General features: G+C 60.3%; 35 protein-coding genes and 1 tRNA gene (1 of these 36 running past the window's edge). 19 read left to right on the forward strand and 17 right to left on the reverse strand.

Annotated features, from left to right (window positions below; all coding sequences use genetic code 11):
• From ABIC76_RS17385 to ABIC76_RS17410, 6 genes are all read left to right on the forward strand, one after another.
• Window positions 1-743, forward strand: partial view of a two-partner secretion domain-containing protein gene (locus tag ABIC76_RS17385; RefSeq protein WP_354534681.1) — the 3' portion only. It extends 1402 nt beyond the left edge of the window; only the last 743 of its 2145 coding nucleotides appear in the window; its start codon lies beyond the left edge, outside the window; it ends in the stop codon at window positions 741-743.
• Between the two features lies 1 nt (window position 744).
• On the forward strand, window positions 745-2517 hold the full coding sequence (locus ABIC76_RS17390) for a ShlB/FhaC/HecB family hemolysin secretion/activation protein (protein WP_502947860.1): 1773 nt from the start codon (window positions 745-747) through the stop codon (window positions 2515-2517).
• Window positions 2518-2531: 14 nt separating this feature from the next.
• Window positions 2532-3413 (forward strand): peptidylprolyl isomerase, encoded by an 882-nt coding sequence (locus tag ABIC76_RS17395; protein ID WP_354534682.1) that lies wholly within the window; start codon window positions 2532-2534, stop codon window positions 3411-3413.
• A 91-nt stretch (window positions 3414-3504) separates the two neighbouring features.
• Window positions 3505-15282, forward strand: coding sequence for a two-partner secretion domain-containing protein (locus ABIC76_RS17400; protein WP_354534683.1), 11778 nt, complete (start codon window positions 3505-3507; stop codon window positions 15280-15282).
• A gap of 12 nt (window positions 15283-15294) precedes the next feature.
• Window positions 15295-15549: a DUF7660 family protein gene (locus tag ABIC76_RS17405; protein WP_354534684.1), complete on the forward strand. Its 255-nt coding sequence runs from the start codon at window positions 15295-15297 to the stop codon at window positions 15547-15549.
• 255 nt (window positions 15550-15804) lie between these two features.
• Window positions 15805-16161 carry a DUF2247 family protein gene (locus tag ABIC76_RS17410; RefSeq protein ID WP_354534685.1) on the forward strand — a complete coding sequence of 119 codons (357 nt, stop codon included), beginning with the start codon at window positions 15805-15807 and terminating at the stop codon, window positions 16159-16161.
• Window positions 16162-16702: 541 nt separating this feature from the next.
• On the opposite strand, the gene ABIC76_RS17415 is transcribed toward ABIC76_RS17410, so the two are convergent.
• Window positions 16703-16781, reverse strand: a tRNA-Arg gene (locus tag ABIC76_RS17415).
• Window positions 16782-16907: 126 nt separating this feature from the next.
• Here ABIC76_RS17415 and ABIC76_RS17420 point away from each other — a divergent pair.
• Together ABIC76_RS17420 and ABIC76_RS17425 are read left to right on the forward strand one after the other, a co-directional pair.
• The gene (locus ABIC76_RS17420) at window positions 16908-18251 is read left to right on the forward strand and encodes a tyrosine-type recombinase/integrase (RefSeq protein WP_354534686.1); all 1344 of its coding nucleotides are present in this window, start codon (window positions 16908-16910) and stop codon (window positions 18249-18251) included.
• A 209-nt stretch (window positions 18252-18460) separates the two neighbouring features.
• Entirely contained in the window at window positions 18461-19378 is a 918-nt protein-coding gene (locus tag ABIC76_RS17425) for a hypothetical protein (protein WP_354534687.1), read from the forward strand.
• 68 nt (window positions 19379-19446) lie between these two features.
• Here ABIC76_RS17425 and ABIC76_RS17430 read toward each other — a convergent pair whose 3' ends face one another.
• Window positions 19447-21243 (reverse strand): hypothetical protein, encoded by a 1797-nt coding sequence (locus tag ABIC76_RS17430; protein WP_354534688.1) that lies wholly within the window; start codon window positions 21241-21243, stop codon window positions 19447-19449.
• Window positions 21244-22066: 823 nt separating this feature from the next.
• Here ABIC76_RS17430 and ABIC76_RS17435 point away from each other — a divergent pair.
• From ABIC76_RS17435 to ABIC76_RS17460, 6 genes are all read left to right on the forward strand, one after another.
• Window positions 22067-23269, forward strand: a complete 1203-nt coding sequence (locus tag ABIC76_RS17435) for a hypothetical protein (protein ID WP_354534689.1) — start codon at window positions 22067-22069, stop codon at window positions 23267-23269.
• Window positions 23270-23636: 367 nt separating this feature from the next.
• Entirely contained in the window at window positions 23637-23921 is a 285-nt protein-coding gene (locus tag ABIC76_RS17440) for a type II toxin-antitoxin system HigB family toxin (protein WP_354534690.1), read from the forward strand.
• Window positions 23922-23923: 2 nt separating this feature from the next.
• Window positions 23924-25177 (forward strand): helix-turn-helix domain-containing protein, encoded by a 1254-nt coding sequence (locus tag ABIC76_RS17445; protein ID WP_354534691.1) that lies wholly within the window; start codon window positions 23924-23926, stop codon window positions 25175-25177.
• Window positions 25174-26298: a beta family protein gene (locus tag ABIC76_RS17450; protein WP_354534692.1), complete on the forward strand. Its 1125-nt coding sequence runs from the start codon at window positions 25174-25176 to the stop codon at window positions 26296-26298. The genes ABIC76_RS17445 and ABIC76_RS17450 overlap by 4 nt, the downstream gene beginning before the upstream one ends.
• A gap of 460 nt (window positions 26299-26758) precedes the next feature.
• On the forward strand, window positions 26759-29320 hold the full coding sequence (locus tag ABIC76_RS17455) for a UvrD-helicase domain-containing protein (protein ID WP_354534693.1): 2562 nt from the start codon (window positions 26759-26761) through the stop codon (window positions 29318-29320).
• Window positions 29321-29348: 28 nt separating this feature from the next.
• Window positions 29349-29897, forward strand: coding sequence for a metal-dependent hydrolase (locus ABIC76_RS17460; protein WP_354534694.1), 549 nt, complete (start codon window positions 29349-29351; stop codon window positions 29895-29897).
• Between the two features lie 75 nt (window positions 29898-29972).
• On the opposite strand, the gene ABIC76_RS17465 is transcribed toward ABIC76_RS17460, so the two are convergent.
• The gene (locus ABIC76_RS17465) at window positions 29973-30572 is read right to left on the reverse strand and encodes a hypothetical protein (RefSeq protein ID WP_354534695.1); all 600 of its coding nucleotides are present in this window, start codon (window positions 30570-30572) and stop codon (window positions 29973-29975) included.
• Window positions 30573-30662: 90 nt separating this feature from the next.
• Here ABIC76_RS17465 and ABIC76_RS17470 point away from each other — a divergent pair, with 90 nt between their 5' ends.
• The 4 genes from ABIC76_RS17470 (at window position 30663) to ABIC76_RS17485 (ending at window position 35059) form a co-directional block, all read left to right on the forward strand.
• Window positions 30663-32441: an ATP-dependent nuclease gene (locus tag ABIC76_RS17470; RefSeq protein ID WP_354534696.1), complete on the forward strand. Its 1779-nt coding sequence runs from the start codon at window positions 30663-30665 to the stop codon at window positions 32439-32441.
• A gap of 347 nt (window positions 32442-32788) precedes the next feature.
• Window positions 32789-33163, forward strand: coding sequence for a PHA-granule associated protein 4 (locus ABIC76_RS17475; RefSeq protein ID WP_354534697.1), 375 nt, complete (start codon window positions 32789-32791; stop codon window positions 33161-33163).
• Between the two features lie 378 nt (window positions 33164-33541).
• Window positions 33542-34249 (forward strand): hypothetical protein, encoded by a 708-nt coding sequence (locus ABIC76_RS17480; protein WP_354534698.1) that lies wholly within the window; start codon window positions 33542-33544, stop codon window positions 34247-34249.
• Between the two features lie 129 nt (window positions 34250-34378).
• Complete coding sequence (locus ABIC76_RS17485; protein ID WP_354534699.1) at window positions 34379-35059, forward strand: hypothetical protein; 681 nt, start codon at window positions 34379-34381, stop codon at window positions 35057-35059.
• 403 nt (window positions 35060-35462) lie between these two features.
• Here the strand turns inward: ABIC76_RS17485 and ABIC76_RS17490 are convergent, their stop codons facing one another.
• Complete coding sequence (locus ABIC76_RS17490) at window positions 35463-36119, reverse strand: hypothetical protein (RefSeq protein WP_354534700.1); 657 nt, start codon at window positions 36117-36119, stop codon at window positions 35463-35465.
• Between the two features lie 214 nt (window positions 36120-36333).
• On the reverse strand, window positions 36334-38151 hold the full coding sequence (locus tag ABIC76_RS17495) for a hypothetical protein (protein WP_354534701.1): 1818 nt from the start codon (window positions 38149-38151) through the stop codon (window positions 36334-36336).
• Window positions 38152-38353: 202 nt separating this feature from the next.
• On the opposite strand from ABIC76_RS17495, the gene ABIC76_RS17500 reads away from it, so the two are divergent.
• Entirely contained in the window at window positions 38354-38692 is a 339-nt protein-coding gene (locus ABIC76_RS17500) for a helix-turn-helix domain-containing protein (protein WP_502947866.1), read from the forward strand.
• Here ABIC76_RS17500 and ABIC76_RS17505 read toward each other — a convergent pair whose 3' ends face one another.
• The 12 genes from ABIC76_RS17505 to ABIC76_RS17560 form a co-directional block, all read right to left on the reverse strand.
• Window positions 38693-39226 carry a hypothetical protein gene (locus tag ABIC76_RS17505; RefSeq protein WP_354534703.1) on the reverse strand — a complete coding sequence of 178 codons (534 nt, stop codon included), beginning with the start codon at window positions 39224-39226 and terminating at the stop codon, window positions 38693-38695.
• 80 nt (window positions 39227-39306) lie between these two features.
• Complete coding sequence (locus tag ABIC76_RS17510) at window positions 39307-39609, reverse strand: hypothetical protein (protein WP_354534704.1); 303 nt, start codon at window positions 39607-39609, stop codon at window positions 39307-39309.
• A gap of 130 nt (window positions 39610-39739) precedes the next feature.
• The gene (locus ABIC76_RS17515) at window positions 39740-39925 is read right to left on the reverse strand and encodes a hypothetical protein (RefSeq protein ID WP_354534705.1); all 186 of its coding nucleotides are present in this window, start codon (window positions 39923-39925) and stop codon (window positions 39740-39742) included.
• A 98-nt stretch (window positions 39926-40023) separates the two neighbouring features.
• Complete coding sequence (locus ABIC76_RS17520; protein ID WP_354534706.1) at window positions 40024-40833, reverse strand: DUF4942 domain-containing protein; 810 nt, start codon at window positions 40831-40833, stop codon at window positions 40024-40026.
• A 79-nt stretch (window positions 40834-40912) separates the two neighbouring features.
• On the reverse strand, window positions 40913-41164 hold the full coding sequence (locus ABIC76_RS17525) for a hypothetical protein (RefSeq protein ID WP_354534707.1): 252 nt from the start codon (window positions 41162-41164) through the stop codon (window positions 40913-40915).
• A complete protein-coding gene (locus tag ABIC76_RS17530) occupies window positions 41165-41914 on the reverse strand; it encodes an IolE/MocC family protein (RefSeq protein ID WP_354534708.1) in 750 nt (249 codons plus the stop codon).
• Window positions 41911-42342 carry a DUF6878 family protein gene (locus ABIC76_RS17535; RefSeq protein WP_354534709.1) on the reverse strand — a complete coding sequence of 144 codons (432 nt, stop codon included), beginning with the start codon at window positions 42340-42342 and terminating at the stop codon, window positions 41911-41913. The genes ABIC76_RS17530 and ABIC76_RS17535 overlap by 4 nt, the downstream gene beginning before the upstream one ends.
• A 105-nt stretch (window positions 42343-42447) precedes the next feature.
• Window positions 42448-43485 (reverse strand): hypothetical protein, encoded by a 1038-nt coding sequence (locus ABIC76_RS17540; RefSeq protein ID WP_354534710.1) that lies wholly within the window; start codon window positions 43483-43485, stop codon window positions 42448-42450.
• Window positions 43486-43597: 112 nt separating this feature from the next.
• Window positions 43598-44623, reverse strand: a complete 1026-nt coding sequence (locus tag ABIC76_RS17545) for a hypothetical protein (RefSeq protein ID WP_354534711.1) — start codon at window positions 44621-44623, stop codon at window positions 43598-43600.
• Window positions 44620-45540: a recombination directionality factor gene (locus ABIC76_RS17550; protein ID WP_354534712.1), complete on the reverse strand. Its 921-nt coding sequence runs from the start codon at window positions 45538-45540 to the stop codon at window positions 44620-44622. Before ABIC76_RS17550 ends, ABIC76_RS17545 begins: the two co-directional genes overlap by 4 nt.
• Before the next feature lie 12 nt (window positions 45541-45552).
• Window positions 45553-46551 carry a YqaJ viral recombinase family nuclease gene (locus tag ABIC76_RS17555; protein WP_354534713.1) on the reverse strand — a complete coding sequence of 333 codons (999 nt, stop codon included), beginning with the start codon at window positions 46549-46551 and terminating at the stop codon, window positions 45553-45555.
• A 79-nt stretch (window positions 46552-46630) separates the two neighbouring features.
• On the reverse strand, window positions 46631-47599 hold the full coding sequence (locus ABIC76_RS17560; protein WP_354534735.1) for a DUF932 domain-containing protein: 969 nt from the start codon (window positions 47597-47599) through the stop codon (window positions 46631-46633).
• Between the last annotated feature and the right edge of the window lie 98 nt (window positions 47600-47697).

Genomic DNA, 47697 nt, shown 5'->3' on the forward strand with positions numbered 1-47697 from the left:
TTGACCATACCGATGGCGCTGGCACAGGGACACCTGTGACCTACTCGAGCCGCGGTACACGCTGGCTGGTCTTCTCCAAACGTGAATCCGGCATGTCAGTCGATTATGGCGAGGTGACCGATCCCGCCCGGCTGGCTTACATCACTGCAGATGGCGGTAACGTCAAGATCTCGGCCAACAACGTGGTCAACGCTGGCGGCTCTATCCTTTCGAACAACGGCGATATCTCGATCCGTGCAGCGGGGGCGCTGACCACGTCGGCCGTCTTTACAGGTCAGGCCAGCTTTGGCCAGAGCTGCCTGTTCTTCTGCTCATATCGTGCATCCAGCACTGTCCAGGCATACGGCGGCGTGATGCAGGCCGGCGGCAATATTGACCTGACTGCCGGTTCGCAGCTGTTGAACGTGGGGGGCATCGTTCAAGCCGTTGGGACATTGACGCTGTCGGCGCCGAAAGTCATTGCGCAGGGCGTGACGGGCTATTCGGGGTTTGTGCGCGAACACGACATGAAGGCTTGGTTCGGTAACAACTGGGCAGCCATCTACCGCACGGATACCGGCGGCATTTTTCAGGCGGGAACCGGGCAAATCCAGATTGCCGGAGAGGCTGATATCAACGGGGGACTGTTTTCGGCGCCGGGTGGCGTACAGGCAAGCGATGGGGTCGTCACCATTCGTCCGAGGCAGCGTACGCCCGTCACGATTCAGAACCATCTGGGTCTAATTTCCTGGGTCGGGTTCTGACATGCGACGCATCGGATTGGCTGCCGGCATGGCGGCGCTGAGCATTACTGGGGCCCTCGCGCAAACGCTTCCACCTGGGGCGTTCGTACTGCCGCGTCCCGAGCAAGACCCTGCTCAGCGTCTGCTGCAAGATCAGAAGAGTCGGGAGCGTCAACAGGAAGCGGATCAGGCGCCTGCGCAGATTGCTTTGCCACAGGTGCCCGCAGTGCCCGACATTCCAAAAGATGCAGACGTTGACTCGCTGGCGGATGTCGAGCCCATGTTCGTGATTCGCGAAGTGGAATTCACCGGCGATAAAGTGCTGCCGCCCAGCGACATGCAGGCCATCGTGGCGCCGTTCCTGGGCCACAAGCTAGGTCGTAACCGAGTGAATCTGCTGCTGCGGCGGTTGACCGAGACCTTTATCGAGCGCGGGTACATCACCACGCGCGCTTACCTGGGGCCGCAGAACCTCGCTTCCGGTGTGATGAAGGTCAACATCATCGCGGGCCGGGTGGGCGGCTATACGCTGAACGGTACGCAGTTGCGTCCCCTACCAGCGGATGCGCGTCCTTTCCAGACCGAAGGCGGCGGTGTATTGACTGACGCGGGAACCGCCTTGGCCTTCGGGAGCGGCGTGGGCAACGTCCTACGCTTGCCGGACCTAGAGCAAGGCGTTGACCAGATCAACCGACTGCGCCGCAACCAGGCAGAGATTCAGATTCTGCCCGGACAGTCGCCGGGTGACTCGGTAATCGCCATCGCGAATCGCCCCGGCGATCGGTTCTTTTACGACGTCGGGATGGATAACTACGGCAGCACGCAGACCGGCAAGCAGCGCTATCGAGTGAGCGCCGAAGCGGACAACGTGATTGGCCTTCAGGAATCGATTGGGCTTAACTACGTCGGTACGCGGGACAGCAACGCCGTCGTCTTTTCGACAGCTGTGCCCGTGGGGTACCAGACGTTCAGCTACACCACGTCCGTATCGGAATATCAACAATTGATCGGCGATGTGGCCTTGCTGCAGGGTCGGTCGTTCAGCCAGATTCTGGGTTGGAACTCGGTGCTGGGCCGCTCACGTGCAGGGCGATACAGCTTCGATCTGACGTTCACGAAAACGCGATCTGAGCGCAGTGTCAACGGCCTTGATCTGTCGCCGCAAAGCCTGTCGGTGCTGCGCGCCGCGCTCAACGGCTTCACGCGCTTCACCGCATCCGGTCAACCTGCCACGGTGACATACGAGGTGGGCTATTCCCGCGGTCTGCCATGGCTCGATGCAGACCATGATGCGTCGGGCATCACTAGTGGCGATGCACACAGTCAGTTCAACAAGCTCGATGCAACGTCGACTGTGCAAATGACGCTCGGCTCTGTCGGGCCAACATCGTGGGCGTACCGCGGGACCATCCACGGCCAACTGAGCCATGTTGCCCTGTTCGGCACGCAGCAGATCTTTCTTGGCGGCATGAGTTCGGTTCGCGGCTTCGCCGAGGGCGGTATTGCGGGCGACAGCGGTGTCTATGTGCGCAACGAATTGGCCTGGCAGAACGCGCCCGTATGGCATGACGCACGCATCGAACCCTATCTTTTCCTTGACGGCGGTAAAGCGCATTTGGTAGCGCAGGGCGGCTGGCCGACGCTGGCGGGTACTGGCATCGGCGCTCGCCTCCAATGGAAATTCCGCAGTCAACTCATCACCAGCGAACTGCTGGTGGGGCAAGCACTGATTCAACCCGCATCGCTTGGCAAGAAAGCCACCGTATTGCTGGCCACACTCAACTGGTCGATTTAATTGAAGGACTCTCCATGAAAAACCATCGCACTGTTCGCGTACTCCGGAATGCACTGCTGCTTGGCATGCTGGTGCTTGGAGCACAAGCGTCGTGGGCTGCGACGAAGACCAACGCGCAAGCCGCGCCTGCAGACGCGGGCCCTCTGCCAGCCGGCGTGGTAGCGCGAGTGAACGGCACTGCGATTACGCAGCAACAGGTGGATCAGGCAATCGCTGCAGCCAACGTGCCGGCCAGCCCGCAGGCACGCGAGGCCGTGAAGAACCAACTGATTGCACGCGAACTCTTCCGTCAGGCCGCAGAAAAGGGCCACTACGATGCGCGGCCCAACGTGCGCGCAGCCATGGAGCAGGCCAAGACGCTGGCGATGACGCAGGACTACCTGCGTGATGCGGTGAAGCCCGCACCGGTATCCGAAGCAGACGTACGCGCCAAGTACGACGCCATCGTGGGCTCGCTTGGCGAGTTTGAGTACAAGCCCAGCGCCATCGTCGTAAAAGATGCCGATACCGCGCAGAAGGTGCTCGACCAGATCAAGAAGGGGACCGATTTCGCGCAGTTGGCCAAACAGTTCAGCCAAGGCCCGACCGCAGCCCAAGGCGGCGCGTTGAACTGGGTCTCCTTCAAACTTCCGTTGCAAGAGGGGAAGATGCAAAACTGGCCCCTGCCGTTGGCAACTGCGTTGACGCAATTGCCTGACGGGGCAGCCTCGGCGTCGCCAGTGCAGGTCGACGGCGCGTTCTGGATCCTGCGTGTCGAGGCGAAGCGCCCGACGCAGATTCCGCAGTACGACCAAATCAAGGATGTCCTGCGCAAGCAGCTTGAGCAGGTCGAAGTGCAAAAGGCGACAACCCAAATCGTGGTCGACCTGATGAAGACCGCCCGCATTCAGCAATAACGGAAGCGGCCTTTTAGGCCGCATGCCACTTGCGCACGCTCTTTTCTAGGGGAGAGCTGCGGCCATCGCTCGAACAAGAAGCGCAACGACCATGAACACGCGCCAGCGACTCTATTTTCACCAACTCGAACAAGCCAATCTGGCACGGGATACCGCTTGCTCCGACGCGATGTTCTCGCATGCGGATGCGCAACGGCATCTTGCGCAGGGCAAGCCGCTGTGGAGGCGGGCTGTGGCGGGTTTGGTGGCGGTGTTCATGTGGCTGAGCCCGTTGACGGTCACCATTGAGCAGGGCCGCAGCGCTGCTGGGGTATTGAATGCAGGCACACACGCACCCAGCCCCGAGGCTTGGTCCGATTGGGTTGCAATGACGGCGCTGCGTATTCGCCTAGCTTGGCATGCAGCGCAGGCAGCCCCCATCGTCGACCCCAACGCGCCCATCGTCTTCCGTCCCGGCGTGACGCAGACCACAGGTGTGGGCGGTGGCGTGCCGGTGGTCAACATCACTGCCCCCAACGCTGCGGGCATCTCCCTGAACCAATTTCAGAGCTTCAATATCGATCCAGTCGGATTGATCCTGAACAATAGCCTCATGGGCGGCACGTCTTTGACGGGCGGCCAACTGAGTGCCAACCCGTACCTCAGTAATCGTGTTGCCAGCACGATCATCAATGAGGTGACGGCAACCGGGGCGAACTACGCCAGCTTGCTTGCTGGACCGCTGGAAGTCTTCGGCGCGCCAGCCACCGTCATCATTGCCAACCCGAACGGTATCACCACGCGTGGCGTGGGATTCGTCAACACATTGGGTGTGACGCTCAGTACGGGCAAACCGCAATTCCTGTCAGGGCCGAACGGCACCACCACGGACTTCACCAACGCGCAGGCGATTGGCTACAACGTGACGGGCGGCCACATCCAGATCGAGGGAAATGCAGGCGTCAACGGACCGGGGCCCGGTATCGAAGGCACGGTCGGTACCATCGATCTGATTGGCCAGACGATTGGCATCAATGCGCCGCTCTATGCGGGGTCGCGCATCAATATCATTGCAGGTCGCCAGTTCGTGGCGCCGACTTCTACCACCGATAGCGGGACGATCTACGGCACGACATCCAACGGATCGTCGAATACCGCAACTGCCATCAATGCAGCAAACGGCGGCGCGAACAACGGCTATGCGATCGACGCGACCGCATTCGGCGCGGTTACGGCCGGACAAATCCAGGTGGTAGGAACTGCTGCCGGGATGGGCGTTCGGATGGATGCCCAACTGGCTGCGAATGCCGGCGATCTGAACATCGCATCGAACGGTGATGTCTCACTGGCAGGCACAGCAGCACAACAGCAGGCGAATGTGCAGGCCGCCGGCAACGTGTCGCTCAGCGGTACACATGTTGGTGTGGGTGGCTACACCATCACTGCCGGTGGTGATGTGACCTCTACCGGTCAGGTGCAGTCGGGCAAGCAACTGAGCGCCATGGCTGGTGGCAATATCAACGTGGGCAATACGCAGTCGACGGGAGACACCACGCTCTCCGCCGGCGCAAGCGTGCAAGCCGGGACCGTGCAAAGCGGTGGCGCACTCGCCATCACCGCGACGGGAAACGCTGGCGGCGGCGATATCACCGTCAGCGGTGCCACCGTCGCAAGCACAGCGGCAACGCTGACTGCCGCGCGTGACATCGACGTGACAGGGCAACTCAGCGCGGCGTCCGTCACCGCGCAGGCGGGGCGTGACGTCAATACGCGGACGGGCGCGAACGTACAGTCCTCAGCGGATACTGCATTGTCTGCAGGGCGCAATCTTGTGAGCCAAGGCACGCTTAATAGCGGTGGCAATCTCACGCTGGCAGCGGGGCAAGGTCTGTCGATTGTCGGGCAGGCTACCGCGATCGCTAGCGCTGCGTTGAACGCCGGTGGCGATACGCAAATCTCGGGTTCGCTTGCCAGTGGCGCCGCAATGACGATTGCGACAGGCGGCAATCTTTCTGTTCCAGGTTCTGTGCTGGGTAGTACCAATGTCAGCCTGAACGCCGGCCAGGCGATCGATATCGGCGGTGTCCTGATTGCGCAGCAGAATGGAAACATTCATGCAGGCACAAACCTCACAGGCGCAGGGTCGCTTGCGTTCGGCCAAGGCGCCACGCTCCAGACCGGCAACGATGTAGCGCTTGCAGGCAAGCTGCTGTCGAACGCACTCACTGTACAGGCTGGCAACGGCGCGAGTTTCCAAGACGTTCAAGCAGGTGGCGCCTTCAACGTTGCTGCAATGGGCGTCACTGGCGGTGGCGATGTCGTCTTCAACGGCAACGTGGCGTCGGTAGGCGCGGTGAGTGTCACCGCACAGCGTGATGTTGTTGTGGCGAGCAACGTTGCTGGCGGCGATCAGGTCGCCTTGTCTGCCGGGCGCAATGTCAATGTCAGCGCCAGTGGTGGCGTGCAGACGGTCGGAGCGTTGAACCTGAATGCGGCCACTGGCAACGTGGCATCGGCCGGCCAGTTGACCGTTGGTAGCACGCTTGCTGTCAACGCTGGAACTGACGTGACGCTGCGCGGTAGCACGAGTGCCATCGGTGATGTCACCGTGGGGGCAGGGCGTGATATCGCGCTGTCCGGTTCGGCATCGACCCAAGGCAACGCGCAGCTCACTGCTGCCAATAACGTCACCCTGGCTGGCAACACCGCGGTGGCAGGCAACGTGGCCGTCAACTCGGGGCGCGACACCAATGTCAGCGGCAGCCTGCAGGCCAATGCCGTGAATCTGGTGGCCGCTGGGTCCGCGACGCTGAACAACGTACAAGCCAATGGCGACCTGACCGTACAGGCGAAGGGGACCGCTGGCGGCGGCGATATCTCTGTAAGTGGCGCGGTGCAGGGGGCTGGAGCCGGCAATCTCGTCGCAGCCAGGGACGCCCAGGTCACCGGGAACCTGCAGCTCGCATCGAAGCTGAACGTGAATGCTGGCGGTAACGTCACGGTTGGCGGCATGCTGCAGTCCAATGCCGATGTGCTGCTCCAGGCGAACACGGGCTCGATCACCAATACGGGGACGGTGCAGGCGGGCGGAAACGTGACGGCAGGGGCCGCTCAAGCCATCATCCTAGGCGCGCAGTCCAGTACCTCCGCTTTAGGTGATACGGCGCTCACGGCGGGGACGAATCTCACGCTGGGCGGCACCCTGGTAGGCCAAGGTAATGGCTCGCTGTCGGCGGGAGGCGCAATCAGCGGCGGTGGCAATACCGCCTTCGGCTTGGCAACGACGTTGCAATCGACCGCAGATACAAATCTAAGCGGCGCGTTGCGTGGCGGAACCGTGCAGATGACTGCCGGTGGCACCGCGAACCTGCGAGACGTTCAGGCTGGTTCAACCATGACCTTGTCAGCTGGGCAGGATTTGAACCTGACTGGCGCTACCGCGGCGGGTGCCAATATCACGGCGTCTGCCGGCGGCAATCTGAACGTTAGCGGCAGTGTCCAATCGGCAGGCAGCACGGCACTGACCTCCATCAGTGGATCGATGATGTCGACCGGCACGATCGCCAGCCAGGGCGCGCTTGGCATTCAAGCCGGTACGGACATCAATCTCGGCGGCGCAACTACGGCCAGTGGTGATGCGACGCTGTCCAGCGGCCGCGATCTCGCCGTATCGGGTACGTTGAATGGGCAAGGTAGCGGCACGCTGTTGGCTGGTCGCGATCTGACCGGTACGGGCGTGATCTCGTTCGGCCGACAGGCCGCGTTGGTGTCGGGACGCGACGTTAACCAAGGGGGCCTAGTCCAGGGGCAGGCTGTCAACGTCACTGCGGGCAATAGCCTCAGTGTGAACAACGTCGAGTCCGCCTCGACACTCGACCTGCAAGCGCAGGGCAATAATGGCGGCGGCGTAATCCAGGTCAACGGTTCGGCTGCGGCTGCAAGCGCTGTCCAACTGACAGCGGCGCAGGATGTCTCGATTGGAGGCAAGCTGGCGTCGGGTTCCACCGCCACCGTCAACGCGCAAGGCAACATTGGCGTGGCGGGCGCGATCGAAGCGGTTGGTAATACGTCATTGACTGCGCAGCGAGGCAGCCTCAATGCGAGCGGAGGCATCAGCAGCGGCGGCAGCCTTTCTATTGGTGCGGGCCTCGATTTGTCGCTGGGAGCTAGCACCAGTGCCATCGGCACCTTACTTCTGAGCGCCGGACGGGACGCGGTTTTGAACGGTGTGCTAATCGGTAACGCAGATGGAACCGTAGTGGCGGGCCGCAATATCACCGGTGCGGGCACACAGGCGGTAGTTCAGGCACTGACGCTTCTGTCCGGTCAGGACGTAACGTTGACGGGCTCCATGCAGGCCAACAGCGTCTATGTCAATGCCGGCAACAATGCCGCGCTGAACAACATCCTGTCTTCTACCACGTTGGGAGTAGTCGCCAATGGCAACGGTGGTGCCGGCGACGTTGTGCTGAACGGAACCGTTGGCGTACCGGGTTCGATTGGGCTACAGGCCGCCCGTGATGTGGCGGTCAATGGCGCCTTGACGGGGGGCGCAGATGTGCAGTTGCTGGGCGCCCGAAACGTGACTGTTGCGGGGGCGGTGCAGTCGGCAGCGGACCTTCTCTTGTATGCACAGGGCGGTACGGCTTCCGTCGCCGGTAGTCTCGCGACCAACCAGACGCTTTCTGTCGTTGCCGGCCTTGATGTGAACCTGGGCGGGCAAGCGTCTGCCGCGAGTTCCTTCCTGGCACTGGCCGGGCGCGACATCGTGCTTAGCGGTGCGGTAGCGGGGCAAAGGGACGGCACGCTGTCTGCCAGCCGCAATGTCACCGGCGCGGGTAGCGCCGCATTCGCACAGTCGGCCACGGTAACGGCAGGCCAAGACACCAGCCTAACCGGTACGTTGCAGGGCGCGAGCGTGATGGTCACCGCCGCCAATACGGCTGGCTTGGGCAAGGTCCAGGCTGTGAACGGCCCCTTGAGTGTCACCGCCAACGGCACTGTGGGTGGTGGTGATGTGACCGTTGCTGGTGCCATGACCTCGGCAAGCGATCTGACCCTGCAAGCGGCTCGCGATGTTAGCGTGACCGGGGCAGTCAATAGCGGTGGGATCGGTTCCGTTCAGGCAGGGCGCAACACGAGTTTTGCGGATGCGCTCAACACTGTGGGCACCTTGTCGGTTGCCGCGAATGCCGGTCAGGTGAACCTCTCGACCGTGGCGACGCAGGGCAACCTGACTGCGTCGGCCGGTACGTCCCTGTCGGCGACAGGCGTTGTGGTGTCGGCAGGCTCTGCCAATCTGTCTGCAGGTACGGATCTGACACTGTCTGGCGGGGTTGCCGCTCAGCATTCGGGTGCATTGGCGGCCGGGGGCAATTTGAGTGCAGCGGCTGTGGCATTTGGTGATCAAGCCAGCCTGTCTGCCGGTGGCAATGTCAGCGTGACTAATGGTGTTGCCACGAATGGCACGCTGACGGCTACCGCTGGCAATAGCCTGACGCTGGGCTCCGCGCAAGCCGGCACCGCGCTGTCGCTGATCGCGAAGGGACAGGGTGGTGGCGGTGATATTGCTGTTGCGGGTACGACCGTAGCGGGGGGCTTGCTGTCGATGACAGCGTCACGCGACGTGTCGCTCAATGGTGCCGTTCTTGGCTATGGTGCGGCCAATGCAACTGCCGGTCGGAATCTCTCGATCAGCGGTGCGTTTGGCACCAATGCCAATGCCACGCTTGCGGCAACCACTGGCAGCCTGAGCGTTGCAGGTCCACTGACGGTCGGAGGCAACCTGATGGCTACGTCAGGAGCCGGGCTCTCCTTGGCGGGCGGTCTCATCAATGGCGATACCGCTTTGACCGCGCAGGGCGGTGTGACACTCACCGGTAACCTGCTGGGCCTCGGGGCAGCCACGATCCAGGCTGGCAGCGCCATCGCCGGTGGTGGTGCGCTGAGCTTTGCAAAAGACACCAGCCTGCAAGCTGGCAACGGCATCGCCCTGGGCGGCATCGAAACGGCTGGCAAGTTCAGCGCCAACGCCGGCGGCGATATCGCCTTGGGTGCAACGACTGCAGTCGGCGACGTCAAGGTTCAGTCGACTGGTGGCAGCACCACATTCGGCGGTCAGATCGCGACGGGCGGCAACCTCAACGTGCTGGCCGCGCAGAATGTGTCCGCCATGAGTGGTGTGTCGGCCGTCGGCGCCGTCAGCATGATCGGCACGCAGGGCAACGTAACCGTTGGGGGTGTTTCTGCCAATGGTGACGCGACCTTGCAGGCGGGTCAGATGCTCGCGTTGTCCGGGACCAGCACCATAGCGGGCCAAGTCGGCCTGAGCGGGAACAATGTCACGCTGACTGGCACATTGGCAGGCTCCAAGAACGTCAACGTTGCAGCGCAATCTACGCTGGATAGTAGTCAGGCACAGGTTGTCTCGACTGGAAATACAACCCTGAGCGGCACCAACGTTAAAACGGGCAACCTGCTGGTCGGTGGTGCACTCGATGCGCACGCAAGCAACCAACTGTCGCTCACGGGCCAGCAGGTGCTGGCGGTGGGGAATGCCACGCTGGCCGCAGGTGGAACGCTTGCCAACACGAGCAGTGTGCTGGCGGGTGGCAATCTCAACGTATCCGGCAATGTGGTGACCAACGCCACCGGTGCATCGCTTGCGTCGACGGGCACCACCACGGTCTCGGCGGGCAGTTTCAGCAATGCGGGCATCGTCAATGGTGGTACGAGCAATGTTGTTGCCAGTGGCGCGCTGGCCAACAGCGGGTCGCTCCTTGGCTTGAACGCACTGAACATTACAGCCGGCACGCTGAACAACCAAGGCGGGTTGATCTTTGCAGGCGACCCGAGCGCCACCGGTGGGCCGACCACCGGAGATTTGTCGCTCACACTGACCGGGGGAAATGGTGCATTCAGCAACGCCAGCGGCAACATCCTGGCCCAGCGAAACATGGGCATCTCGGCCGTCAACATGGCTTTTGATCCCTCGCAAGGCACTATCAGTCAGGGCGGTCAGCTCAACATCAATGCCGGCTCCATCTACGTCTCGGGCACCTGGAAACTAGGCGGCCAGAGTGTGACTGCCAACGGCAACAACGGTTTCACCAACGCCGGCACCATCACAGGAACGTCCGCTGTCACGCTGGGTACTAGCGGCATGTTTACGAACGTGGGACAGGTCAGCGCTTCAGATCTGACGATCAATGGCGCATTTTCCAACGCTGCAGGAGCAATCCTCCATGCCGGTAATTCCCTGACGCTGAATGGCTCTGGCACGAACCGCGGCGCCGTGGAGTCGATGGGTTCTCTTACGGTCAACGGCGGCTCGTTCGATAACCAACTTGCCACGACACAAGCGGCAGGAAATGCCACCTTCAATCTGAGCGGCACACTGCAGAACACCGGCGGGACGATTACGGCGGGGAATAATGTCTCCATCACCGCCGCCAGCGTGGTGAACGATCAGACTGCGCCGTCCGGGCAGCAGACTTACACAACACAAATCAGCGATCCTTCTCTACTGTTGTCAGCAGGGATCGGTAACGTGAGCTATTGGTCCCGTGTTCACGTTTGCTGCACGATCGAGGCTTCTGACGACGTTCTGAAAACGCAGGCAGCAACTCTAGGCGACCTCTTGTCTCCGCTAGGCGGTGGGGCCGCGAGCGCCAGTTCCGTGTCACTGCAATACACATGGGTGTCGAATTCCAGCGTCAGCAACGCGCCCTACTGGGTTGTGACTGCATCGCCTAATGGTGGCTCGCCAGTTCAAACCATCGCATTGCCGACGGTCTATCAAAGCGTAACCACGCAGACGCCGGGAACATCGGGTGTGATATCGGCTGGCAATGGGCTGGCAATCACCGCAAACTCGTTGTCCAACCGTGGCGGTCAGATTTCAGCGCTGAATGGGGTTGCGCTCAATGTGCAATCGCTCAGCAATGGCGCTGTCGCTCCCTTGCTGTCGAACCAAGTGAACACCTGGGTAGACCAGGCGGGTTTTTCCTCATTCCTGGCGCAGCTGGCATCGCTATCGGCCCCAGTCGAGTCACCGGTTGTCGGATCCTGTTTCAATAGCGTTAGCTGCGACTTCGCTCCGTCGTATTACACGTTCAATACGGGGGCGCTGGCTCCGACAGCGTCCGGCACGGCCACCACCAGCATGCCGCTCGGCATGATCGCTGCTGGCGGCAATCTCACCGTTAGCGGCGGCAACCTTGTCAACGAGGGCATCCTCTACGCCGGCAACAACGTGCTGGTCAATGCGGCCAGCCTGACCAACCAGGGCGGCAACCAGCAGAACTATTCCTCGCAAGTCGGCTGCGCCTCGGGCGTACCGGATACCGCTTGCGGTACCGCTGGAAATCCACGGGGCAACAACCCGAACACCAATACGTTCAGCTATAGCCAGCAGAACGCGTCGATCTACGCTGGGCATGATCTCGTCATTGCCGCTGGGCAGGTCAACAATACCTACGGCAACCTGATTGCAGGGCACAACGTTGTGGTGGGCGGGGTCGGGTCAACTGCCAGTTCGACCACGCCGGCACAAAGCCTGACCAACACCTCCGGCAACATCGTCGCGGGCAACAACGTTGAGTTGAACGTTTCGGGTGCCATCACCAATACATTGCCACCGCCGGTGACGGTGCATCAGAACTACGGTACGCAGCAGCAGTACGCCGGCTGCATGACCGCCAACGGCTACAAGGAAAGTTATTGCGAAGGCTACGTCGACCAGCAGTCGGGTAGTTCCTCCGTCATCTCCGCGGGTAACACGCTGAAAATCAATGCTGGTTCACTGACAAACGTGGGCAGCCTGATCACCGCGGGCGCAAGCGCCGTGATCAATGTCGCAGGACCGGTTGTCAACAGTGCGCAGACGCTGAATGCCTATTGGCACTCGCATTGGGTGCAAGAGACGGGCATGTTCAGCAGCGACAAACGCCATGACATCTGGGCGTGCGGCTCTGCAGATCAGTGCGCGCAGCTCTATGGCAGTGCCTATACCGGTACCGGAGGGGTGATCAACCCGCCCACGCCGGTGGGCAACATTGCTGCCACCATTCAAGCGCCGAACCTGAGCATCAGTTCGAACGGCCAGATCCAGAACGTGGGCAACGTGCTGGGCACTAGCGTATCTCTGGCTGGCCAGCAACTGATCAACGGCATCACTACGTCGAATACGTACACGCCACGCGTGAACGCATCGTCGCAGGTGATTTCACTGTCGCCTTCGACGATGCCGGGGTTGAATCTCGGCGTGCCGCGCACGGTCGGCAGTGGCCAATTGCCTACTCCGGTGCCGGGGAAAGCGTCTTACGTGGATGGCGAGCTGAGCCCGGCGCTGTCAGCCGGAATTGGTCCGCAGACGCTGCTGAGCAATCTGCCGGCCAACCTGCAACCCAGCTCCACCCTTTTCTATTACAACCCTGACGAAGAGAACCTGCTCTTGCAACAGGCGGCCCTGGCGCAAACCGGCAAGGCCAGCTTTGTCGACGGCTTGACTACCGACAGCCAGCAGAACTTGTCGGTCACGCAGATTGAGAAACAGGTGCTGTATCAGAACGCGCTCAACTACGCCCAGGCCAACGGTCTGCAACTGGGCACGGCGTTGACGCAAACGCAGGTCAGCCAGCTTGACCGGCCGATGCTGTGGTACGTGGAGCAGACGGTTCCGGACCCGAGCTGCACAGCCACAGGCACAGCCACGTGCCCGACAATCACCGCGCTGATGCCGCAGGTGTACCTGCCGGCCAACACAACCGCCATGTCCGCTGGCGGCAACATCAGCGGGCAGAACGTCACACTGAACTTCCAGGACGGCAACGGCAGCATCCTCAATACGGGGAGCATCAGCGCCAGTGGCACCTTGGCCGTCAACACCAACTCGCTGACCAACCAAGCGAATCAGGTCGACGTGGGTCAGATCTGGAGCAGCGTCAGCGGCGGTTACATCAACACCACAGGAACACAGGTCCAGCCGGGCGGTTTCATGAGCGCGGCCAACATGGATCTGAACGTGCAGACGCTGAAGCAGATTGGTGGGGCGCTGCAGCAGCTCAACGCAGACGGCACGGTCGATCAGGCGGGTACGCAGCAACTGCTGGCGAACCTGCAGCACAGCCTGGGCGGCAATTTCACGCAGACGGCGGTTGCGGACAATCTGCATCAGGACTTCGTTAAGGAAGGCGGGTCTTTTGGCTTCGTGCAACTGGCCGCTATGGTGGTCGCCGTTGCAGCTGCAATCATGTTGCAGCCGGAGATATCCGGTGCAATCGCTTCCATGCAGACCGCCGCTGCGGAGGTTGGTCTTAACACGCTGATTACCACAGGGTCCGTGCAGGCGGCAGCCGAAGCAGGCGGGGTTCTCGCTAGCGCTACCTTTGCCGCCGGTGGGCTTGCCAACGTCGCGATCTCGGTGGGCCTGTCGTCGTTGGCCGGCAGTGTGGCCTCGCAAGTGATTACCACCGGCAACCTCAACCTGGGTCAGGCCCTGCAAGCGGGCGCCGTGGCGGCTATCACGGCAGGCTTGACGAATGGAATTACCGGTGCACTTGAGCTGAGCAACCCAGGCATCAGCAGCATTGGCAACAACATCAGCCAAGGTAATTGGGCAGCGGTTCAGTCCAACCTTGGTCAATACGCCGAAGCGAGCTTGGCGCGCTCGCTAGTCAGTGCTGGCGTGAACACCATTGCCAACGGCGGCAGCTTCGGCCAAGCCTTAGCAAATGGCCTGGTGAGTGATGCCGCTGCGGTGGGGGCCAATGCGATTGGTGCGAATCTGTCGGGAATCGGCACTGCGGGTGCGTCGCCCGAGACGGTGTTGGCCAATGCGATTGCGCACGCGGCGTTGGGGTGTGCCGCGCAGAGTTTGAGTGGGGGGGATTGTGCCGGTGGTGCCATTGGCGGGGCAACGTCCGCGGTTTTGGCGCCACTGGTGGGTGGTGCGCTGGGCATTCAGACGGATGCTGACCGAGCCGACCCGACGAACCAGGCGCTGGTGACGGCGGTGGCGATGTTGGCGGGAGGTGGTCTGGCAGCAGCCTTAGGCCAGAACGCCACGGCGGCAGCCGGTGCCGCACAGAACGAGGCGCTGAACAATTACCTAGGCCCAAAGGATCGGCAGGCATTCGAGAGGGCCAAGCGTGAATGCGCGAACGGCGTTTGGTCGTCGTGTGCTGCCGCCAACATCTATGCGGAACGGGACCAAAAGAGCAACGATATCCTGGCTGATGGTCTGGCCAAATGTGAAGGAAGTGGCTGTCAGTCGCTTGCGAACTGGATTCAGGATCAGAAGACATCCTTGGGTTGCGGGTCGGGCAGTGGTTCCGCAGACTGTCAACTGTTGGAAAAGGGTTGGCAGATTGCACAAGCGAAAGCGCAGGGACTTGAGCTGCCAACCTTTTCGCCAGATGACCTGATTGGTACCGGGCTAGTCAAGGGGCTGCTCGCGGGTACGCTCAAGGGCATTGGTCTCTTGGGGGTAACGAGGTCTGTTGGTAGCGATGCTGCTAAGGCTTTGGAAGGGCAACTCGTCAAAGACAGCGGCGTACCGAGTACCCTGAGTGGGCTGGCGGATCCAAGTTCGATTCGTTTCACGCAGAGCAGTATTGGTTCGACGTTCTCCAATGGGGCGTCGCTACAAGATGCAATAGGCGCATTGCAGTCTGGGTTGCTCTCACCAACCAGCTTGCCGCCGATACGCGTGTTTGAGAAGGATGGGTTGTTCTATACGCTGGATAATCGAAGGCTATTTGTGACTTTGCAAGCCGGTACTATGGTGAACATAACGCCGGCTACAGCTCAAGAAGTAATGAGCCAGATGTGGAAATTTACAACGCCGAACCAAGGGTGCATTGTGTGCATCAGAGGTGTTCCAAAGTAATAGGAGGTGAGGATGAATCTACCAGATCAGATCGGTGAAATCGATTCGAAGGAAAAGCTGGCGGACTTTGTCGCTGCTCTCCAAGAAGACCTACAGAAGAATCCAGTAGAGTGGGAAAACGCTAGCCTAGAGAGGTTTCTTGGTGCAATGGAAGCCTGGATTCGAGATATGGATGGGTATTACAAGAATGCCGGGCAACCTGTTCGAGATATGCCGACTTGGCGGACGTTGGCTGACATCTTGCTGGCAGCTAGAGTCTACGAATAGGACGGGCTCTTGCTTGATCCGGCTCAGCATGGTTAGGCGGTGTGACGCACAGAATGTTTGTTCCCGGTGGAAAGATAAATAGAGTGCCGTCTAAGCCATGACAGATCGTCTTTTTTTGATGCTGGAGCGAGGCCAGGTCGACTGGGGAGTCATCTATTGGGGGATTTCCGGGATCCCGCGAGATGGAGTCTTGGGCGCACAGTTCGTGAGGCGCTTTGCTGACGCGGAGGCGTCTCAAATTGACGCCGCGGACCCATGCTGGGAGAGATTGCAGAGCTGTCCCTCTTCAATGACGCACAACTCGAAGATGGCCGCAGGAACGTGGCTCGCATCTGTGAGATGCGAAACATAGACATGGATAGCGCCAAGCGAAAGTGGCGGGCGGTGGCCCTTGAGGATCTGCTGAGTCGCCTAGGGGCTGACCCAGTCTATGACTTGATTGCGCTCGGCGAATTTTGGACTGATTGGGGTTCCGCAACCGATTCCCCATATGTTGTACAAGGCGTGGGGAATACGCTGACTTCTGAGGAGTACTACACAGAACACAATCTCGACGAAGCTCTCAGCCGACACAGGGAGTGGTTGAAGGCCGAAATCGCACATTTGTCGTAGACATCAGGGGCAGCGCGGTACCCCGTGGGTTATCAGCGTTGGTCACCTTCTAGCGCCTTTCAATAACAGCGGCGATTTCAAGCACAACGAAGCCACTGAAAAACCTCGGCCTAGAAGTTACCAATGACTAGCCTTGTTTGAGATTCAGCCGGAATTCACGCAGCGGCAGCGCGACGTATCGTAGCGCCAAAGGCGCGGCTCCCATGCCGAGATGTGGGGCCGATTGTCGGAATCGCTAGTCGAGCGTGATCAGCTAATTTCGGGCGCGTCAGTAGGTCGCTTTGCTGCCGCCTTGGCCTCGCCGCTCCCGCGTCATGCGGAAAGGTGTAGGGGCAGGGGCTGAGGTCATCGGAGCTCGTTAGATTGGAGCTCTGCAAGGCTACTTATGACGACGGTGGTTGGTGCCCGTCGGGCTGACAGGAGGGCAGAGTGCCGCCGGTCATATGGATCAGCGCGGATTTGTCTCCCCTCAAAATGCCTACACGATAAGCTGGCGCATAAAAAGCGAACCACCGAAATGGCTACAGCCCGTTGTTTTTATTGGCCTGCCCAGAGGGATTCGAACCCCCGACCGTCGGCTTAGAAGGCCGAAAATCTATGGGTTGATTGAGCTGGAACAGTGTGCGTGTCTGCACCACAGGTCCTTACGGATAAAGGGTTTGTTTGGTGATCCCGTCAAATCTATATTGACCGATCTGGACTGATTTTCCTATGATTTGCCTACATGGTGCCTACACAGAGAATCAATGTCCAAGCAGAACTTCACGGCGGCTCGAGTCGAGGGATTTCAATGTGAGCCTGGCAAGCAACAAACGATCTACTGGGACGCAAAGACGCCCGGCTTCGGGGTGCGCGTCACGGCGGCGGGCGCGCGAGCTTACATTTTTGAATCTCGGCTGTTCGGCAAGACGATCCGATTGACAATCGGAGATGCTCGGGCGTGGGACCTCAGCCGTGCACGTACTGAAGCCAGTCGCTTGAAGACGTTGGTTGACGACGGAAAGGACCCGCGCGAGGTCAGGGTTGAGCAGCGTGTTGCACATGAAGCTCGTCAAGTTGCAAGGCGTAAGCGGGATGTTTTTCTGGCAGAGGCATGGCAAGCGTACTTAGAGGCGAGTCGAGATAAATGGGGTGATCGCCACTATCGGGATCACTTGAATTTGTCCCAGTTGGGTGGGCAAGCAAAGCGTAGAGGGACGGGTGAAACGAAAGCTGGGCCGCTTGCATCGTTGATGGTGCTCAAGCTGTCCGAACTCACAGCGGCAACGGTGGCAGACTGGCTCACTTCGGAAGCAAAGAATCGCCCTACTAACACGGAGCAGGCATATCGAAAGCTGCGTGCCTTCATTCGATGGTGCGATGATCGTGCCGAATATTCTGGCGTGATTCCGGCGAGTGTCTACGGGGCCAAGTCTGTCAGAGAGGCAGTGCCGAGAACCAAGCCCAAGAACGACTGTCTACAGCGCGAGCAGTTGCAATCCTGGTTCGATGCGGTTCGAGGCATCGCCAATCCGACAATTTCAGCCTATCTGCAAGGTCTCCTGATTACAGGGGCCCGCCGCGAAGAACTTGCAGCGTTACGTTGGGGGGACGTAGACTTCCGTTGGCGTAGCTTAACCATGAACGACAAGATCGAAGGGACAGGTGGCCGCACGATTCCGCTGACACCGTATCTGGCGACGCTGTTGCTGGACCTGAAACGACTCAACGAGACGCCGCCGGACCGCCGGCAACTTGCGCGCCTCAAGGAGCGGGGAGAGACGTGGGCGCCGTCGGAGTGGGTGTTCGCCAGCAAGACGTCCGAAGACGGCAAGATTGCCGAGCCTCGCATCGCACACAACAAGGCGCTTGCCGCAGCGGAGCTTCCACACGTCACCCTGCATGGCCTTCGGCGATCGTTTGGTACGTTGTCGGAATGGGTCGAGGTGCCCGTTGGCGTAGTGGCCCAGATTCAGGGGCACAAACCGTCGGCCATCGCCGAGAAACACTATCGTCGTCGTCCGCTCGATCTGCTTCGCAAATGGCACGATAGCATCGAGGCTTGGATGCTGGAGCAGGCTGGCTTCGCTTTCGCGGCTAATGCAAGTTGAATATTCCGCCGGGAAGGCTCGCTGAAACCTCCGGTATCCATCGGCCACTGGCGCTTGCCGCGATAAAATCGTGTCATCGTGGCGGCAATCAATGTTGCGCACAATTTGGATGCGATCCAGGGGCCATGACGAACACGACGCTACAACCGGAAAATTTCGCTGCCGGAAGGCAGCTTTATGCCCTCGGATTGCGGACAGGGGGCGCATGAATGTCCCTGTTCCGCAACTTCATTTCGCTGAGTGATGTAGTCGGTGTTGTCGCGAACTGCATTGCTGTCGAAGACATCAATCTCGATTCAGGTGCGCACGGCGTCGGGTCCGAAGACGCCGCTGCTGCGTTCGAAAACAGATTCGAGATCGCGTCGAAGAAGCGCATGCATCAGACATCCCGGGCTGCGGAGAAGCTCGGTGCAGCCATCGCGAATACCGCGAGCGGCCAACGCCTGCGCTGGTTTGACGTGACATTGGGCAACGGTGACAGGTACTGGCAAAGCGCGGCAGCCTGCAACGAGGGAATGACATTGCTGGCCGATATGGCGAAGTGGGAGCGCGCGGCTGAAGAGGCGGAGCACAGGCATGCCCGGCTAGCTGGATCGAGATGGGCGGAGCCGGCACTGGAGCCAGCGCGCTTTCTCGATATGCCGGCCATGCCGCGCATGCGGCTCATCGGCTTCGATCCCGACGAACTCGTTGGTTTTCTTCTCGACGAGCAAATTCCGAACTCCCTGGTAGTGCCGCTACCCGTAGTCTCGTCTGTCACACGCAATGGCACCTCACTTCCCGGCGTATCCGCTGGCGCTGTGGCTGATCCAATTGTCGCCGGCGACGAGCCGACGGCACCTTCAGTGTCGAAGAACGGAAAAAAGCCGAGGGCGAAGAGCGCCGGGCCCCGTCCTCCAATGAAGATGCCAGAGAACCGGGACTACCTGTCGACAGAGGAATTTGCCGCAGTAATGGGGGTTCAGCCGAACACCATCCTTAAAGCCCGCCACAAGTTCGGACACTACTGTGGAATTCGTGCCCTCAAGCTGCCGGAAAACCGCCTGCTCCGTTGGCCGGCGGCGGACATTAAGGCAGTGCTGACCAGAAGGGCTCCGTTCACCGCAAGCACGGATAAGGGCGAATGAGGTACATCCAAACCGATAATAACGAAAACGACAGATCAAGAACGGCCCCTATTGTGGAGTGAAGCCGATCAAGCTGCCGAATTGCCATCGCTCAAAGTGGGGTCGGTTGGCGTATCCCTCTTCGGACTAGGCGAGTTCGCCTCATCAATAGCCACCGTCTTTGCCCTGTCGGTTAAGTCTGGTGACTTCGGTGGGAGAAGTTTTCTCTTCTTGCGTACTTCCACCGTGTACTTTCTGCCGCTGCCGCTGCCGCTGCCGCTTGTGGCGTCTTCCCTGGGTCTTCTTTCAAGACTGATTTCACGACGAGGTGGAGTCGTTGGAGCGCTCGCGTCAGGTCGCGTGTGGATCTTGGATTCACCTAGCCTGTTCGCTGGCGATGGGCGCCCTGGCGCGGGCTGTGGAGCTGCCGATCCGGTTTCTGTGCTCTGGCCGTCAGAGTAGGTCTCTTCGTTGGCTGCGAGGGTCGTCGTCGCATAGCGGACTGGCGCCGCACTCACGCCGGTGCTTGTGCGCGGCGATCGCTTCTTGGCCGCCTTCCTGTTCTTAGCCGATAATTTTTCATTGCGCCGTTTCCGCTGGTTTGTCCAGCGAGCGCCTGCCCTCAGCTCTTCGTCCAACAAAGCCGATTCGAGAACGCGGTCTGTGAACGGGTTTGAGGTGGCGGCAGCGCGCATTTTATTCGCTTCGCGGCGCTTATTCTGTTTTGTCCGTTCGGCTAGTTTTCCGACTGGAGAATGAGTGCACCAAAAACGATGGAGGTCATTCGCAGACACCCGGCAATAGAAATCGGGTTCGGTCACAAAAGTGATTTTTTCCAAGGTCCGGGCGTAGCGTTTGGATGGCTGATCGTGTGCAAGAAATAGCATTTCGCCCACGCACCCAGCCCGACTCGGGCCAATTTCCCCATTCCAGCGGGCGACCAGCTTCGACATCAACTCAGCATCTTGCACTAAAGCATTTTTAGTGAAAAACACGAATGCTTCGAACCAGCACCCCAGTATCGCATCTCTCTTGAGCAGGATCGTGTGGCCGAGATAATCGCAGTTCGGGATTTCTCGCTTGATATGCTTGACTAGCCGTTTTCGAAAATATTCGGACTTTTCTCGGGACATGGGTGGATCGCCACCGATTATTTTAGTGTCTCTGCGAATGGTCAGGTGAGCAATCATGGTGTTGGGCTCACCGTCCATTAGATGGTAGGCATACTGCATCAGGCTGCACCTATTGTTTTTTGCAGTACGCCGAAACGATTTAACATTATCTAGCGCATCCCGTGTGGCTTGGTATAGGGGGGTGAGGAGAGTGTTGATGGCATCGCTGATTCGATATATGTCCGGGTGATTTAGGAGCGATCTGCGTGCGTCCTTGCTGGAATAGAAATGGTGATCTGAGATGTCTGCAAGGTACGTCGGTCGGCCATTAATTTCTATAAAGGGTTTTGACTCCAGAAAATCCCAGAACAAAGAAAAATTGGGATGGAAATCGCAGTCGGGGTAGTGCCTTATAGCTGCAGCAGCCTTTTCTCGAGAAGCTTTGCTGAAAAGTTCCAGCACCGCGACACCTGGTGGCCTGATGTCCAGGTACGGATTCCCGAAAGCATCAATAGAGACAGAAAACAGTCCTCGTTGCCATTTCCTCACACGCGCAAGTTTCTCCAGGCTAACCGAAACGTGGCGGATATATCTCGCCAGCTCGAAACGGTCTGCGCCATAGCGCCGCACCTCGTCCTGGGATGGATGGGCCAACGCGCTCCACACTCCCTCTTCGCGCCCCGGCGACGGTCGGCCTGCGGCAAGCTGACGGGCAGGGTCGAGCGGAACGTCGCGCTTGCGTTTGATGGGAGGCAAGTGCTGTATGTCTGACATGGTGGTAGCGGCGAAATGCGGGCAGATAGATTCTAGCTAGGCAAGAAATTCACAACAAGTATGTTCCCCAGTGGGAACAAGTTAGTACCCTTAGGTAGATTCTTCAAGGGTTGCGGGACCATCGTTGTTGAGTGGTAGAGGCGAGAATTCCTGGAGCAACAGCGTGTCCAGCTCTGCCCGGAATGGGGGACAGGGGTAGCAGTACCGGTCTCACTGGCGCGCTTTACCGACCCATCCGGTGCGCGGTCCGCTTGCCGATGTCCGATCACCCCTGTCGAGTTCCAGAGCCCTTCGATGTACCCCAGGCAGCGAGATGACGCACCGCTTCATGAGCGGCAACGGACGAGTCGACCAGCAGCTGGCATGAGTTAGGACTGGTTTTTCCGATCGCTGCGGCTCCATGTCTGGGAATTTCCACCACTCTCCGCAAAGCCCTTAATGGAAAGATAATCGCGCTTCCCAGGATATTTTCCGCTCTTGTGGATCATTATGATTTTTCTCCGTGGCGGCATTTCGCTATGGCGGTTTCCAGTGACGCAGCATAGCCGCATGCTCATGCTCGGGATAACTCTGGAGCAGATCGTTGCCATGGATTCCCCCTTGAATGGGGGCGTCTTGGTGTTCGAGATGCAGCCAGTACGGAGGCTTCTGCCGTGGCCTATCAACTGTCTCCCTATACTAAGATTATCTGTTCTAATAATTACCAATATCTACAACATAGATAGGGTGTAGTAATAATAACGAGATCATCTGGCAGGTAAATAAATACCTGCCATCTGAATGACTTGAGAGGACAAACGGTGTCCTGATAATGGAGTTCAGAATGAGAGATGGTCTAAACGTCGGACTGCCGTTCGACGACGTCGTACACGATCCTTCCTTTGCCGAAGGGATCACTGGTAGAGGCTGGCATGTTGGCGAGTACTGCGACCTGTATCAGTGGCTGGCCTGGTTCATGGACAGCGTTCTGTACGCTGACCAAGTACCGTACGAGATCCGAGATGATGGCTTCAGGCGATGGGCTGTCAGAAACACGAAGACGCAAGCTGGTAAGAGAAACCTGACTGGCTACCTGCGGTGGTGCTGGGCGTTCATGGACCTGTATTGGCCGGACTGCGCTTACAGTCCGGATTTCCAACTGTATTTTGATTGCTACCGTTCCTTTGTTCCCATACAGCTCAGCCTAGCCGAGCGGGTAATCCGCGATGATCCCAACGCGCTATTCCCTGACGGGTCGATTCTGGCAGAGCGGTTCAATGCGTTCGTCGCTTATCTGCGTGAACAGGCCAGAACGAGAAACGTGCGCAAGAAAATGCTGGACTGCAAGGCTGGGCTGAAGCATCAGAGCGGGGCGATCCGGGATTATTTGGTGGGGGTCGTGCAAAAGTATCCAAACCTTCTGCCTGTTCGGCTGGATTTTCTGTACGCGGTGTTTGCTGCCGTCGAGAGCGACGCGCTGTTGCGCACGAGCTGGAAGCGGAATAGTGAGGGGCTGTTGGTATCGGTGCCGTCAGCTTCGCCCGAGGCAGAAGGGCGACTGGAAACGCGTGGGCGTATCGACGTGCGTCAGGCCATGCGGGATCGGGCTGCGTTCTTCGATCGATCCTGTGGGCCTGCGCTGGAGCTGTTTGATTTCGTGGCGGGTTTCATCTGCAAGATGGAGCAGGGCAGTGAGCATCGCGCGTATCACCTTCACACGGTCCTGCTGCTTGACGCGACCAAGGTCAAGGAGTCGGACATTGAACGGTTGATCGGTCTTGCCAGTCAGCGGTGGCAGCACGTGACTGGTGGGACTGGCTTCGTCTTCAACTGCCACGATGAAGCCTACAAGGCAGGGCTGAAGCGCGAGGGTGTTTGGTCTCTTGATCCAATCCGAAAGGGCGACGCTGAGCAGGTCGAGAAGCTAGTTGAGTACATCGACCGATACTTCACGAAAGACGGCGATCAGATGCTGCGAGTCAAGCCGACAGCGAAATCGCGCACCCTGACGATGGGATGCCTCTTTCCCGAACGTTTGGCTGGGTAGAGGGGCGTAATCCAGGCAGGCGCACCGCCACATCTTTTCTATGTGGCCTTGGCACTTGGGTGGCGGTGCTCATCGCGAACCGATAGAGCGTTCAGGAGGTCGCCACTATCCGATTGGGTACGCTAGAAGAATTGCTGCGGCTGCTGCACATGGACGGACTCCCGGTCGGTGAACTGGACTACGAAGCGGGCTGACAGGGTGCCGTCGAGCTAGGTCGCGTGGGCCCGTTAAGCGAGTCGCGTCAATTCTAGTGACTTCCCGTTCTCATAGAACGGCATTGACATTGGTTCCCGTATTGGGAACAATCACGATAGTCCCATCGCGTGATCAACTAGGAGGCCGCCGATGTCAACGGAGAAGTTCACAAATGAAAGTCATTGGACTGGACCTATTAGCCGCTTTCTGTGAGGGGCACTCTGATTGCCGGAAGTGGATCTCGAACTGGATTCGCGATGTCAAGCAGAGCACTTGGATAACGACACACGACGTTAGATCTCGCTTTCCCGCAGCTAGCTTTCTTGCCGAAAACGTCGTGATCTTTAACGTACGTGGGAACGAGTATCGGCTTGAGACGCAGATTGCGTTCAACGTCGGCGTCGTAGTAGTCAAGTGGATAGGTACTCATGCTGAGTACGACAAACGGAAGTTTTAGCAATGAACTACAAGGTTCTGAAGACGGAAGATGAGCATCGGACAGCGCTTCGGGAAGCCGAGGCGCTAGTCGCGCTTGATCCTGCGATTGGGTCTAGCGAAGCCGAACGTCTAGAACTGTTGACGCTGCTTATCGAGGATTACGAAAAGCGGGCGTTCACTTTTGACGAGCTCGATCCTTTGGACGTCATTGAGTTTCGTATGGCCGAGCAAGGGCTGCGTCAAAGAGACTTGGTTTCGATGATTGGTAGCCGCAGTCGGGTTTCGGAGGTGCTCTCGGGCAAGCGCCCATTAACTGTCCAGATGATTCGGTCGCTCTCAATCGGGCTTGGCGTTCCTGCAGATGCTCTTATCGGGTCCGAATCTCGGCCATCAACCGCGCTTAGTGGCGCTGATACGACGGAAATTGACTGGAGGCAGTTTCCCTATGGAGAGATGGAGCGTCGCGGCTGGTTCAAAGGGATTCGAGTAAGTGGCACTAGCAACGAGGAGCGCCTCCAATCGTTCCTCACTCAAGTCATGCCTCAAGAGCCGGCAGAGGTTTTATTTCGTCGGCGCTTTCACGGGCTTGAGATAGACGAGAAATCTCACTATTCAACCCTAGCTTGGACAGCCCGAGTTCTCATGCGTGCCAAGGATGTGAGCGAATCCTTGCCACGCTTTGATCCCTCTCGGGTCACCCCGGACACATTGCGCGATCTGGCTCGGCTCAGTTGGCTTGCCAACGGGCCGCAGCTCGCAGTTGAGTTTCTTGCGAAGCTCGGTATTACTGTGATCGTCGAACAGCGATTGCGGAACGCTATACTTGATGGCGCCGCACTTATGTCCGAGGGAAAGCGACCAGTGATCGGTCTCACTCTTCGAATTGATCGAGTGGACTACTTCTGGTTTACGCTTATGCATGAGGTGGCTCATGTTTGGCGCCATCTGAGCGATTCAAGCGACGCGTTTATTGATCGTGTTGAGCGAATAGCCAGTACAGAGAAGGCGCCCGAAGCCAAAGAGAATGAGGCAAATAGGATTGCTCGCGATGCATTTATTAAGCGAGCTGTCTGGGAACGAAGCCCTGCTCGGTTAGCGCCATCGCGGGAGAATATTCAGAACTTGGCAGACCAGTTGCATATTCACCCCGCCATTGTGGCAGGGCGGGTTCAGTTCGAGACGGGGCAATACAACCAGTTCCGCGAGTTTTTAGGGCAAGGTGAAGTACACCGGCAGTTTCAAGAGGCTTTTCCGGGAGAGTCGGAGGAAGAATGAAGTCGGCTGTCTACGTTCCTATTGTGAAGGGCAAGGAGAATGACGTGAAAGCGGTCGGAGGACTCTCCGCGCCTGTACGTGTCATCACCAAGCCTCTTTTCGAGGTAATGCCAATTGATCCTCGCAAGCCGGAAGTAGACCAGCACGTCCACAAGTTTTGCCAATACATTAGGAAGCACGTTCCGCTTGGCGACATCTTTGTCGACTTCTACGGGTTTATGCCGGACGCGACCGTGGCGGACGGAACAAACGCGACGCTTTTCGGCTATCAGCTTCTGAAGGGGCTCGGGCGCAGCGTGACGCCTGTCTATGGGCTGGAGCGCAACGATGATCTTTGGGCCCCGCTCGGGCCCCTGGTGAAAGGCTTCGGCAACGGTTTTGCTTTCCGCCTTCGTCGTGATGATTTGGTGGACTACCAAGCCGAGGAGACGTGGGCTTCGGTTCTTGAGTGTTCCGCTCAAATGGGCTTGAGTGAGGGCGAGATCGATCTAATTCTTGATCTTGCAAGTCTGTCTGATGCCGACCCTGGGGAGGCTAAAGAGCTTGTAGTGTCGTTCCTCTCTCACAATTCACGTGTGAATCGCTATCGCAGCGTGATCTTGGTGTCATCTAGTGCCCTACGGACTGTGGGCGACGTTGCTAAAGACAGCATGTCTGAGGTAACTCGCGGCGAGCTGCACCTGTGGTCGGACCTGTGGAACGACCTGCCCGACGACATTAAGCCAGTATATGGCGACTATGGCGTTATCCATCCTGACTTTAGCGACATTGGACCGAACAAACACATAAACGCCAAGATTCGCTACACCGTTGGTGACAAGATTCTCTACTTTCGGGGCCATGGACTGCTACTTCCAGTCAGGGACTATCAGCAGTACTACGACATCGCCAAGAGGGTCGTGGCTGATCCTCGCTATCGCAAACGGGACTTTAGCGTTGGGGACACCTACCTGGACGACCGTGCCAAGCGATTGACTAAGCCGGGCGCTCCTGGTCCGTGGATCGCTGCCGACATGAACCACCACATAACCTACGTCGCGCAGCAAGTGGACCGCCTGGTCAAAGAGTTTGCGTCTCTGCCGGACCAGACGGTTGCGGCTGCTCTGTTGGCGGCAGTTTGATCACATCACTGTTTGGTACGTGGTGCTGCCCCAAGCAATTCTCCGCATACCTCCCGGCAGGACTGAAGCGAGCCAAGCTCGACTAGGAAGCGTGGGAGGTGTCGCCGGGCTTGCGCGCAGGCAGCTTCTGACGCGCCCGATCTTCATACACAGTTTCCTCGAGCCATCGCTCGCTGACGTGTTGTTGATCAACTTTCTGCGGCTGCTGAGACCTTCCGGCGGAAGCAGTGACTCCCCTGTCGGGAGAGTAAAAAACTCGTAACTCTTTGATCTATAAGGGTGGATGCACGTCAGAATGCCCGTTTCCGCCCCTGGGCCGTGCAAACGATGGCCACTCGCCATGGTGTCCGGTGGAGACTTTGAACTGAAAAGATGGCTTTATAGGCTGTTTTTTCGAGATGTCTTTGCTGCCTAGGCTCCTTCACAATCTCCAGGAGCCGAATCTTGGAGAACATGTCTTATGCGGTGGATGGATCAGTGGCTAGAAAAACTCCCTTGGATGTCTGTACAGCGGCATCGCGGGGAAGTCGCAGCGTTGTCAGCGGAGCATGCCGCTCAGATCAAGACAGCGGTACGCCAAGCGAAAAACGATAGCTTCGCATTGGGGAAGGCCGAGGGCGATGCTGAGGGGTACGACCGAGGGATCAAGGCAGGACGCCTGTTGGAGCGGGAGGAGCGGGAAGAAGCTCTCCGCATCGAAGCCGAACGTGAGGCTCTCCGCCAACGCAAGGAAGCCGAGGAGCGTGCGCGCTGGCTGGTGAGCGATCAGCCCATTGGGTTCGATGAACGGATCAAGGCTGAGATCAGGCGGGACGTTAAGGCTCGTACCGGCCAAGACCCAAGACCACGACAATGGGACATGATTTTGTCCAATGACCCAGCAACGTACGTGATTGCCGGTGCAGGCTCGGGAAAGTCGACATCATTGGTGCTGCGCGTGGTTGCCCTGAATCTGTATCGGGCCATCAGCCTCAATCGCATTTCCGTCTTTACGTTCACGAGAGAGAGTCGAAAAGACTTCGTGAAAAAGCTGCGCCAGTGCATGGGGAAGTGGGACGAGGAACTCTCGGACGACGAGGCACGTTCGGTGGTTAGAACGTTCCATTCCATGGTCCTCAAGATGGCCAGATCCATTGATTCATCGCTGCAGGTGCTGGAACTGATGGATATGGAGAAAGGCAAGGCGATGCGCGACATCGATATCGACAACCTCCTGGAGGTGGGTGTCGGCGCGACGGATGCGGAACAAGAGCCTCAGCACAACTCGGAGGATGGCGGCATTGCTGATACTGGGGCGGCGCGTGATCCGAAGTCCGATGCCGTCCCCGAACGGGACAAGTTCCTGCGCCTTGCATACGAGCGGGCCTTCATGAACGATCCAGATTTCGCAGAGGTCATCGCTGCGATCTACAGGTACAGCCAGTTGCAAGCAAAACGCCCCAAGGAGGATGCGACGAAGGGGTTGGAGAAGAACGTCGCCGAACACGACGCGCAGATGTCCTCCTTTGTGGAGGACGCATGGAGAAGCCGTATTGCTCCCGGCGTGTGGCCTCCGCAAGGCGTGGTACCTGTGGCAGAGCCAATTCAGCTCTCGACCTCAATGAGTCGTCCGTACCGCGTGCACGGTTACCTTCCTGTCATGGAAGCGTATGTTGTTCTCGGCGGAGCGAAGTACTTTCCGGATGAGGACGACGTGGCGGGCAAGTTCATCAACGGTAAGCGCAAGCTGCTGGCCGCCCGCAGCGACAAGCCCATCGTCTGGATCGATACAGTGGAGCAGCTAACCGAGCTGACCACCGTGCTCGCGTGGTACCAAGCGTACCAAGAGAAGCGCGCGACAGTTCCCATGTTCGAATGGAGGGCACCGGGGGACATCGGCCGCAAGCCGTTGCTTCGAACCTTCTTCGATTCGGCTCAGTTTGTGGAGAATCTCGGCCTTCCGGTCGCGGCAACCATGGCCGCTGCGTTGTCCAAGGACGCCTCAGCGGCATTGACGGGACCTGAGCGCTTGCTCGCCGAGGCGGTGGCAAGATTTTGGCCGGTCTTCGAGAACGTTTTGCGGGAACATCAGATTTGGACCTTCAACCAGCTCTTCACGTATTTTTCGGAGGACCACCCGGAGCACTTCAAGGACGTGGACACCCTTGTGCTCGGCGCGATGCAGCACCTGCTTATCGATGAGTTTCAGGACATCTCGCCACAGATCGTCAAGTGGGTTCGCGGCTGTCAGCGTGAACTGGTTAAGCGCGGGCTGCCCGGTTCGCTCACGTGTGTGGGGGACGATTGGCAGTCCATCTATGGCTGGCGCGGCAGCTCACCCGACTTCTTTGTCCGCTTCAAGGAGCACTTTCCGGCAGTTACGCATGGCTGTATCAAGCTGGAAGAGAACTTCCGCAGCAGCGATCACATCTTGCGGTGCGCCGAGTCGGTGCTGGTCAATGTCCCGGGCATGGAGTCCAAGACGTGTGAAGCGAGGAGCCGATGGGCAGGTGAGGAAATGCCTGTGCTGCTGCACGAAGCCAAGGGAGCGCTTCCATACCGCCAGCTACGGCAGTTGCTGCTAGCCGAGGTCGAACGTACCGGGGCAACGGAGAAAGAACCAATGTTGGCGCTGTCGCGTTCCGGGAGAGGACACCGTGAGTTGAGCAAAGAGAAGCGACCCGCGTGGGGGAAATCGGTCAAGTTTATGACCTTCCATGCCGCGAAGGGGTTGGAGGCGCGGTCAGTTGTCCTGCTTGAGGACTGCGTGTATTTCGGTGTGAATCCGCTGAAGAATTTCTTGTACGGCAGAGCCGGCCTGGGAAGCTTTGACGCTGCCCAACGTGCAGAGGCTCGGCGACTGGCATATGTTGGGATCACCCGTGCGATGGAGCGCTGCTACTGGTTCGCGGTCGTGGAGAAGGGCAAAGATGGCGCATTCGGCAGCGTTCCGATGGGACGCTCCTTTGTAGCCCGTTGTGAGGCTGACGGAACGATGCGCCCGCGAGCCCCAGTCTCCTTGTCGGGGATCGGGCTGCAATAGGTATTCCAGCCCACCCTGGGCGCTCATCGTGCCATCCATCTTTACCCATGCCGTTGTGCCCTTGATGCTCGGGGCGGCTACAGGGCGCCGGTGCATCAGCGGCCGGCTTCTATTCGTCGGTGCCGTTGCGGCGATGCTGCCAGACCTTGATGTCGCAGCGCTCAGGCTGGGCATCCGGTATCAAGACGTCTTCGGCCATCGCGGCGCTACGCATTCGATTGCGTTTGCGCTGGCCCTCGCCATGCTGGCGGCGCTCGCGCATCCGTTGCTCAAGAGCACCGCGTGGCGCAGCGCGATCTTTGTTGGACTCGCTGCTCTGTCTCATCCGCTGCTCGATATGTGTACCAACGGCGGGATGGGTGTAGCGCTTCTGTGGCCGTTCAGTGAGCATCGCTGGTTCTTCCCGCTCAGGCCCATTGCGGTGTCGCCGCTGGGCGTATCGCAGTTTCTTGGGCCTCGCGGGCTCGCTGTGATGGTGTCGGAGTTGTATTGGGTTTGGCTGCCCACGGCATCGCTGTTCCTCGCCTTTGTCGTGGGGCGGTGGGCCGACAAATCGAATGCTCTCGATCAGGCGTGAATTGCCGGTATCCGTGCCGATGCGTTGCAATCAACGCCTCGGGAGCATCCTCGCAGTGCTGGGCGCAATAGGGTATCAAGCTGAAGAGCGTTGCGGCGGCGTTGGTTCACCCAGCCGTATCTCGCCAACGTACTGACCTTGATCCGCATTCCAATAGAGATCAAGTTGTCTGCTCGGAATCTGTACAAGTTCTGCAGACTGGTGGCCGTCGATGTCGAATTCGACATCTGAAATCTTCCGGCTTTTGCGCCCAGCGACAGTTGCGAAGATTTCAACTCTGTATGTTCCTGCTGTGTACAAGAGCGCGTCGGGGGCACCACGAAGATTGAAGTGGTGATCATTGGCGACACCGGTGGGTCCGACGAACAACCCGCTACCGATCGTCAATCGGCCGCCGTCAGTATGCCCCCAAAAATCGAACAAATAGCTCTGTCCATCCTTGTGCACACGCAGGAACAGATTTTCAATAGCCATTCCCTTCGCACCGGTTGAGTACAAGCAAGTCCGGATAAACAGCTTCGGCCAGTTTGGCCCAGCATCCCTTTTTAGGCAGATGTAAGTTGGCCGGGTCATCTTGAGCTTCCCCCGATTGAACTGAACCAGCCAAAAGGTGTAAGCCGAGGTTGCAACCGATGCCCCGGAAAAGACGAGCGAGAAGATGTCTTTCAGTTCCACGATGAGTGCTCGCGAAAGTTGCCTATGGGGGAGGTTGCTTGGGTAGTCCACTCATGCTGCAATGCTTGCCAGCATAGTGGAGAAGCAACGATGGCATCGCAGAGGATCGTCTCAGCCAAGTTTACGCATTACAAGGCTTTCCGGAACTTTTCGCTACATCTGCAGGAGTTCAATGTCTTGGTTGGCCCTAACAACGCAGGTAAGTCGACCATCGTCGGCGCTTTTCGGATTCTTCACGAGGGGTTGCGAAAGGCACGGGCGAAAAGCCCCGACCGGGTGGAGGTGGATCGCGTTGCGATGTTGGGCTACAAGCTAAATCTTGAGGGACTACCTGTTGCGGCAGAGAACATCTTCCACGAGTACGACGATAGCCAGCCGGCCTCGGTTGTCTTTCGGCTGTCCAACGATAACGTCCTCAAGCTTCATTTCCCCGAGCGGGGAGTCTGTTTGCTCGTTGCAGAACCTAAGACCGGCGATGTCCGTACGCCGAAGCAGTTCCGAGAGGCGTTTGATGTGGAAATCGGGTTTGTTCCCATTCTTGGCCCTGTCGACCAGCATGAAGTCTTGTACGGAAAGGAGGCGGCAAGGTTGGCGTTGTTGACCAGCGGAGCGTCGAGAAACTTTCGCAATATCTGGCACCACTACCCGGAAGACTTCGACCGATTCCGCGAGCTTGTGCAATCGACGTGGCCCGGTATGGATATCGAACGCCCCGAACTCGGGGACGACGGCCGATCGTTGCTTATGTTTTGCCCGGAAGAACGCCACCCACGCGAAATTTGCTGGGCGGGTTACGGCTTCCAGGTTTGGTGCCAGATGCTGACCTTTATCGTAAAGGCATCGACGGCCAGCCTGCTTGTCATAGACGAGCCGGATATCTACTTGCACTCTGACCTGCAAAGGCAACTGGTGGCGCTGCTGAGAGACCTCGGGCCGGACATTGTGCTGGCAACCCACTCTACGGAGATCATCGCGGAATGTGAGCCTACCAGCCTGCTGAACATCAACAAGCGCAAGACCTCCGCGAGCCGCGTCAAGGATGTGTCACAACTCAAGCGGGTCTTTGCTGCACTGGGCTCAAACCTCAACCCGACATTGACGCAACTTGCCAAGACAAGACGAGCTGTTTTTGTCGAAGGGCTGGATTTTCAGATTCTGTCTCCCCTTGCACGAGCGCTGGGGATGCAGAGGTTGGCGAATCGCGCAGATTTTGCAGTAATTCAGATGGAAGGGTTCAACCCGCGTCGGGCAATCGATCTTGCAGCCGGAATCGAAAAAACGGTCGGAGGCAAGGTGCTTCGGGCGGTGATTCTTGATCGTGACTATCGCTGCGACGCTGAATTGGCGGAGATTGAAGCGGAGCTTATCAAGCACGGTTTTCGCGTGCACATTCATGTACGCAAGGAAATCGAGAACTACCTGCTGGCTGAAGCGCCGCTGACTGCGGCCCTGCAGACGCGCCTGCGAGAGAAGGCAAGGCGATCGGGCAGTCCGAGCGGTTCAGCCCCCGATATCCGAGTTCTTCTGGATACGTGCATGGAGCAACTGCGTCACGATGTTTTTGCGCAGTTGCTTGCGCGCTTCGCCGAGTTCAAGAAGCGCACTGCTGGAAGTCTCGACTCCGCGAGCGTGAACGCTCAACTCTCAAGGGAGTTCGAGAGGAGATGGTCTCAGCCAAGTGGCCGTGAAGCGATGGTGCCTGGAAAAGACGTTCTCGCCGAGCTAAACCACCGTTTGCAGGAAATATGCGGTGTAACCCTTACCGATGGGGGGATTGCTAGCCAATTTACCCGGAGAACACTGCCGGACGACTTACTTGGCTTGCTTGAGATGCTTCAGCAGTTCAGCGAAGCCCAGGTGTCCGAGTGAAGGTGGGGTCCCGCGGTCGACTATGGCGCAATTCTCAGCGGCCATCAGTTGAACGATGTCGATGCCCGTTGGAACAAGTAACGGCGGCGTTGGGTTGGAGATATGCGCGACGCATGGGACGGCAGCGGGCGGTTGAGTACAACGCTGTCCAGGCAGATACCCCCAACGAGATGCCCGATGCCGAGGGGTAAATTACGGCTGTCCGATGTTATGGTCAAGCGCGCTGCGCAACTGTGTCAGGATTGCCGGCTTGATGGTCAAGCGCGTTGTGTAACGATGTCGGGATTGTTACCTGAAGCAAGGCGGCACCGAGTTGGACGGTATGCAGGATGGAATTGAGGGCGGAGATGGCAACAGCGCGCGCTGGCACACGAGAGGAAGCGCTACGGCTGCTGAAGACGGACGGAATTGCAGTTGTCGAACTGGACTACGAGTCGGGTTGGCAAGATGCATTCGAGTTGGGCCGCATGGGCCAGAAGGTCGGGGTTCGCGTTGAGTTCCGCGGCCAGGAGAACATCGCCGTTCAATCACCGGCCGCACTGGCAGCGGGGCTCGCGCGGGCAAAAACCACGTTCCGGCAGCGCAACCTTTACTGCCAGTTCGACTTGGATGCCTTGCCAGCAGGTGACTTGGCGAAGTTGGAGGCCAAGGCGACTGCACTGGGCGACTACATACTTGCAGGTCATTTGGCCCATGACGTGGAGAGCCGCTGGGACCGGTAGCGCAAAGCCAACGAAGGCGCAGGAACGGTCGGCGGTCGTTGGCATGCGGCACGCACAGTCATCTGGCTTGTTGCTGCATGGGTATGCAGGCGTCAGCAGTCATCCTATGCGTAGCGGGCGGAGCTGCGACCCAATGGTGGTCAAGCTCCGCTCTGGATGCGCACGCATCTGAGTCTCGCAACCCGCCCTGCAAGCCGCAGTCCCCCTGCCATGCTGCGTACTGCGATGGCAACGCAACCCTCGATTAGCCCGGCCTGTCGTCCGACATGGCCGGGCTCTTTTATGCCGCCGAATTCAAAAAGCGGGGTACGACCGATGCGAACGCCATGCCGGTGAGAGGGCGCCAATCCTATGGTGCTTCCTCTCCCAGGTGTGTTGATGACGACTTCCCAAGATCAGTTTTCCGCGGCCCTTGCCGCTCTCAATAATGCGGTCGCCGGGTTGGCCGCACCGCTTCAAAGCGTCGCCAGCACGGCCAAGGCCGCGATTCCAAAGTCTCAGGAAGGGACGGCTCCCGGTGATGTCGTCGTGCTCGATGCACAGGGCCGGTTGCCAGCAGTGGACGGCAGCCAACTCATCAATCTGCCGTCGCCTCATGGAGTCTCACCAGTATTGACTATCGAGCTCGGCCATTCTGCGCAAGCGAATGGCGGTCGCGGCATCGACATGGGGAACTGGTACCAGCTCGATTTCCGTTTAGGTGTGCATACCTACAACGACTTCCAGTACACCGCGAACAACGACGGCACGATCACCATTCCCTCCGGTGTGTATCTGGTCAGCGGCAGCGCCAAGATTCTCGCGCCAACCACGGATACGTATCAATTGCCGGCCCAGATGACGTTCGCCGTCGGCCAGAGCGTGGCTTATCCCGGCATCTATCAATACGCCGTGCAGCAATACCCCGACGCGCCGATCACCACCGCATCGACCTCCGGCGTGCTTGGCATGGTGCGTGTCGGCGGCGTGCAGGGAAGCTGGAACAGCAACAACCCGTTGTGGATGGGCTTCTCCAAGGTGCTGGGTTCGCAGAGCCAAACACCGTTGGCGCTGCAAGGCTTCATGTCGATCATCAAGGTCGGCTAAACGCGGGCGGCAACTGCACAACGCTTCGCAAAAATTGCGACACAGAAAGTTGCAATCTGTCTCGCGATCCGGACGTAACCTCCATCTGTCCAGTGAGCCCCCCGGTGACTGGACCCCGTGTAGCGCCAGGTGAGCGATTTCACTTGGCGCTTTTTTTTTACGGCCACGAAGCGCGTGCTGCTTGAATTCACTGCAGTCGCGTGGTGCGACAATGCGTGGCTCGAAGTCGATCAAGGAGTGGGTGTGCAAGGGCAGTCTCCGTGGCTATGCGCCATGCTGTGTGCGGCAGTGTTGATTTCGGCACCCGCCCATGCAAGAACAAACAAGGGCGGTGTGGGCGACGCGAGCGGCGCGTATGCGGCAATTGCACCGATCGAGCGGGCGAGGCCCAATCCACGGCTCACCCCCGGTGCCGTTGATCCACGCGTGACCCAGGCGAACATTCGCGAGACCATCTGCATGCGCGGCTACACCAAGACCGTGCGTCCACCACAGCAATTCACGCGCGAGCTCAAGGTGCGACAGATCCGGCAGTACGGCTATGCCGACAAGCGGGTGCGCGACTATGAAGAGGACCACCTTGTTGCGCTGGAGATCGGCGGTGCACCAAACAGTGCCAAAAATCTCTGGCCACAGCCGCATCACGTGATTGGCAACTGGGGCAGCCTCGCCAAGGATCGGCTGGAGAACCGCCTGCATACGTTGGTTTGCAGCCGCAAGCTACCCTTGGAGCAAGCCCAACGGGAGATGGCGCATGATTGGATTGCGGCCTATAAGCGCTATATCGGTCCCAAGGCGCCTTATCGCTAGGCGTCGTTGCGCTCCGAGAGTCTTGTGGGGGCTTGAGACATCCGGGCAAGGCGGATCGATCGACGGGCCAAGGTTCATGGGTGCGCGTTCAGCCGTTCGATGACCGCTTCACTGTTGCGCCAATCGAAGTACATCCCCCCCGGCAAACGCTCCCAAGAACAAGCTGGCGATGGTCAGTGGCCAGTCGCGTTCACCGCGACGCCTACCGGACGGCTGTTCGGAAAGGTGAAGGCGTTTCGATGAGGGCCACCGTAGGCACGGCCCGCGCGAACAAAATCCTGCTCCATCCTCAAAGGCACACGGTGGAATTTCCTCCGCGCCAAAAAAAAAAGAGTGTCATGCACTCTGGACTCGCGCGCCGGCAAGAAGCCAGCGCGCGTTTCTACTCGTAGGATGGCGGTGATCAGCGATCCTCCTGCCACCCGTTATCGGTCTTCACCATCGCGATCTTGCCGGTAAAGCTCTCCTCGATTGAGTCGGCATACTGCTCGACAGGCTCGTCGCCGTTAAAGAAGTTGTGGAGCAGCGGTGCACCGACGTTCGGGCAGGCCTTGCGCATGTTCCGCTCCATTGCCGCCTTCGCAGTCCGAGGCGCACTGTTGACCAGTTGATCGCCACCAAGCAGCAATGGCATGACCTGCTGGTACTTGGCCCACCCGTCCTGGTGCTGCACTTCGTAGGCAGCCGAGTCAGAGCCGGGGTTCGCGCTTCTCCAGGCCTGTTCGTCAGCCTTCCACGCGTTTTCGACTTCATGGGCGTGCGCGAGCTGGCTTTTGAGGTTTTCGACCTCCTGGGCATATTTCTCGCCTGCGTATGCCTTGATGTCTGATGTTGGACGCATGGCGATGGAATACTTCACATCGACCAGGTATCTGTTGTCGCCCTGTGCCGTTCCATTGACCTTCTCGAAATGACGGATTGAGAGATTCTCGCAGCCAGCGAGCGAAGCCTTGATCACGGCTTTTGCTTCAGCTTCGGATGGCCCTTTCGAGCATGCAGCAGTCGCCATCGTCGCGACGAGCAGGAGAGTGATGGCGGGAAGACGGTTGTATTGGTTCATGATGGTTCTATTGAGAGGAAACAAGAATTGCGCCGATGAAGGATGCGAGGAAACGTTCGTCGTCGGCGACGGCCTCGGGGCGTAGCTAACGCTGGTTCGGTCGAGCGCAGTAGCCCGTGGTGTGCAGGCTTGGCGAGCCACAGTAGGGCAGAGAGACTGAATGCCGGTCAGTGCATCGTCTGCACCGACCGGCCTTGCTTCAAGAGAGATGTACTTACGGGTTCAGCGTGATGCCGATGGCTTTGGCCGCTGCATGCATCGAAGCCGCGACCAGATCCGATTGCGCTGCTGTCAGCAGCTCGTAGGTCTGGGGTACGGATGCCGGGAACAGGTAGCCCATGGCCGCTTTGCCAGCGATGAGGGCCACCATCAGATTGCCGCCGCTGGCGATGGCACCCTTCACCGTCGGGTTGATATCCAAAGCCGTAGCCGACTTCGGCAGGCTGATGACCATCAGGTTGTTGTTACGCGGATAGACGCTCCACGTGCCTTGAACGGGCAGCGACACCTTGCTGTAGTCGCAGCCCGACTTGCCGCTCGCTGCCAGTTGCACCACACCGCCCGCTTGGATGTTCAGCACGATGCAGGAACGCGCCTGGACGTTGGGCGACACGTCGGCGGATTTACCGACGACTTGCGAGACATCGGTCAGCGACACCATCGGCGACGGATCACCTAGGGTGAGCACGGCGGTGGACGGGGCATTGTCCGGCGTGACAAATATGCCCGCGTTGAATACGTCAGCTCCGTTCACCCACTCCGGCCCCCAGCCACCGGTCGTGACGATAGCCTGGTCGTGGGCATGCTGAAGGGTGGCGTAGACGGCCGTCGAACCGGGATCGAAGACACCGCCCATGGCTTGGCGGATGGCGTTGGTCGGCGGCACGATCAGGCTGCTGGACACCGGCTGATTGCTCACATCCACTTGCGACAGCGAGATCGTCACAGCGTCGTTGGTCAGCAGATCGGTGGCGCTGATCTTGCCGCTCGACGAAGTCACCGTGTAGCCCGGGTGCAGTTGGTCGCTGGAGAGGAATGCCGACAACGATCCGTCGGCCTTCATCACGTAGCCACCGGAGAGCGGCATCACGTATGACAGCGGGTTGCTCAGGCCAGCCCCCGTGATGTACGAGTCGAACATGCCGACTTGCGGCGCGTTGACCCAGCCACCTTGGTGCAATTGCCGCGGCACCGTGAGCGACCCACCGCTCAGGGTGTACGCGCCCCGCACCGGCACACCAACTGCGTCTTGCAGGCCATAGTGCGAGAACGGCGTGCCACCGCTGCCGAGATAGCCTTCCATCGCATAGAGCGGTTGGGCCAGTGCCGTCGCGGGATCAACGGGCGTGCCGTTGGCTGCCGCTTGCAGCGCCACCGACGAGGCCGTCACCGCCGCTGGAGAGCCGGTAGCCACCACGGCGTTCAGCACGTTGGCCGCAGCCGTGGCGGTCGTGCCGCCGTAGGCCTGCAGCACACCGACCGTCTGCGAAGCGAGCGTTGCCACCGGAGCGTTGCCAGCAGCGATGTAGTCGCCGTTGACATCAGCACCGCTGGCGAGCGCCTGCACCGTCGCCGTGGCATCGGCTTGCGACTTGCCTGCCACCATCTGCGCAACCACCATCGACGTGAGCGGGGTGATGTTCTGGTTGGCCCCCGCCACGATGGCCGACAGCAGGAAGCCCTGATGGAAGGTCGTGTTCGTCGTGGTATCAACGTTGCCGGCCTGCACGACGGCAAGCAGGTGCTTGCCCGTCATGTCGCCCGATACGTTCAGCGTGTAGTTGCCATTGATGTCCGTCACCGCCTCCGGCAGCGTCGGATCGCAGGTGCCGTGACCGTTGTCGAAGCAAACCTTCGCACCGCTCAGGTAACCATCAATGGCCTTGCCGGTGAGCTGCTGGCTTGCGGCTGTAGGCGGGGTTGAGCCCGAAGTGGTGGAAACGCCGTCGCCGCCTCCGCCGCAGGCTGCCAGGGTGGCCGCCATCATGACGCTGAGGACGAGTTGACTCCCCCCTACGTAGATATTCTTCAATTTGAGCTTCCTTTGTTGGTGTTGTTGGAATGCATGCCCCGCAAGCAAACCTGGGCTCGCTTTGTCGTGTCTACTCGACAATCCGAGGCGTGACGAAACCCCTCTGACACGCCGGGTTATCGGCAATTGGTCGGAAGATTGTAGAGTATAAGCAGCATTATTTGCTGTGTTTACAGCGTCGTGAATCAGTCAGCAGGTAGGCATCCTGCTCGCCATGACTGCCAAGCGAGCCACCCCCTCCACCCGTCCGGCCCCGATCTCGGTGGCGCTGGGCAAACGTATCAAGCAGTGCCGCCACGCTGCGGACAAGTCACAGGAAACGTTGGCGTTCGAGGCGCACGTCGACCGGACCTACATTTCGTCCATCGAGCGCGGCATTGCCAACCCGTCGGTCGAGACGCTGGCGAACATCTGCTATTGCCTGGGCGTGACGCTCTCCGAGCTGTTTGCGCCGTTGGATGGCGTGTCGCTCAAGCCCACGGGGCACCGGCGCGTGAACGCCGCCACACCGCCCGAGATCAAGCGCAGCCGCCTGCGGTAGCTACGGGGGCAGCCGGATCGACACGGCGCCATCCACCGTTACGCGCTGGGTTGCGGTAGCGGTGAGCAGCGGCGGGCGCTTGACGGTCTCCAGGCGGGCGTTGAAGCTGGCCAGCCCAGGCTCGGGTTCAGCGGGATCGAGCAGCAGCAGGGCGTGGGGCGTGAAACGGCGATGGGACTGCCGGCCCTCGATGCCCACCGCCAGCGCTGCATGGGTTCGCTGCCGGGTGCGCAGCGCTACGATGACCGGCCAGCCTTTGGACAGTTCCCGCACGCAGAAGCGCTGCACGGCAGAGTCGTTGCCCTCTGCGGTGACGGGCCGCACGCCGCAGTTCAGTTCCCAGATGAAAGACGCCAGTTCCGAGAGCGTCAGCCCGTGCAGGTAGTGCGGCCAGGCGCGGTCCCAGAAACGGGCTTCGGGGCCGTTTGCATGCTGGCGGACTTGGACCGGATCGGAAAGCTTGCCCAGCAGCGCGAGTGCCATGGCGGTGCAGTGCAACGGGCTGCCACCGTCCCAATCCCCTTGACGGCTCAAGAGCGGCTTGCCGGAATGCGCCGAGGTGAGTTGCCGTCCGGGCCGCAGGGCGGGGTGGAGTTTCAGGACCAGAGCGTCCATTAATAGTCCTCGGGCAGCAGCACTGTGGTGAGCACTCGGTCGGCCTCGGTGATGATCCACACCTTCTGCCCTGTGGGTAGCAGGTAGCTGGAGACCACGCGCTGGCCGGTGTTGACCGCCAGCACGTTCTGCAAGCGGTCTGCCTCGCACAGCTCGCCCCAGTCGCCACGGGCATGGCGGTTGAGCAGCAGGTAGACCGATACACCAGCCTCGGATAAAGCGGCAACCGCAGCCGGCGTTGCCACCAGTTGCCCGAGCGGCAGGCGCGGTGGAAGCAATGCGGGTAAAGAGGGTTCCGTCATAGCGAACTCCTAAAAATGGACGAGCGCAAGCCTCCAGCGGAGGCGGATGCAGGGTCGTCGGGGTCAAAGGGAAAGAAGTCGGACGCAGGACGCAGGACGCGCCGGGGGACTGCAAGGATGGCGCGCGAAACTATTGCGCTGCCGAAGCGAGCGCGTTGTCGGCTGGGGCACAGGCGCCACCCGTGAGCGCGCAGCGTCTCCATCGGTGGGGCGGCACGCCTGCATGCGCACGCCGGTTCTGTTGACCTTCGCACATGGCGCCGCCTGCGTGGCGGTTCAGCAGGTACGGCTGGGGGTGGCAGGTTGCGGTAGTCATGGTGTTCTCCTGGGAAAGGACGAGCGCGAGCCTCCGGCGCAGCCGGTGCGGGGTCGTCGGTGGAAAGGGAAAGCCGGACGCAGGACGCGCCCAGGGAATTACCGCGCTTGGGAAGGCAGTGCGTTGGGGTAGTGCTTCGCCAAAATCAAGTTCATCTTGTCCACCAGATCCGGGCGTTTGAAGTGCAGATGCCCATTGCCGTTCTTGAACCAGCGCAGGCTGAAGTAGTCATGCTCCGCGTGCGTGAGCCGATGAGATTGCGAATGCGACACGAAGGCGTACACCCCCAGCCGGTGATCGGGCTCAGGCTTGCCATCCAGAACGCAGAAGGCACGGATCAGGTCGTCCAGCTCATTGGTGACGCGGTGATTGAGGAAGCCGTCCCTGAGCAGGGCGCGCACGATGATCTTGGCGCCGAACTTGAAGGGCGTGTGGCGCTTGTAGTCCCAGGACAGTCGCCGGAAGCACTCGAGCACACCGCGCTCGAACATCTCGCCACGCGCGCCGTAGAGCTGAGCGAACGTGGCTTCGATGTTGGCAACGGTCAGTTCGGGCACCTCGCCCTCGGCAATCTGGTGGCTCCATTGCTCACGGGCCTTCGCGTCCATGAAGGTGCGTAGACCCGATTCGGTGAGCAGGTAGTCCCAGCCGCGTATGTCGACGATACGGACAATGGCACCTTCGGCTTCGTCGCGTTTCGCATAGTCTCCGGTAATGGTCGGTCGGCCACGGCAGCCATAGCTTTCATCAAGGACAAGCCTCGGAAAGCCCAGGTGGGCGGAGCGTGCGAGTTGTTCGGCCTCCGCGAGAAGGTCCAGCGCTGTACGGATGCGCTCGACCACGGCGGCGCGCTGGTTGGCAAGGTTGGCAATGCTGATGCTGGGGACGAGTTCGGTGGTGGTTTGCATGGGGCATGTTCTCAAGTCGTGAGTGGCGTTCATCGGTCCTGGCCTGGTGCGACGTATTCCAGGCAAATGGGGCGGTGGGTCATCGTTCGGCAATGTCTTCGACGTCGTACCCATCGTGGGTGATGTCCACCACAACGGGATGCCCGCTGACGCTGTCGAAGGGGCTGATTTCGAAGTGGCAGCCATTGCCAGCCGCAAAGTGCGCCTCGGCCTCGTTGGCCCACGCGCACAACATCGAATCTGTGAAGTGGTCGCGCCCCCGCTTGTGATACTCGCCGAGCGCCTCGGCAATCTGGTTCACGCCGTTTGCGTTGAGGAAGGCAATCCGCATTCAGTTCTCCTCGGACGCCCTGCGGTGATTGCCCTCGGAGAACACCACCGCGTCCGGATGCAGGTAGGCCAGCAGCCGATACCACCAGGGAGGAGCTTCACAGACCCGGTGCCAGTCACCCGTGCCATCGTTGTCGCTGACGTGGACCTCGATGCAGCGCTCACAGGCGAGCATGTCCGCCACCAGCCCATCCTCGCGGCCGTAGCGGTGTGCCACGATGAACAGGTGCGATAGATCCAGCGCGTACGGCACGCCCGATGCGAAGACCGTGCGGTATTCCTCCCAGGTCGACACCAGTTGCGCGCCGTGCCGGTCGGGATAGAGCCCTTCGACGGCCACCGGGCAGCCGAACAGGTCGGCGCAGCGGCGGGCGTTGTCCAGCACCTGGGCGAGCGTCGCATGACGCCGGTCTCCCGCATGCGCGCTGTAGGCGGGAGCGCTCAGCCGTTGGCTGATGCGGGCCGCTTGCTCGAACCAGTCGAGATCGGCATCGAAGGTGGACAGGTCTGCCAGGCGGTGCCGGGGCAGGACCCGCACGTTGGCGTGCAGGCGGAACTGGATTGCCGGAAAGGCTGCCCGCAGGGCGTCCGCATAGCCATCATCGAGCCGTCCAACTGTCTGCGGCACGAGCTGCACGTGTTCCGTGCAGAGCGTGCCGAACAACGGTTCGGTATGGGTGCGGGCCAACACTTCGGGCACGCGGGCGTAATCCAGCCCGGGCCAACTGGCGAGCGAAAGACACGTTTTCATAGGTCGGTCTCCGTGTGGGTCGATTCGACGTAGAAATCGCGGTGCGCCATGCAGACGGTGCCGGCAGCCACGTCGAAGGTGATCTCCCCCTCGCCACCATCGTTGTCCTCGAAGCCCGGGTGATAGCGGTCAAGCGCACGATCGGCGAAGGCATCCAGCGCGTCGCGTAGGCTCAGTTCGCCCATGGATTGCGTGCTTTGCCACTGGCCGTTGACGTAGCGGCCGTCCTCCCGCAGGACGCTGACGGCTTGGTCTCCATGGACCTCTTGACCTCCGGTGTCGAGGATCTGGATGGCGTTGGCGTTACCACTGTCGCCAAAGCCGGAGTAGGTGATGACGGCGTAAGCGGCACCGGCTGCACGCAAGGCGTCGAGCAAGACGGTACGGTTATGCGACAGGACGGGATCGGGTTTCGGGGTGTCGAACATGATGGGGACTCCAGGTGGAAGACGTGCTGGCGCCTCCGGGGCAACCGGATCGAGGCACGTCGAGTGGGAAACAACGAGAAGACGACAGCCGGGCAGATCCCGGCTTTATGCCGTTGGGGCGAACGCGCTGCGGGCATCCGTGGCGCAGGGGATGGAGGCTTCGTCCCACAGAAGCTGCGCGGCCGTCAGCGAGCACAGATCGCGTAGTTCGCCTGCGCGCCGCACCTCACCCAGCGTGGTGGTGACCGTCGAGCTGGCAATTGCACCGAGTGCAGCCGCAATCCGGCGGGCACACGCCAATTGCCACAGGTGTGCACCGGGGATGTCGCTGAGCTGGATCGTGACGCGCACGGTGTCCGGCAGCAGCGGGGCCGACTGGCAGGTGTCCCGGAAGCGCCGAATCAGGCCGGCAGCAACACCGGTGCGCCGCAACTCCAGCGGGTAGACGTACTGGCTCAGGAAGTGCCCCACGGCGCGGTACTCCCAGCCGAGGACAGCCAAGGGTGCATCGTCGAATTTGCCGATGCGTAGATCCTGATCCAGTGCCCACACCGCGTAGACGGGCGCCACAACCGGCTCCCGGGTACTTGGGGGCGCCAAGTCCGGTACAGCAGGCCCCTGCGCGTGCTCCACGCGTATGGCCCGCCAGGGCGACACCGGCCCGTTTGCGCCATGTAGCGCTAGTACCAGATCGAGATCGGCGTACAGCTCCAGCGTGATGGCGTTCCCCGCACGGAAGGTGTCCGCCAGATCCGGGCGTCCTTGCCCGGCCAGCACGAGCGCGACCTTCTCCCGGTACTGCGCGTTCTCGTCGTCATGCGAGAACGGCAGCGAGGGCTCTACCCGAACGGTGACATCCGGCATGGTGAGCGGGGTTCGTAAGGCACGCTGCCAGCGCGGAATGAACGTCTCTGGCAGAAGGCCACGCCCGCGCCCCTGGAGCGACCCGCCCTCGCAGGCGGCGGCGCCCTGGAAGATTCGGCGAAGCACCTGCTGGTAGGAACCGATGGCGACGCAGGACCAGTGGGGCTCGTGCGGATAGAGATTCTTCTCGTACGTGTTCTCGAACAGAAAGTAGACGACAGACCCATCGGGGCGGCGCAAGGCCGCCGTTTTGAGGTCAACGAGGACGGTGGCACCCATTAGGGGCTCCTAAGGTGTAAGGGCGTGCGCCAGCCTCCGGGCCAACCGGAACCGAGCACACCACTGTGGATGGGAAAGACAACAACAGAAATGCCGGGCGCCGAGCCCGGCGTTATGCCGCTGAGGCCAGTGCAGCGAGCTGGCGGCGCAGGGCGATGGCCCGCGCCTGGGAGCAGCCAAGACGCTGGCGGATGCCGTTGACGGTCGGGCGCAGTTGGCCGGTGGCGATGGCCTGCATGAGTTGCGTCACGTCAGGGTCGTGCGACGCGCCTGCCGGGTTCCGCGTGACCGAATCGTCGTGTGGAACGTGACTGCCCGTCGTCTCGTCGGTACCAGGCATGACGGCCGTGACTGGGGGCTCAGTCACATCAGTCGCGCTCGCGACCGCTGCGGGTAACGGCTCCAGCGGGGCGACGACTGGGGCATGACTGAGCGCGACGGGCGCCTGCGAACGCTGGCGCGACACCAGTGTCAGCGTCCAAAGCAGACAGGCCACACCTTCCAAAACCGCAGCGAAGGCGAGCGCCGTCAGGAGCTCAACACGCACCACCGTCGTGCCCAGTAGCGCGGCGAGTCGCGCCGTGACGGGGTCGGTGAGTCGCGCGTCGCGCTGAGTCGTCGCACGGTCGCGTTCGGCCATCTGGCGTCGCACGTCTTCCGCTTCAGCGTCCAGCGCAGCGAGTCTGGCCGTCAGCGTGACGCGACGCGCTTCCAGCGTCGTACAGTTGCCCGAACAGCGCTGCGCCGTGATCGTCGTCAGTCGTGCGGTGATGTCAGCCCGTTCCGCCATGATCGCCGTGAGACTGCGACCGGCCGCCGCCGGCTCCGGAACGGGCGCCGTCAATATCCGCGACTCCCCGGCATGCCGCTGGGCCAGGACGAAGAAGGTCGCGTGACCCAGGCACGCCGCCGCCATGCAGGCGAGCCACAGGACAGCCGCTACGGCGCGCACGCCAATCGACGCGTCCCGCACCAGCGCCGGCAGCAGGTGGGCGCAGGCGACCAGCACGACCCCGATCGCCACCCACACCAGCCGTTCGGCAAGCGTGCCGCCGCGCTGCCAGCCGGCCAGGACCGACAGGCAGAGCGCGGTGCCGGTCGCCGCGATCGCCAGCGTCCAGCAGGCGCCCCGGTTCATGCGGCCGAACCGCCCAGCAAGGCCGCCTTACGCGTGAGCTTGTCGCGCAGGGTGGGGGCGGGGCCGGGCGTCTCATTAGCGGCTGCGTCCGAACCGGGCTGCGGATCGCCCTGCGCTGGCTCCGGATAGAACTCCTCGGCCACCGCTGCCGCTTCCTCCGCGCTGTCCTCGAACGCCCCGTTGGCAAAGCCTGCCCGGGCGGTTGCATCCAACGCCGCCTGATCGAAGCCGGCCGCCTTGCGACGTGCATCCAGCTCGCGCGCCTCGGCAATGGTGGCTTCCAGCGTCGTGCCTTCCCGGACCGCCAGGTCGACGTAGTAGATCGGTGCCCGCCAGCTCTGCGTGGTCGATTTGCCCCGCAGCACCAACCTGAGCGACAGGCAGGCCAGCAGATTGCCCGACACGGCGCTGAAGTAGTGCAGCCGTGCCGCCAGGGTGCGAATCGAATTCCACGATGTCGTTCTGGCGATGAAACTGCCCATCTCGTCTTCATCCCCGACAAGGACATTGAGTCGCCCGTATGGCTTGCAGCCGCTCGGCCCCCCGAACTGGCACCCTTCCGGCGAAGGGCAGGGCAGGATGGCAATGCCGCCTTCCTCCACGCGTTTGCAGCGTTCGCCATTGCCGACACAGACCGGCCGTCCCGTCTCGCGGTCGAACAGCGTGTAGTCGGCTCGCAGGTTCAGATCCGGGTCGTTGAAGAGCATGCGCACCGGGATCGATCGTAGCTTGCCCGGATTGGCTTTGCGCAGCGATTCGTTGAGCGGGTGCAAGATCCACTCGCCGCGTTGTTGCACCTGGGTAGTTAACGTGAACTGGTCGTCCTTCTCGGGCAGGCGCTTACCGTTCTTCTCAACCACACGGCCAATGGTGATGCGGCCTATGACGGGTGGCGTGATCATCAAACCTTTCAACATAGGGGGACTCCACTAGGGATAGATGAGGAAGCGGCGGGAGCCTGCTTTGGGGATGGTGTACTGCTGGGCAAGCTCGGGGTGGTCGGCCAGGAGCCGTTCCACGTCAGTGGTGGAACCGTCCTTGCTGCGCCGATACGTGACTTCGCCGGTCTCGAAAAGCGCGCATGACGCTTCACCCATGGCGGACTGGATCGTTTGCTTGAGCTTGGCGGCAGCGACCTCCTGCGCCTCGATCTGCTCGCGCACGCTGACCAGATCAGCGAACACCGCACTCAAGTGCCGATCGTCCGAGAAATCCACCGTGCCGCCGCTGTCGCGCGGATACAGAACGCGTAGCGCCCGGTCAGCCGATTCGGAACCGTCTCCGGGTGGTGGCGTGTCGGTTTGCACATAGCGCCAGAACTCAGCTTCCAGCGGAATGAGCCCGGCGATGAGTTCGTCATCGCGCTCGATGCGGTGCACGGCCAACTGCTGTCCGCACAGCAACACGGCCACATCAGCAGCTTGCTTGCCGGATACCGCGAGCTGATGTTGAACCTGCAGGACCACGTACTCCGGGACGCCATCCTGCCAATGACGCGCACCGAATAGGCCCGCCGTCTTGCACTCCAGGATCTGCACACCGGGCACGCCAATGACTTCCCGATCCAGATTCGCCAGCATGAAGGGAATGGTGGGGTGCCGCAGCACCGCATTGACCTTGCGGACACGGTGACCGGTTTGCTTGCAGTACGCAGCGGCCACGATGGGCTCTAGAAGAGTTCCCCAGTACACGGGCTCGGTGGTGTCATTTGGGTCGGGCTTGGGTAGCTCGGCCCCCCTGCCGGTCTTCTCCATCCATAACTCCAGCCGGCTCTTGTAGGGGTTCAGGCCAACCGCCGCAGCGGCATCCGATCCGCCGATGCCAGTCCTGCGTACGGCCAGCCAGTCTTCACGCGGCAAGTCCTTGGTTTGCACCAGGCGCAGTGCCGGACGATGCCGGCTGCGCCTCGTTGTTTCAGACAGGGTCATGCTGACCTCCAAAAAGACGAAGGCCCGGTGAGCGCACTCGACCGGGCCGGAAGATTGAGAAAGGAGAAACGGCGGACAGCTACACCACGAGCCGAAGGGCTTCATCCCACGCTTTCTGCTTGATGGCAGCGCCTTGGCCGAACCAGGCCGCATCACGGCGGTGATCGTCGCTGCGGGCGCGGCGATGGTGATCCGTGTATTCCGTGATGGCATTCAGCAAGCCCCAAGCGGTGCCGGAGGCCGAGGGCAACTGCGCCCCTTTGCCGCGACCTGAGTAAAGCTGCTCGACGGCCTTGATCGCGCGTTCGTTGACCGCCAGCGCTGCGCGGTCGGTGGATTGGGTGGCGGGATAGGTCAGCACGCGCCGGAAGAACGCTTCCGCAGCCGCATCGGTGACCTTGCGCTCGGCCAGCGCCTTGGTACGGGCCATGAAGGCATCCCACGACGAGACCGCAATACCGAGCTGGCGTTTGACCGCCTGGGCGTTGAACTGGCTGCGGTGCGGCACCTTGACGGCATCGGCGCCGTTGCCCAGAGCGATCTGAAGCGTGTTGTTGCAAACTACGCGCACCGACGTGAATTGCGCGGTGGTGGCGAGCGTTCCATCGCAGGCCGTGGCGAGCAGCAGGTAGCCATTGATCGTGTCCTTGCCCTTGAGCGTGCCGGTCTGGCCCGTCTTGGCGAGCGCCCAGAACTTGCGGCCTTCCTTGAGCACGCCAGCGGTTTCCAGTTCGAAGCCACCAACTTCTGTTAGGTCCCGGTAGAACTCCAGAATTTCGGACGGCTGCACGACCTGGTACCGAGCAGACACAACGGACAAAGGCATCCTCGAATCACTGCGATAGAGGACTTTCTGCTCGGGAAACGCGTGGATCGAGCCGAGGTTCTTGTGACCCGCCGCGACGTAACGCACTTCGGATTCTTCGATGCGCCAGTTCATACCGGCACGTTCGGCCCAGACCTGGACGGGTTCATTGGGTGCGAGCTTGTTACCGAGACCGTGCCACGGTTGCTGGCCGACATAGGCCATGGAGGAAACGAGATGCATGGTTGTCAACAACACTCTAGGAGTGACCCACCCGAGAGGGGATGCAACACTTTGGAAGTGACCCACCGGGTCACCGAACATGATGGCCATCACCGAGA

The sequence above is a fragment of the Ralstonia sp. 1138 genome, from assembly GCF_040544795.1.
GTDB classification, from domain to species: Bacteria; Pseudomonadota; Gammaproteobacteria; order Burkholderiales; family Burkholderiaceae; genus Ralstonia; species Ralstonia flatus.

Coding starts and splice junctions, on each gene's coding strand:
- ABIC76_RS17390 (WP_502947860.1), top strand. CDS start 745: ATGCGACGCATCGGATTGGCTGCCGGCATGGCGGCGCTGAGCATTACT.
- ABIC76_RS17395 (WP_354534682.1), top strand. CDS start 2,532: ATGAAAAACCATCGCACTGTTCGCGTACTCCGGAATGCACTGCTGCTT.
- ABIC76_RS17400 (WP_354534683.1), top strand. CDS start 3,505: ATGAACACGCGCCAGCGACTCTATTTTCACCAACTCGAACAAGCCAAT.
- ABIC76_RS17405 (WP_354534684.1), top strand. CDS start 15,295: ATGAATCTACCAGATCAGATCGGTGAAATCGATTCGAAGGAAAAGCTG.
- ABIC76_RS17410 (WP_354534685.1), top strand. CDS start 15,805: ATGCTGGGAGAGATTGCAGAGCTGTCCCTCTTCAATGACGCACAACTC.
- ABIC76_RS17420 (WP_354534686.1), top strand. CDS start 16,908: ATGTCCAAGCAGAACTTCACGGCGGCTCGAGTCGAGGGATTTCAATGT.
- ABIC76_RS17425 (WP_354534687.1), top strand. CDS start 18,461: ATGTCCCTGTTCCGCAACTTCATTTCGCTGAGTGATGTAGTCGGTGTT.
- ABIC76_RS17430 (WP_354534688.1), bottom strand. CDS start 21,243: ATGTCAGACATACAGCACTTGCCTCCCATCAAACGCAAGCGCGACGTT.
- ABIC76_RS17435 (WP_354534689.1), top strand. CDS start 22,067: ATGAGAGATGGTCTAAACGTCGGACTGCCGTTCGACGACGTCGTACAC.
- ABIC76_RS17440 (WP_354534690.1), top strand. CDS start 23,637: ATGAAAGTCATTGGACTGGACCTATTAGCCGCTTTCTGTGAGGGGCAC.
- ABIC76_RS17445 (WP_354534691.1), top strand. CDS start 23,924: ATGAACTACAAGGTTCTGAAGACGGAAGATGAGCATCGGACAGCGCTT.
- ABIC76_RS17450 (WP_354534692.1), top strand. CDS start 25,174: ATGAAGTCGGCTGTCTACGTTCCTATTGTGAAGGGCAAGGAGAATGAC.
- ABIC76_RS17455 (WP_354534693.1), top strand. CDS start 26,759: ATGCGGTGGATGGATCAGTGGCTAGAAAAACTCCCTTGGATGTCTGTA.
- ABIC76_RS17470 (WP_354534696.1), top strand. CDS start 30,663: ATGGCATCGCAGAGGATCGTCTCAGCCAAGTTTACGCATTACAAGGCT.
- ABIC76_RS17475 (WP_354534697.1), top strand. CDS start 32,789: ATGGCAACAGCGCGCGCTGGCACACGAGAGGAAGCGCTACGGCTGCTG.
- ABIC76_RS17480 (WP_354534698.1), top strand. CDS start 33,542: ATGACGACTTCCCAAGATCAGTTTTCCGCGGCCCTTGCCGCTCTCAAT.
- ABIC76_RS17490 (WP_354534700.1), bottom strand. CDS start 36,119: ATGAACCAATACAACCGTCTTCCCGCCATCACTCTCCTGCTCGTCGCG.
- ABIC76_RS17510 (WP_354534704.1), bottom strand. CDS start 39,609: ATGACGGAACCCTCTTTACCCGCATTGCTTCCACCGCGCCTGCCGCTC.
- ABIC76_RS17515 (WP_354534705.1), bottom strand. CDS start 39,925: ATGACTACCGCAACCTGCCACCCCCAGCCGTACCTGCTGAACCGCCAC.
- ABIC76_RS17520 (WP_354534706.1), bottom strand. CDS start 40,833: ATGCAAACCACCACCGAACTCGTCCCCAGCATCAGCATTGCCAACCTT.
- ABIC76_RS17525 (WP_354534707.1), bottom strand. CDS start 41,164: ATGCGGATTGCCTTCCTCAACGCAAACGGCGTGAACCAGATTGCCGAG.
- ABIC76_RS17530 (WP_354534708.1), bottom strand. CDS start 41,914: ATGAAAACGTGTCTTTCGCTCGCCAGTTGGCCCGGGCTGGATTACGCC.
- ABIC76_RS17535 (WP_354534709.1), bottom strand. CDS start 42,342: ATGTTCGACACCCCGAAACCCGATCCCGTCCTGTCGCATAACCGTACC.
- ABIC76_RS17540 (WP_354534710.1), bottom strand. CDS start 43,485: ATGGGTGCCACCGTCCTCGTTGACCTCAAAACGGCGGCCTTGCGCCGC.
- ABIC76_RS17545 (WP_354534711.1), bottom strand. CDS start 44,623: ATGAACCGGGGCGCCTGCTGGACGCTGGCGATCGCGGCGACCGGCACC.
- ABIC76_RS17550 (WP_354534712.1), bottom strand. CDS start 45,540: ATGTTGAAAGGTTTGATGATCACGCCACCCGTCATAGGCCGCATCACC.
- ABIC76_RS17555 (WP_354534713.1), bottom strand. CDS start 46,551: ATGACCCTGTCTGAAACAACGAGGCGCAGCCGGCATCGTCCGGCACTG.
- ABIC76_RS17560 (WP_354534735.1), bottom strand. CDS start 47,599: ATGCATCTCGTTTCCTCCATGGCCTATGTCGGCCAGCAACCGTGGCAC.